Below are 57,671 nucleotides of genomic sequence, written 5' to 3' on the forward strand. Positions count from 1 at the left end.
ACTTATCAAAAAGAAAAGGCGATAGGACTGAGGAAACAGTTCTAACGCCCAAACTAAAAAAATTTCAATTACAGTATAGCACAGGAAGTGATTTTTTGCGCTTTTTTACTGTCTTTTTTCAAATAAAGGGCACAGCGTAAATGATTCACTTGACTTGACAATTCACGAGAAAAAGATGATAATCTAATGGAAGATATTTTAGACAAATTTTATGTAGAGGTTGAGGTGGAAGTTTTGAACAGTGATAACATAGGAGAATTTTGTGGAAGCGTTTTGCTTTCAGAGGATTGTTGGGACAAGAATAAACTGATAAAAGATCTTAGAGATGAGTGGAGTATTGAAATCTCAAATGAAGATTTAACAGATGAAGCTGACGATGTAATCTTTACAGATATCAATGGATATCGTGTGATTATCAGTAAATTCCCTGATCCCGTACCAAACGAAGAGGCGGAAATCAATGCTTCCAATAATTATATGTGGAGAGAAGCGGTAGAAGTTACTAAAAGCCATAAGGCACATATTGTCGTTGCTGTTTTAGGTGATGGAGAAGATATAAAAGAAAGAGGGCTTATTTATACTGAGGTTATGGCAGCTTGCAGCATGCAGGAAAATGCCATAGGCGTATTTACAAGCGGAGTGGTCTTTGAACCAAATTCTTACATTGACTGTGCTCAAATGATTAAAGAACAGGAATTACCTATTTTTAACTGGATATGGTTCGGTCTTTATCAAACTGACAAGGGAATATCCGCATACACTTATGGAATGGACGTGTTTGGAAAGTATGAACTTGAGATAATAGATGCAGATGAAAATCCGGGGGATCTAATAAAATTTATATCTTCAATCGTATCGTACATACTCCTTGAGGATGTAGATTTGCAGGATGGTGAGACCCTAGGTTTTTCAGAAAAAGACAAGCATAAAATTACATTAAGCAAAGGTGTTGCTCTTCCGGATCAAGACACATTGAAAATTGCTTATGAAGCGGAAACAAAGAAATCTTGGTGGAGGAAATAGAGGGAAGTGACCCCAAAAGTTAGATTTTTTATATCTAACTTTTGGGGTGCAGTATAAAAGGCTGGGGCAACCTGGTCTTTTTTGTTGGAAAGAATGTTATGTTAGAAAATGCGATATAAAAAGTAAGAAAGCTCTTGATATTTATGTCAGTTATTTTTACAATACAGCTATCATAGAGAAGAAGAGAGGTGTTTGAGAATGGGAAAAAAGAATTACGACGTTCTTTAGCAGTGTTTCCAATAGGAACAGTTATGAAATTGACTGATTTAACGGCAAGACAAATTAGCTACTATGAAGAACAACGTTTAATTACACCGGAACGTTCAGACACTAATCGCAGAATGTATTCCTTAAATGACGTAGATTGTTTGTTAGAGATTAAAGATTACTTGTCAGATGGATTAACGATTGTTGCGATTCAAAAAGTTTATTCGAATGAAAAGAAAAATCCGTTAGAAAAACCAACATCAAATGATGCTTTAACGGATGAAGATGTTCGACGAATTTTATATAACGAAATTATGCATATTGGAAGATTATCTGGACAAGAGAAATTACTATAGGGGTGGAGAAAAATGATGAAAAAGAGATTTGAAAATATTATTTTAGTATCAATGATTTGTATGAGTATTTTACCAACAAATGTATATGCAAAGGATAATAGAGAGATAGAAAAAGAGTTTACTATTGATGTTACAAATGATAAAAATACCACAGTTCAAACGAGCCTACTAAAAAAGCCATCAATTTGATGACTTTTTCAGTAGGCTCATATGTCACAATGGCTTATTTATGTACATTAGGATTTGCTTACTCAAAAGTACAAAAACAAGAAACAGAGCATTTGAACAGTTGGGTTGCTTAAATAGTTGTCCCATTTTTAAAAAAATGACGAAATTTCAAGGGGGGATAGTCTGCCCTTTTTTAGGTGCTGAGGTTATCGTTGGATGAATATGCTTAAAAATGAAAATAAAATCTGTTTTCTGAAACTGATTTTGGTTTTTAGAAATTATTCCCAAGTTTCTGGAATAGATTTTTATTTACAAAAGTAATGAAACTGCTATTTTTGGTCAAAAAAAAGATTACAGCGTAAATGATTCAAATATTGTTTTCTCTTTCTTCTTTACTAGAAAATATGGTATAATAGAGAGTAAAAACTTTGAAAGAAAGAAAAAGATGAATTTAAAAGATTATATTGCAACAATTGAAAATTATCCCAAGGAAGGCATCACCTTCCGTGATATCAGTCCTTTGATGGCTGATGGAAATGCTTATAGCTATGCTGTTCGTGAAATCGTTCAGTATGCTACTGACAAGAAAATTGACATGGTTGTAGGGCCTGAGGCTCGTGGATTTATTGTGGGCTGTCCAGTTGCCTTTGAGTTGGGAATTGGTTTTGCGCCTGTTCGTAAGCCAGGTAAATTGCCACGTGAAGTCATTTCTGCTGACTATGAAAAAGAGTACGGTGTCGATACCTTGACCATGCACGCGGATGCCATCAAGCCAGGTCAACGTGTTCTTATCGTAGACGACCTCTTGGCGACAGGTGGTACTGTTAAGGCAACCATCGAGATGATTGAAAAACTTGGTGGTATTGTAGCGGGTTGTGCCTTCCTTGTTGAATTGGATGAATTGAACGGCCGTGAAAAAATCGGTGACTACGATTACAAAGTTCTGATGCATTATTAATGAAAAACAGTCCCTAGGGCTGTTTTCTCTACATTAGGATATAAAAATAGACTATAGCTAGTTAGAGAAAAACTATAATTGAAAACTATATCTTCTTGCAGTATAATAAAAGGACTAGGTGTTTGAGATTTAGTTTCATACTCAATGAAAATCAAAGAGCAAACTAGGAAACTAGCCGCAGGCTGTACTTGAGTACGGCAAGGCAACGTTGACGCAGTTTGAAGAGATTTTCGAAGAGTTTCAAACATATGCAATGATTCCTGAAAGAATACAGTTAGGAGAGGGTTATGCCGATTCGAATTGATAAAAAATTACCAGCTGTTGAGATTTTACGGACAGAGAACATCTTTGTCATGGATGATCAACGTGCGGCCCACCAAGATATCCGTCCTTTGAAGATTTTAATCTTAAATCTTATGCCACAGAAAATGGTCACAGAAACCCAGTTGTTACGCCATTTGGCCAATACACCTCTACAACTGGATATTGATTTTCTCTATATGGAGAGCCACCGTTCTAAGACAACTCGTTCAGAGCACATGGAGACCTTTTATAAAACTTTTCCTGAAGTCAAGGATGAGTATTTTGATGGGATGATTATCACGGGTGCTCCAGTTGAGCATTTACCATTTGAGGAAGTGGACTATTGGGAGGAATTTACTCAGGTGCTTGAGTGGTCCAAGACCCATGTCTATTCGACCCTTCATATCTGTTGGGGTGCTCAAGCCGGGCTTTATCTGCGCTATGGAGTGGAAAAATACCAGATGGACAGTAAGTTATCAGGTATCTATCCTCAGGACACTTTAAAAGAAGGGCATCTTCTTTTTAGAGGTTTTGACGATAGCTATGTATCTCCTCATTCACGGCATACGGAGATTTCTAAGGAAGAGGTCTTAAACAAAACCAATCTCGAGATTTTATCAGAAGGTCCTCAGGTTGGGGTTTCGATTTTGGCTAGCCGTGATTTACGTGAAATTTATAGTTTTGGGCATTTGGAGTATGACCGTGATACCTTGGCAAAAGAGTATTTTCGAGATCGTGACGCAGGTTTAGACCCACATATTCCAGAAAATTACTTTAAGGATGATGATGTTAACAAGATGCCTTGTCTTTGTTGGTCTTCATCTGCAGCCCTCTTTTTCAGTAACTGGGTAAACTATGCGGTCTATCAGGAAACACCTTTTGACTGGAGAAAGATAGAAGATGATGCATCTGCATATGGGTATTTATAAGAGGAATTATGACATATTTAGACGCTTTTAAATCAGGGAACTTGGTTTTACCGAGTGCCCTGCTCTTGCATTTTAAGGAACTCTTTCCTTCTAGCGACGATTTTCTGGTTTGGCAATTTTTCTATTTGCAAAATACGACAGGCTTAGAAGAGATGTCGCCAAGCCAGATTGCTGAAAGGATTGGCAAGGAAATTTCGGATGTCAACCAGTCCATTTCTAATCTGACGGAAAGGGGACTTCTCCAGTATCGAACGATCGAATTGAATGGTGAAATCGAATTGCTTTTTGATGCTAGTTTGGCTTTGGAACGTTTGGATGACTTGCTTGGAGTCGCTCATTCAAGTTCAGACCAGTTGACACCTCAAAACCAGCTCAAGGATTTGGTAGAAACCTTCCAGCAGGAATTAGGACGCTTGTTGACACCTTTTGAAATTGAGGATTTGACCAAGACACTAAAAGAAGATGGGACCAGTGCTGACTTGATTAAGGAAGCTCTTCGTGAAGCTGTTTTGAATGGAAAACCAAACTGGAAGTACATCCAGGCCATTTTGAGAAACTGGCGACATGAAGGTATCAAAAGTGTGGCTCAAATCGAGGCTAAGCGGGCAGAAAGAGAAGCAAGCAATCCTCAGTTGACACAGGTATCGGCAGATTTTAGAAATGCCATGGATCTTTGGAAGGATTAATCCATGCAAGTAGGCTTGAAATCCGAGTAAGATTTGCAAGCTGTGTTTAATTGTGATAAAATAAATAGAAAATAAATTGAAAAAAGAGGTATGTGAAATGTCACGTAAACCATTTATCGCTGGTAACTGGAAAATGAACAAAAATCCAGAAGAAGCTAAAGCATTCGTTGAAGCAGTTGCATCAAAACTTCCTTCATCAGATCTTGTTGAAGCAGGTATCGCAGCTCCAGCTCTTGATTTGACAACTGTTCTTGCTGCTGCAAAAGGTTCAAACCTTAAAGTTGCTGCTCAAAACTGCTATTTTGAAAATGTAGGTGCTTTCACTGGTGAAACTAGCCCACAAGTTTTGAAAGAAATCGGTACTGACTACGTTGTGATCGGTCACTCAGAACGCCGTGACTACTTCCATGAAACTGACGAAGATATCAACAAAAAAGCAAAAGCAATCTTTGCAAACGGTATGCTTCCAATCATCTGTTGTGGTGAGTCACTTGAAACTTACGAAGCTGGTAAAGCTGCTGAATTCGTAGGTGCTCAAGTATCTGCTGCATTGGCTGGATTGACTGCTGAACAAGTTGCTGCATCAGTTATCGCTTATGAGCCAATCTGGGCTATCGGTACTGGTAAATCAGCTTCACAAGACGATGCACAAAAAATGTGTAAAGTTGTTCGTGACGTTGTAGCTGCTGACTTTGGTCAAGAAGTTGCAGACAAAGTTCGTGTTCAATACGGTGGTTCTGTTAAACCTGAGAACGTTGCTTCATACATGGCTTGTCCAGACGTTGACGGTGCCCTTGTAGGTGGTGCGTCACTTGAAGCTGAAAGCTTCTTGGCTTTGCTTGACTTTGTAAAATAATCAGTAAGTAGCAAAAGCTAGGTGGAACAGCATTCAGGTGCCTGTTCCATTTTTTATAGGAGAGGAAAGATTGAAAACAAAAATTGGAAAAATTGGATTAGCCAGTATCTGTTTACTAGGCTTGGCAACTAGCCATGTCGCTGCAAATGAAACTGAAGTTTCAAAAACTTCGCAGGATACAACGACAGCTTCAAGTAGTTCAGAGCAAAATCAGTCTTCTAATAAAACTCAAACGAGCACAGGTGTAAAGACCAATGTTGCTGCCCACTGGGATGGGGATTATTATGTAAAGGCTGATGGTTCTAAAGCTCAAAGTGAATGGATTTTTGATAATAACTACAAAGCTTGGTTTTATCTCAAATCAGACGGTCGTTATGCTCAAAATGAGTGGCGGGGTAGTTATTACCTAAAATCAGGTGGCTATATGGCTCAAAACGAATGGCTTTATGATAATAATTATAAGAGTTGGTTTTATCTCAAGTCAGATGGGGCTTATGCTCATCAAGAATGGCAATTGATTGGAAATAAGTGGTACTACTTCAAGAAGTGGGGTTACATGGCTAAAAGCCAATGGCAAGGAAGTTATTTCTTGAATGGTCAAGGTGCCATGATGCAAAATGAATGGCTTTATGATCCAGCCTATTCTGCTTATTTTTATCTCAAATCAGATGGTACTTACGCTAACCAAGAGTGGCAAAAAGTGGGCGGCAAATGGTACTATTTCAAGAAGTGGGGCTATATGGCTCGTAATGAGTGGCAAGGCAACTACTATTTGACTGGAAGTGGTGCCATGGCGACTGATGAAGTGATTATGGATGGTGCTCGCTATATCTTTGCGGCTTCTGGTGAGCTCAAAGAAAAGAAAGATTTGAATGTCGGCTGGGTTCACAGAGATGGTAAACGCTATTTCTTTAATAATAGAGAAGAGCAAGTGGGAACCGAACATGCTAAGAAAGTTATTGATATTAGTGAGCATAATGGTCGTATCAATGATTGGAAAAAGGTTATTGATGAAAATGAAGTAGATGGTGTCATTGTTCGTCTAGGTTATAGTGGTAAAGAAGACAAGGAATTGGCGCATAACATTAAGGAGTTAAACCGTCTGGGAATTCCTTATGGTGTCTATCTCTATACCTATGCTGAAAATGAGACCGATGCTGAGAATGACGCTGAACAGACCATTGAACTTCTGAAGAAATACAATATGAACTTGTCTTACCCTATCTACTATGATGTTGAGAACTGGGAATATGTGAATAAAAGTAAGCGTGCTCCGAGTGATACAGGTACTTGGGTTAAGATTATTAACAAGTACATGGAGACGATGAAGCAGGCGGGTTATCAAAATGTGTATGTCTATAGCTATCGTAGTTTACTACAGACACGTTTAAAACACCCAGATATTTTAAAACATGTAAACTGGGTAGCGGCCTATACCAATGCTTTAGAATGGGAAAACCCTCATTATTCAGGAGAAAAAGGTTGGCAATATACCTCTTCTGAATACATGAAAGGAATCCAAGGGCGCGTAGATGTCAGCGTTTGGTATTAAGCGATGATTTGAAAGAGGGATGTGATACTAGCACCCTCTTTTTCTTTGTTTTATGATAGTTTATCCTCGAGTAAATTCAAGATCTTGCTAGGAAATGAATCTTATACTCAATGAAAATCAAAGAGCAAACTAGGAAACTAGCCGCAAGCTGCAAGCTGCAAGCTGTACTTGAGTACGGTAAGGCGACGCTGACGTGGTTTGAAGAGATTTTCGAAGAGTATTATATAGTAGATTGAATATAGACCAGGACATTGCGGTTGCTAAAACATTTTTAGAAATTCATTTGTCTTTCCTAATCGACTTAGCTCCATCTTATTTCAATCTATTACATTATATAATAGTTGTAATTATAACAGAAATGCAGTATAATATTTAATTGGAAGATTCAAGTGAATAGTCTTTTTTTGAAACCAAAATTGAATACCCAGTATGCATATATATATATATGCTTTTGGTGATTTTCTTGGGCTGATATGATGTATTAAAGAAGGTCTATTCTAAAAATTGAGATACAATTTGAAACTTGAAGGAGAATTAAAATCAATGAAAACAAATAAGTCAATGAGTCGTATTGAACGCATGCACCGTGAGAAGGTTACACGCTATTCAATTCGTAAATATAGCTTTGGTGCAGCTAGTGTAGCAGTAGCGGCTCTTTTCATGTTTTTGGGCAATGGTGCTGTATCAGCTGATGTGACTGCTGTTCAACCGCAAGACAAACCAGAGCTTAAAGTTAAACCAAATGATGAAAATACTGGCTCAGGTAAGGTTCAGGGGAATGCTACAAAACAAGTAGGCAATACAGTTGTAGCGGAAACTATTGCTAAACCAGAAGAACCAGCAACTCCAGCTTTAGACAAAACGAAACTTGAAAAATATATCAAAGAGATTGAAGCGAAACTAGATAAAGGTGCATACGCCAATAAAACAGAAGAAAGTGTTGCTCTATTAAAAGCGGAGTTGGCTGCAGCTAAAGAAGTGTTACAAAATGCTACAACTCAAGCTGAACTGACAAAGGCTTACAGCAAACTTGTAACTGTAGCTAACACCAAATTAGTAACAAAACCTGCAGAGAAAAAAGTAACACCAACTGTAGACACAACTAATGGGCAACCAACAGTAGGTAAAAAGGCAGAAAATACCGAACCAAAACCTGGAACAAATTCAATCGCAAACACTGGTTCTCATGACCCTCGTAACAACACAGCAATGGATAGAACGAATCCACTGCGTACAGAAGGACAACCAGCAATTGAGGATGATTCTTATAATTCATTTGTATTTTCCGGACACGATAAAGATTTCAAAAATCATTCGACACTTGAATGGTTTAGCAAAGAAGGAGATGGCAATAACAGAAATAATGCATCCTTGGAGTATGGTGAAGATAGTCATGGAAAATACATAAAATGGAAATCGACTCAACCTAGAGGTGGAGGCTTCAAGCTTACAATAGATAAGGAACTAGGTGAAGAATATACCATTGGTGTAAAGTTTTCTTTTGACCAAACTACTGGCAACTGGAGAAAAATAGTAGATTATAAGAATTCGGCAGATGATACTGGTTTCTATTTTAATAGGGGCAACTTACAATTTTACAATGATATAAGCTCTCCACTTGGTACAAATTCAGTTCCTGATAATACAGTCGTTGACTTTATTATAGTAAAATCTAGGACAGAATTTGCTGTTTACCTTGTCAAAGATGGACATGTTACTAAAGAAATGTCTTTAACCGATACTGCAACTCTCGCTAATGCAAAACCTTATACAGAAAATGGTAAGACTATACTTGGTTTTTTCTTCGATGATACAGCTACTAGTTCTGAAGCCACCTCTGGTGGTAGGGTATATAGAATGTCTATATATGACAAGGCTATAGACCCGACTAAGATCGTAGAAAAATTGAATAAAGAACTAGATGACAGCAAGTATGAACCAGAACTAAAAAATCCCTTACCAGACGTTGGAAAAGACGAAAAACCAAATGCAGAGGATTTTATAAAGAATACACCGACATCAAACGAGACAAATAAATTACCAGAAAATACTAGGATTACATGGGGAGAGGCACCTGATACAAGCTCAGCAGGTTTAAAACCAGCAGTAATCTTAGTAACATACCCTGATGGCTCAGCCGATCGAGTAGGGGTCAAAGTGAATGTGGTAGCTACAGCTCGACCAGACGCTCCAACAGTAACAGCAGACGAAAGTACAGCGACAGTAACTGTAACGCCAACAGGAGATGTCGATAAAGTCAAAGTAACGTACACACCAACAGGTGGAACAACTGAGACAACCATCGAAATCGTAAAAGAAGCTGGAGGTTGGAAAGAGAAATCAGCCACACCAACTTCAGGAGTAAGCGTTAATCCAACAACAGGAGAGGTCACACTAGATCACACAGTAGCTGAAGACGGAACAGCAGTCAAAGCCGTCGCAACAAAAGGCAACAGTGACGAAAGTGACGCAGGAACAGCAACTGATCCAGTGAAACAAGCGAAACCAGCAGCGCCAGTAGTAGATGTCAATAAAGGTAAATTAGAATCAGCAATTCATCGATTAGATGATTTCATCAATCATCAATCAGATAAATTGGATGAGAATAGTGCTAAGAAAGCAAAAGCATTATTAGAAGAAGGTAAGAAAGTATTTGCTGATTCAAAAGCAAGCCAAGATGAAGTGGATACAATGGTGAAACGTATTGAAGATTTCATCTCGGAAGTTTCTCCGACAAGCAATCAGGCAAATCCAGCAAATAATCAAGCTACTCAAACAAGTACTGTAACTCCAGCTACTGTTGATGCGGTATCAAACCAAGCAACCACAAATGCACGCCAATTGGCTAAAGAGTTGCCAAATACAGGTACAGCTGATTCTACTGTAGCTATGGTAGCAGCAGCCACAAGTGCCTTACTTGGTCTTGGTCTTGCAGGCCGTCGTCGTAAAGAAGACGAAGAAGCTTAGTTAGGAACTTGTTCGATTAGCATCAAATAATGAGTTTGATTGTCAAGGACTAGACAAGCACCTCTCATAAAAAATCTCCTAGTAGGAAAGTCTGCTAGGAGATTTTTGCGTACGATAGGGATATCGTACAGCTGATACTAAAATATATAGTATATTGAAGTTGAAATAGTACACTCTGGTTTCTAAAACATTGCTAGAAGTTAGGTTAAATTTCCTGATCAATTTGTACATTTTTTATTTCATTTCACTATAATCTAAATTTGACAAGCCAAGCCGAATCGTAATCACCAAGCCTCTGCTATACTAGATAAAAATAGTTATCAGAGGGGAGGACGATGGAAGAAAGATTGAAAATCATTCAAGAAGAGAGTGCTACAATTGATAGTCTCATCAATGAACTTGCCCTTCTGGACAACTCAGCCTTTTTGAGGAAGAGGCTCCACCTGAGGACGATGGAGATGTTCCCAGTTGAAACAGAAGAGATTATCTATAGACGTCAGAAAGCTAACAGACTATTGTAAACAAAGAGAGTTCAGAGGATTATTTGGCATAGTTTGAGATTATCCACTAAAATGGTCAATCGTAAAAAGTTATAGAGCTTGGAACTTTTTCAATAGACCTTGTTATTGGGGGCTTATTAAGAATTCTTAAATTATCAGTCTATTGCAACTTTTCTCATGTGGGTCATTTGGCTTGCTATTGTCTTTCCTTAGTAGTATACTAAGGTAGTAATCATTAAGAAGTGGTTACAAAAAATAATGAACGAGGTAAAATAAAATGGTAGAATTGAAAAAAGAAGCAGCAAAAGATGTCGCAACATTAACAAAAGCAGCGCCAGTAGCATTGGCAAAAACAAAGGAAGTTTTGAATCAAGCTGTTGCAGATTTGTATGTAGCGCATATTGCTCTTCATCAAGTGCACTGGTACATGCGTGGACGCGGTTTTATGGTATGGCATCCAAAAATGGATGAGTACATGGATGCTCTTGATGGTCATTTAGATGAAATCAGCGAACGCTTGATCACACTTGGTGGAAGCCCATTCTCTACTTTGACAGAGTTCCTTCAAAACAGTGAAATCGAAGAAGAAGCTGGTGAATACCGTAATGTTGAAGAAAGCTTGGAACGTGTTCTAGATATTTATCGCTACCTCATCACTCTTTTCCAAAAAGCGTTGGATGTGACTGACGAAGAAGGCGATGATGTTACAAACGATATTTTTGTTGGTGCTAAGGCTGAACTTGAGAAAACAGTTTGGATGCTTGCCGCAGAACTTGGACAAGCACCTGGTTTGTAAGAAACAAGGAAACATAGATAAATCTGTAGGAAATTTCTTACAGATTTTTTCTATTTTGTAAGCTATTCCAAACCAGTCTTTTTTTGAGTTTTTTGATAAAATAGTACTATCAGTGAAAAGGATGGAAGCATGACTAAGAAAATCGTAGCTATTTGGGCCCAGGATGAAGAGGGTGTGATTGGTAAGGACAATCGCCTGCCTTGGCATTTGCCAGCAGAATTGCAACATTTTAAAGAAACAACTCTGAATCATGCTATCTTGATGGGGCGTGTGACCTTTGATGGAATGGGGCGTCGCCTGCTTCCAAAACGGGAGACCTTGATTTTAACACGTAACTTGGAAGAAAAGCTAGACGGGGTTGCTACTTTTCATGATGTCCAGTCAGTTTTGGACTGGTATCAGGGTCAAGACAAGAATCTTTATATTCTCGGCGGGAAGCAAATTTTTCAGGCTTTTGAACCCTACCTTGACGAAGTGATTGTGACTCAAATTCATGCTCGGGTGGAGGGAGATACCTATTTCCCCGAGGAGTTTGACCTGTCCCTTTTTGAGACAGTTTCAAGCAAATCCTATACCAAAGATGAGAAAAATTCTTATGATTTTACCATCCAATACCGCAAGAGAAAGGAAGTCTAATGGAACGGAGTTTATTTGGTTTATTCACGGCTTTTCTGTGTTTCATCTGCCTTTTGGCAGGAGCACAGGCTTTTCGTAAAAAGCGTTACGGGCTTTCTATCCTCCTTTGGTTAAATGCCTTTACCAATCTGGTCAATAGTATTCATGCTTTTTACATGACCTTATTTTAGATAGAATGACAGTATAGAATGGAAGGAAATCATGTCTACAAATAGAAAAAATGATATGATGGTTTATTGCTCATTTTGTGGCAAAAACCAAGAAGAAGTACAAAAAATAATCGCTGGCAACAATGCTTTTATTTGTAATGAATGCGTGGAGTTAGCTCAAGAAATCATTCGAGAAGAATTGGTTGAGGAAGTCTTGGCAGACTTGTCTGAGGTGCCAAAACCAATCGAACTCCTCCATATCTTGAACCACTATGTAATCGGTCAAGATCGTGCCAAGCGTGCCTTGGCAGTGGCAGTTTACAACCACTACAAACGCATCAATTTCCACGATACGCGTGAAGAGTCAGAAGATGTGGATTTGCAGAAGTCAAACATCTTGATGATTGCCCCAACTGGTTCTGGGAAAACTTTCTTGGCCCAGACCTTGGCTAAGAGCTTGAATGTGCCTTTTGCGATCGCAGATGCAACAGCTCTTACGGAGGCTGGTTATGTAGGTGAGGATGTGGAAAATATCCTCCTCAAACTCTTGCAGGCTGCTGACTTTAACATCGAGCGTGCAGAGCGTGGGATTATCTACGTGGATGAAATTGACAAGATTGCCAAGAAGAGTGAGAACGTGTCTATCACACGTGATGTTTCTGGTGAAGGGGTGCAACAAGCCCTTCTCAAGATTATCGAGGGAACTGTTGCTAGCGTGCCGCCTCAAGGTGGACGCAAGCATCCACAACAAGAGATGATTCAAGTGGATACTAAAAATATCCTCTTCATCGTGGGTGGTGCCTTTGATGGTATTGAAGAAATTGTCAAACAACGTTTGGGTGAAAAGGTTATCGGCTTTGGTCAAAACAACAAGGCGATTGACGAAAATAGCTCCTACATGCAAGAAATCATCGCGGAAGATATTCAAAAATTCGGTATTATCCCTGAGTTGATTGGACGTTTGCCTGTCTTTGCGGCTCTTGAGCAATTGACAGTGGATGACTTGGTTCGCATCTTGAAAGAACCAAGAAATGCCTTGGTGAAACAGTACCAGACCTTGCTATCTTATGATGATGTTGAGTTGGAATTTGACGACGAAGCCCTTCAAGAGATTGCTAATAAAGCCATTGAACGGAAGACAGGGGCGCGTGGTCTTCGCTCAATTATTGAAGAAACCATGCTAGATGTCATGTTTGAAGTACCGAGTCAGGAAAATGTGAAATTGGTCCGTATCACAAAAGAAGCTGTCGATGGAACGGATAAACCAATCCTAGAAACAGCCTAGAGGTGACAATGGAACTTAATACACACAATGCAGAAATCTTGCTCAGTGCGGCCAATAAATCCCACTACCCACAGGATGAACTGCCAGAGATTGCCCTAGCAGGGCGTTCCAATGTTGGCAAGTCTAGCTTTATCAACACCATGCTGAACCGTAAGAATCTGGCTCGTACATCGGGGAAACCTGGGAAAACCCAGCTTCTTAACTTCTTTAACATTGATGACAAGATGCGCTTTGTGGATGTGCCTGGTTATGGCTATGCCCGCGTTTCCAAAAAGGAACGTGAAAAATGGGGGCGCATGATTGAGGAGTACTTAACGACTCGGGAAAATCTCCGTGCGGTTGTCAGTCTAGTTGACCTTCGTCATGACCCGTCAGCAGATGATGTGCAGATGTACGAATTTCTCAAGTACTATGAGATTCCAGTTATCATCGTTGCGACCAAGGCGGACAAGATTCCTCGTGGTAAATGGAACAAGCATGAATCAGCAATCAAAAAGAAATTAAACTTTGACCCAAGTGATGACTTCATCCTCTTTTCATCTATCAGCAAGGCAGGGATGGACCAAGCTTGGGATGCAATCGTAGAAAAATTGTGAGGAAAAAATGGCAAAAACAATTCATACAGACAAAGCTCCAAAGGCTATCGGGCCTTATGTTCAAGGAAAAATCGTTGGCAATCTTTTGTTTGCTAGTGGTCAAGTTCCTCTCTCTCCTGAAACTGGGGAAATCGTTGGAGAAACGATCCAAGAACAGACAGAACAAGTCTTAAAAAACATCGGTGCTATTTTGGCAGAAGCAGGAACAGACTTTGACCATGTTGTCAAAACAACTTGCTTCTTGAACGATATGAACGACTTCGTTCCTTTTAATGAGGTTTACCAAACGGCCTTTAAAGAGGAATTTCCAGCTCGTTCAGCTGTGGAGGTAGCTCGTCTTCCTCGTGATGTAAAAGTCGAAATTGAAGTCATCGCAGAGATTGGATAAGCTAGTTGAAGTTTGGTGTTGCCAAACTTCTTTTGATATAAGGAGAAAAAGATGACAAAGAAACAACTTCACTTGGTGATTGTGACAGGAATGAGTGGTGCAGGGAAAACAGTTGCCATTCAGTCCTTTGAGGATCTAGGTTATTTTACTATTGACAATATGCCACCAGCTCTCTTGCCTAAGTTTTTGCAGTTGGTGGGAACAAAGGATGACGACCATAAGTTGGCCTTGGTAGTGGATATGCGTAGCCGTTCTTTCTTCTCAGAGATTCAAGATGTTTTGGATGAGTTGGAAGACAAAGAAGAACTGGACTTTAAAATTCTCTTTTTGGATGCAGCTGATAAGGAATTGGTTGCTCGTTACAAGGAAACCAGAAGGAGTCACCCACTAGCAGCAGATGGACGGATTTTGGATGGAATCAAGCTGGAACGTGAGCTCTTGGCGCCTTTGAAAAATATGAGCCAAAATGTGGTGGATACGACTGAACTTACTCCTCGTGAGCTGCGTAAAACCCTTGCAGAGCAGTTTTCAGATCAAGAACAAGCCCAGTCTTTCCGTATCGAAGTCATGTCTTTCGGCTTTAAATATGGAATCCCGATTGATGCGGACTTGGTCTTTGATGTCCGATTCTTGCCAAATCCCTACTACCTTCCAGAACTGAGAAACCAAACGGGTGTGGATGAACCAGTGTATGACTATGTCATGAATCATCCTGAGTCAGAAGATTTTTATCAGCATTTGTTGGCCTTGATTGAACCGATTTTGCCAAGTTACCAAAAGGAAGGTAAGTCCGTTTTGACCATTGCCATGGGATGTACGGGTGGACAACACCGTAGTGTGGCCTTTGCCAAACGCTTGGCGCAGGACTTATCCAAGACTTGGCCTGTCAATGAAGGGCATCGCGACAAAGACCGAAGAAAGGAAACGGTAAACCGTTCATGAGAAAACCAAAGATAACGGTGATTGGTGGAGGAACTGGGATTCCTGTCATTCTTAAAAGTCTGCGTGAAAAAGATGTGGAAATCGCTGCTATCGTAACGGTGGCGGATGATGGTGGTTCATCAGGTGAACTCCGAAAAAATATGCAGCAGTTGACACCGCCAGGTGATCTTCGCAATGTCCTTGTGGCCATGTCGGATATGCCTAAGTTTTATGAGAAGGTCTTTCAGTACCGTTTTTCTGAGGATGCGGGAGCCTTTGCGGGCCATCCGCTGGGAAATCTCATTATCGCTGGTCTGTCAGAGATGCAGGGTTCGACCTATAATGCCATGCAGTTATTGAGCAAATTTTTCCATACTACTGGGAAGATTTATCCTTCCAGTGACCATCCTTTGACCCTGCACGCAGTCTTTCAGGATGGGACAGAAGTGGCTGGAGAGAGTCATATTGCAGACCATCCGGGCATGATTGACCATGTCTATGTGACCAATACCCTTAACGATGATACGCCTCTGGCCAGCCGTCGAGTAGTGCAGACCATTCTTGAAAGTGACATGATTGTCTTAGGGCCAGGTTCCCTCTTTACCTCGATTTTGCCCAATATCGTGATTAAGGAGATCGGGCAGGCGCTTTTGGAAACCAAGGCAGAAATCGCCTATGTCTGCAATATCATGACCCAACGTGGGGAGACGGAACACTTTACAGATAGCGATCACGTGGAAGTTTTGCATCGTCACCTTGGCCGCCCTTTTATCGATACTGTCTTGGTAAATATCGAAAAAGTCCCACAGGAGTACATGAATTCCAACCGGTTTGATGAATACTTGGTGCAGGTGGACCATGACTTTGATGGTCTTTGTAAGCAAGTTCCGCGCGTGATTTCATCCAACTTCCTTCGTCTGGAAAATGGAGGTGCCTTCCACGATGGGGATTTGATTGTGGACGAGTTGATGCGGATTATACAGGTGAGAAAATGAGTTTCACAGTAGCAGTAAAAGAAGAAATTCTAGGTCAACACCATCTGAGCCGGCATGAATTATCTGCCATTATCAAGATGTCTGGTAGCATCGGTCTCTCGACTTCGGGCCTGACCTTGTCCGTTGTGACAGAAAATGCCAAACTGGCTCGTCACCTCTATGAATCCTTTCTCCATTTCTATGAAATCAAATCGGAAATTCGTCACCACCAACGGAGCAATCTTCGCAAGAATCGGGTCTATACCGTTTTTACAGATGAAAAGGTGCAGGACTTGTTGAGTGATTTGCACTTGGCAGACTCCTTTTTTGGTTTGGAAACAGGTATTGATGAGGAGATTTTATCAGACGAGGAAGCAGGCCGTGCCTATCTCTGTGGCGCTTTCTTGGCAAATGGAAGTATTCGTGACCCTGAGTCAGGAAAGTACCAGTTGGAAATCAGTTCTGTTTATCTGGACCACGCGCAAGGGCTTGCCTCACTTCTTCAGCAGTTTTTACTGGATGCCAAGGTACTTGAGCGCAAGAAGGGAGCTGTGACCTATCTCCAGCGAGCCGAAGATATTATGGACTTCTTGATTGTCATCGGAGCCATGCAGGCGCGAGATGATTTTGAGCGGGTTAAGATTTTGCGGGAAACTCGTAACGATCTTAATCGAGCCAATAATGCCGAGACAGCTAATATTGCTCGGACAGTTTCTGCCAGCATGAAGACTATCAACAATATCAGCAAAATCAAAGATATTATAGGCTTAGAAAATCTGCCAGTGGATTTGCAGGAAGTAGCGCAGTTGCGGATTCAGCACCCAGACTACTCTATCCAACAGTTGGCAGATAGCCTCAGCACCCCTCTGACCAAAAGTGGTGTCAACCACAGACTCAGAAAAATAAATAAGATAGCCGATGAATTATAAAGATATATCCCCCTTGAATTATCAGTGTGATTGGTTGATTCTATTTTTTTAATGACCTGATATCGCTAACTTACAAAATATCAACCTGTTTCTTGACAATTGAATAGAGTATGTGAGATAATAAGGGGGAATTGAGAAGTTCTAGCATTTTAGTGCTAACAGAAATCCCCTCGGTACTGCAATACCGAGGGGATTTTTTCTGGGTTAGATAGCACTAACCACGAAGGTTACTTGTCGAAGTGATCGTCTAACCAACGAGTCACCAGCCATGAGATAATACTCTCGATGACTGCGATAAGTACTATTTTGAGAAGTTCTAGCATCTGTAATACCTCCTTTTCCAAGGCGTATCGTTAGTGCCATCGTTATTATATCACATGCTTTATCAATTTGATAGGACATTTTTGATTTTTGAAAAAGAAGGGGAAAGGTATGAGCTGATCAGATCGTAGATGAACTATAAAACCACGAATCCTATGTGACTCGTGGTTCTTTTTTATAAACTGGTTGAGTGTTTTGGTTGCACTTTTTGCTCAGGGTCAATGTAGTTGATGGCATTGTTGACAGCGGTTGGTGCTTCTCCCAGTCCTGTCGCAATTAAGTCAATTTTTCCGTCATAGTAGCAGCAGTCGCCGATAGCATAGATACCTGCTTGGCTAGATTCTTGCTTGCTGTTGACGATAATCTTGTGGCGGTTGAGGTCCAGACCCCAGTTTTTAAGGTTACCGACAGAAGATTTGAAACCATAGTTGACAAAGAGGTGGTCTAGGTCAATCGTTTCGGTTTCATCAGATTTGACTTTTGTGATTTCAAGTTTATCAAGCGTTTTTCCATTTCCAAGGAGTTGGCTAGGGACGAATGGTGTCTTGATGGTCACAGAAGATCCCTGCAAAGCTTGGACACTGTGTTCCAAGGCGCGGAAATTATCTCTGCGGTGAACAAGGGTGGTTGGTGCAATTTTTTCAAAAGCCAAAGCCCAATCCACTGCTGAGTCTCCCCCACCAAGAATCGTCACTTTCTTACCAGCGTATTGCTGAATGTTGGAAACGTGGTAATGGATATTTTCATAGCCCTCAACCCCTTCTAGTTCCAGCGGACGTGGTTTGAAGGCACCGCCACCCATTGCGATGATAACTGTTTTAGTCAGGTGACTTCCTTTAGAAGTGGTAATGGCAAAGCCTTCTTCTTGTTTTTCAATTTCAAGCACCGTTTCATTGAGATGGATAGGGGTATCAAATCCATTTAGCTGTTCAATCAAGCGGTTAGTCAACTCTTCTCCAGTCAGGTTTGGGAAACCTGGTACGTCTAGGATTTCCTTTTCAGGGTAGAGAATAGCAGGTTGTCCACCTAGCTGGGGAAGAGAGTCGATGATTTGGACCTTGGCTTGGCGTAGGTGGGCATAGAAGGCTGCAAAAAGCCCGACAGGACCACCACCTACAATGGTAATATCATAGAGTTGAGACATAGTTTCTCCTTTGTTTTTTCTAGTCAGTTTATTGTATCATATTTTTGCTCAATGTAAAATGGACTAGGATAGGGAAAAAAATGCCAGAAAATGGTATAATAGGACGAAAGTGTTTTGATAGGGAGGATATCAGGGATGAATTTTCAACAATTATCCAATCTGCAATATTGGACCAGTTTGTTTGCAAGTCCATGGACGATAGCTATCAATCTGATTGATATTTTGATTGTTGCTTATATTTTATATCATTTTACAAAAGCTATTGCAGGAACCAAGATTATGATTTTGGTACGTGGAGTTTTGGTGTTTATTTTAGCTCAAATCCTTGCAAATATGATTGGCTTGACTACGATTTCTTGGTTAATCAATCAAATTATTACTTATGGGGTTATTGCGGCGGTTGTTATCTTCTCTCCAGAGATTCGGACTGGTTTGGAACGTTTGGGAAGAGCGACAGATTTCTTTTCCAATGCCCCTATTAGTGCTGAGGAACAGATGATTCGTGCCTTTGTTAAGTCTGTTGAATACATGAGTCCTCGTAAAATCGGGGCCTTGGTTGCTATTCAGCGTGTACGTACCTTGCAGGAGTATATTTCGACAGGAATTCCCTTGGATGCTAAGATTTCTGCAGAACTTCTCATTAACATTTTTATTCCCAACACTCCCCTACATGATGGTGCAGTGATTATCAGAGAAGAACGTATCGCTGTGACGTCTGCCTATCTGCCCTTGACAGAAAGTACAGGGATTTCCAAGGAATTTGGCACCAGACATCGGGCGGCTATTGGTTTATCAGAAGTCTCAGATGCCTTGACTTTTGTCGTATCAGAGGAAACGGGAGGAATTTCGATAACCTATAATGGAAGCTTTAAGCACAACCTAACACTTGATGAATTTGAAACAGAATTACGTGAAATCTTACTTCCAAAAGAGGAAGCAGGTCTTAGTTTTAAAGAACGATTGCTAGGAGGATGGAAACATGAGAAAAAATAGTTTATACATCATATCCTCACTCTTTTTTGCTTGTGTCTTATTTGTCTATGCTACGGCGACGAATTTTCAAAACAGTACCAGTGCTAGGCAGGTAAAAACGGAAACCTATACGAATACAGTAACAAATGTCCCTATTGACATACGCTATAATAGTGATGAGTATTTTATTAGCGGTTTTGCTTCAGAAGTATCAGTGGTCTTGACTGGTGCAAATCGCCTATCGCTAGCTAGTGAAATGCAAGAAAGCACACGTAAATTCAAGGTTACTGCTGACCTAACAGATGCCAGTGTTGGAACGATTGAAGTTCCTTTGAGCATTGAAGATTTACCCAATGGGCTGACCGCTGTGGCGACTCCGCAAAAAATTACAGTCAAGATTGGTAAGAAGGCTCAGAAGAATAAGGTAAAGGTTGTACCAGAGATTGACCCTAGTCAAATTGATAGTCGGGTACAGATTGAAAATGTCACGGTGTCAGATGAAGAAGTGTCGATTACGAGTGACCAAGAGACATTGGATAGAATTGATAAGATTATCGCTGTCTTGCCAACCAGCGAACGCATAACAGGTAATTACAGTGGTTCGGTACCTTTGCAGGCAATCGACCGCAATGGGGTTGTCTTACCGGCAGTTATCACTCCCTTTGATACAATAATGAAGGTGACTACAAAACCAGTAGCATCAAGTTCAAGCACATCAAATTCAAGCACAAGCAGTTCATCGGAGACATCTTCGTCAACGAAAGCAACTGGTTCAAAAACGAATTAAAAATAGAAAAAGGATTTTATAAAAATGGGTAAATATTTTGGGACTGATGGAGTCCGTGGAGAAGCTAATGTAGAACTTACTCCGGAATTAGCTTTTAAGCTAGGACGTTTTGGAGGCTATGTTCTGAGTCAACATGAAACGGAAGCACCAAAAGTCTTTGTGGGACGTGACACACGTATTTCAGGGGAAATGCTAGAATCTGCCCTGGTAGCAGGTCTCCTTTCAGTTGGTATTCACGTATATAAATTAGGTGTTATGGCAACACCAGCAGTAGCTTACTTGGTCAAAACAGAGGGAGCAAGCGCCGGTGTCATGATTTCTGCTAGCCACAACCCAGCCCTTGATAATGGAATCAAGTTCTTTGGCGGTGATGGCTTCAAACTAGATGATGAAAAAGAAGCAGAAATTGAAGCCTTGCTAGATGCTGAGGAAGACACTCTTCCTCGTCCAAGTGCAGAAGGCTTGGGAACCTTGGTAGATTATCCAGAAGGCTTGCGTAAGTATGAAGGATACCTTGTTTCAACTGGAACTCCTCTTGAAGGAATGAAGGTTGCCCTGGATACAGCCAATGGTGCAGCGTCTACAAGTGCCCGTCAAATTTTTGCAGACCTTGGTGCTCAATTAACGGTTATTGGGGAAACACCAGATGGTCTTAACATCAACCTTAATGTTGGTTCTACGCACCCAGAAACCCTTCAAGAAGTGGTCAAAGAAAGCGGGTCAGCGATTGGTTTGGCCTTTGATGGAGACAGTGACCGTTTGATTGCTGTTGATGAAAATGGCGACATCGTCGATGGTGACAAGATCATGTACATCATCGGGAAATATCTTTCTGAAAAAGGACAATTGGCTCAAAATACAATCGTGACAACCGTTATGTCCAACCTTGGTTTCCACAAGGCCTTGGACCGCGAAGGTATTAACAAGGCAGTTACTGCAGTTGGTGACCGCTACGTTGTTGAAGAAATGCGAAAATCAGGCTACAACCTTGGTGGTGAACAGTCTGGGCACGTTATCTTGATGGATTACAATACCACTGGTGATGGTCAATTATCTGCTGTCCAATTGACAAAAATCATGAAGGAAACTGGTAAGAGCTTGTCAGAGTTGGCAGGAGAAGTAACCATTTACCCACAAAAATTAGTTAATATCCGAGTGGAAAATGCCATGAAGGAAAAGGCTATGGAAGTGCCAGCTATCAAGGTTATCATCGAGAAGATGGAAGCTGAAATGGCGGGGAATGGTCGTATTCTTGTTCGCCCAAGTGGAACAGAGCCCCTCTTGCGTGTCATGGCAGAAGCTCCTACAACAGAAGAAGTGGACTACTATGTTGATACTATCGCAGACGTAGTTCGAGCTGAAATCGGGATTGACTAAAACTTAGAAAACTAGATGAAAATAAAAAATTATGGTACAATAGCTTATAATATTGTAGCCAAGGGAGAAAGACATGAATCTTAAACGTGAACAAGAATTTGTTAGTCAGTATCATTTTGATGCGCGTAATTTTGAATGGGAAAATGAAAATGGAGCTCCTGAAACTAAGGTGGATGTGAACTTCCAATTGCTCCAACATGATCAAGAAAATCAAGTGACTTCCTTGATTGTCATCTTGACCTTTATGATTGTATTTGATAAGTTTGTCATCAGTGGAACCATTTCACAGGTAAACCACATCGATGGCCGTATTGTCAATGAACCAAGTGAATTGAGCCAAGAAGAAGTGGAAACTTTGGCTCGCCCAAGTTTGAATATGCTCAACCGTTTGACTTACGAAGTAACTGAAATTGCATTAGACTTACCAGGAATCAATTTGGAGTTCTAATATGAAACTAGCTGTTATCACAGATTCTTCTGCCTATCTCAGTGCAGAGACCTTGCAAAGAGAAGATTTGTATGTCTTGGATATTCCTGTCAATATTGATGGTGAGGAGTATGTCGAAGGCATCAATCTGACTGCTGAGGAATTTTACCAAAAAATGGCTCAGGCTTCTGAATTGCCTAAGACTAGTCAACCAAGTATTGCCAAGTTAGATGAAATCTTAACTTCGCTCAAAGAACAAGGTTATACCCATGCTTTGGGGCTTTTCCTATCTTCTGGAATTTCAGGTTTTTACCAAAATATCCAGTATATGATAGATGAATATGAGGGCTTAACCATTGCTTTTCCAGACACTTTGATTACAAGTGCTCCTCTGGGTATCATGGTTGAAAGCGTCTTTAATTGGAGTGACCAGGGCGATGATTTTGCCAGCATTCAGGATAAGCTAGCCATTCAAATCAGTCGTACGTCAGCCTTTATCATGGTAGATGATTTGGATCATTTGGTGAAAGGTGGACGCCTTTCAAATGGTGCTGCTATTTTGGGCAATTTGCTTAGCATTAAGCCAATCCTCTATTTCAATGACCAAGGTGTGATTGAAGTTTACGAAAAAGTTCGTACGGAAAAGAAAGCAACTAAGCGCTTAATTGAGATTATCAAGGAAGCAACAGCTTCAGGGCAATATCGTGTCATTGTCATTCATGGGAATGCTCCTGAAAAGGCTGAGGAATTGCGTCAGCACTTGATTGAATCTGGATTGAGTTCAGATGTTTCACTTGCTACATTTGGTAGTGTCATTGGAACCCACCTAGGAGCAGGAAGTATTGCTCTGGGTTATATTCCAGTGATTTAGTTGGCGCTTCTAGGCTAGTTAAGAAATCTTGTATCATAGCCATTGAACACGGACTACCTGTCTCTTGAAAAAAGATGCCTGTCTTGCCTTTCGTGGAAAGTCAGCGCCATTCCCTATTTTTCATAGGCAGCTAACGTCCTTTGTATCTTAGACAGGAGTAGAGATGAGTATTCGAGTAATTATTGCCGGTTTTAAGGGAAAGATGGGCCAGGCTGCTTGTCAGATGGTCTTGGCTGATCCAGACTTGGACTTGGTAGCAGTTTTGGATCCTTTTGAGTCTGAGTCAGAATGGCAGGGAATTCCTGTTTTCAAGGATAAGGCTGATTTAGCAGGCTTTGAAGCGGATGTCTGGGTAGATTTTACTACTCCAACTGTTGCCTATGAAAATACACGCTTTGCTCTTGAAAATGGCTTTGCTCCAGTAGTTGGAACGACTGGTTTCACAAGTGAAGAAATTGCAGAGCTAAAAGAATTTTCTCGTGCCCAAGATTTGGGTGGCTTGATTGCTCCTAACTTTGCCTTGGGTGCTGTCTTGCTTATGCAATTTGCGACGCAGGCTGCCAAATATTTCCCAAATGTGGAGATTATCGAGCTCCATCATGACAAGAAAAAGGATGCTCCGAGTGGAACAGCCATTAAAACAGCTGAGTTGATGGCGGAAGTTCGAGAGTCTACTCAGCAAGGTGCGCCTGATGAGGAAGAATTGATTGCAGGTGCCCGTGGTGCTGATTTTGATGGCATGCGCATCCACTCAGTTCGTTTGCCAGGCTTGGTAGCTCATCAGGAAGTCATCTTTGGCAATCAGGGAGAAGGATTGACCCTCCGTCATGACTCCTATGATCGCAGCTCCTTCATGACAGGGGTGAATTTGGGAATTAAAGAAGTTGTCAAGCGTCATGAGCTTGTCTATGGATTAGAACACTTATTATGAGATTAACGCAAATGCCTTCTGAATTTCAGAAGGCTTTACCAGTATTAGAAAAAATTAAAGAAGCAGGCTTTGAAGCCTATTTTGTTGGGGGCTCTGTTCGAGATGCCCTCCTCAATCGTCCCATCCACGATGTGGATATTGCGACGTCTTCCTATCCAGAGGAGACCAAGCAGATTTTTCCGCGAACAGCCGATATCGGAATCGAGCATGGAACCGTCTTGGTTTTAGATGGGGATGAGGAGTATGAGGTAACTACCTTTCGGACAGAAGATGTCTATGTGGACTATCGAAGACCCAGTGCGGTTTCCTTTGTGCGTTCGCTAGAAGAAGACCTCAAACGCCGTGATTTTACAGTCAACGCCTTTGCCTTGGATGAGACAGGAGAAATCATTGACTTGTTTCATGGTTTAGAAGATTTGGAAAAGCAAGTCTTACGAGCGGTTGGTGTAGCTAGTGAGCGTTTCAACGAAGATGCTCTACGGATTATGCGTGGTTTCCGTTTTCAGGCCAGTCTTGGCTTTGAACTTGAGCCAGAAACCTTTAAAGCTATGAAGACTTTGACGCCACTTTTGGAGAAAATTTCTGTGGAGCGTACCTTCGTCGAGTTTGATAAACTCTTGCTGGCTCCATTTTGGAGAAGAGGTTTGGCTTCCATGATTGAGAGTCAAGCTTATGACTATCTCCCTGATATGTCAGCTAGCCAAGACAAGCTTAACAGACTGTTTGATTTGGAGACTGATTTCATCTTTGCATCTTCAGAGCAAGCTTGGGCGGCTCTACTGTGGACTTTGGAGATTGAAAATGCGCAGCCATTTTTGAAGGCTTGGAAGACCTCACGCCAGTTTGCCAAGCAAGTTCAGGATTTACTGACTATTTTGGCCTTGCGTGAAAAGGGAGAATTGAGCAAGCGCGATTGTTATCGCTTTGACTTGGATTTACTTTTACAGGCTGAAAATCTTCGTCAGGCTCAAGGGAAACCAGTCAATCCGCAAGCTATTACAGAAACCTACCAGAGTTTGACAATTCATGATAAGAAAGAAATCCAAATCAACGGTGGTATTTTGATTAAGGAATATGGCTATCAGCCGGGGCCAGACTTGGGAGAGATTTTAACAGAGATTGAGTATGCCATTGTCGATGGAGAATTGGAAAATGACCGTCAAGCCATCCATGCTTACCTGAGGGAGAAAAAATGAGTGATTTTATCGTTGAAAAACTAAGTAAATCCGTCGGTGACAAGACCGTTTTTAAGGATATTTCCTTTATCATCCATGACCTAGACAGAATTGGTTTGATTGGTGTCAATGGAACAGGGAAGACCACCCTTTTAGATGTCCTTTCTGGTGTTTCTGGATTTGATGGGGATGTCAGTCCCTTTTCAGCTAAGAATGATTACCAGATTGGTTACTTGACCCAAGATCCTGATTTTGATGATAGCAAGACGGTCTTGGATACGGTCCTATCCAGCGACCTCAAGGAAATCCAGCTCATTCGTGAGTATGAACTCCTTATGCTAAACTACAGTGAGGACAAGCAGGCGCGTTTGGAACGGGTCATGGCTGAAATGGACTCTCTTCAAGCTTGGGAAATTGAGAGTCAGGTCAAGACCGTTCTCAGCAAGCTGGGGATTCAGGACTTATCCACTCCTGTTGGGGAATTGTCAGGTGGTCTGAGAAGACGGGTCCAGTTGGCGCAAGTTCTTCTTGGTAATCACGACCTCTTGCTGCTGGACGAGCCGACCAACCATCTGGACATTGCGACTATTGAGTGGCTGACCCTCTTTTTGAAAAATTCCAAGAAGACTGTCCTTTTTATCACCCATGATCGCTATTTCCTAGATGCACTGTCAACGCGGATTTTCGAGTTGGATCGAGCTGGATTGACCGAGTATCAAGGCAATTATCAGGACTATGTTCGCCTTAAGGCTGAACAAGATGAGCGCGATGCGGCTCTTCTTCACAAAAAAGAACAACTCTACAAACAAGAATTGGCCTGGATGCGCAGACAACCGCAGGCGCGTGCAACCAAGCAGCAGGCTCGTATCAATCGTTTCCACGACTTGAAGAAAGAAGTCTCAGGTGGCGTTGCTGAAACAGATTTGACCATGAACTTTGAAACCAGTCGGATTGGGAAGAAAGTCATCGAGTTTCAGGATGTTTCTTTTGCCTATGAAAACAAGCCCATTTTGCAAGATTTTAATCTCTTGGTGCAGGTCAAAGATCGTATCGGAATCGTTGGGGACAACGGTGTTGGAAAATCAACCTTACTCAACTTAATTGCAGGAAGTCTTGAGTCAACTAAAGGACAAGTTGTGATTGGGGAAACTGTTCGCATCGCCTATTTCTCTCAACAAATTGAGGGTTTGGATGAAAGCAAGCGTGTGATCAATTACCTGCAGGAAGTGGCAGAAGAGGTCAAGACCAGTGGTGGTTCTACGACTTCCATCGCTGAGTTGCTGGAGCAGTTCCTTTTCCCACGTTCGACGCATGGGACCTTGATTGAGAAATTATCTGGTGGAGAGAAAAAACGTCTTTATCTCCTCAAACTGCTCTTGGAGAAACCAAATGTTCTTCTTTTAGACGAGCCAACCAATGACCTAGATATTGCAACTTTGACAGTCTTAGAGAATTTCTTGCAAGGTTTTGCAGGTCCCGTTTTAACAGTCAGTCACGACCGCTATTTCTTGGATAAGGTAGCGACCAAGATTCTCGCTTTTGAGGATGGCAAGATTCGTCCTTTCTTTGGTCATTACACCGACTATCTTGATGAAAAAGCTTTTGAAACAGATATGGCCAATCAAGTGCAAAAGGCCGAAAAGGAAAAAGTGGTCAAGGTTCGAGAAGACAAGAAACGCATGACCTACCAAGAAAAGCAGGAGTGGGCAAGTATTGAAGGTGATATTGAAACCTTGGAAAAACGTATCGCTGCTATTGAAGAGGAAATGCAGGCTAACGGCTCTGACTTTGGTAAGCTGGCTACTCTCCAAAAAGAATTGGATGAGAAAAATGAAGCACTCCTTGAAAAATACGAACGCTATGAGTATCTCAGTGAATTTGATAGTTAAGACTATTCGAAAATCAAAGTGCAAACTATGTCGGCTTCACATTGCCGACTCAAGTACAGCCTGTGACCGGCTTCCTAATTTGCACTTTGATTTTTATTGAGTATAAAAGAATAGAAAAATCCCGTCTCATGAAAGGATTTCTCTATTCTTTTTTGGTTTCTTGATGAAAGATATTTTGCCAGGTTTCGTGGCGACGCCAGATACTGGTATGGATGATACCATCTAACTCATAGCAGATGAGTTTGGTTTTTTGACTGATGGAAGTAATTTGAATGTCCTTGATAGCAGAATTTAACTCTTTTTTGGTCTTATAAGCCTCTTTATCCATCTGCTCTCCATCTTGGCGAATATAGACAAAATCATCAGCCAAGAGTTCTTCTAGTTGGTTTCCTTGGTCAATCAATTGTTCACGCATAAGCAATTTTTTATAGACATTGTCTAAAATTTCATCCTCAGGGATAGGTGCTGGCTCGATATGGACATCGGTATCAAAGATTCCAAAATGTTCCTCCAGCATAGATTCGACCTGATCCGCAATCTCGTGACTCTCATAAACAGATAAGTCAGGATTCATTTCTAGCGTAATATCAAGGTAAATGTTGCTACCGTAGGTGCGGCCTCTTTGGGACTTAACCTTGCTGATCTTGGGAATTTCCATGATGGCATTTTGATAATCCTCAAGCAGGCGGTCGTCGAAGCCATCTGAAAGGCTAAAGGAAGACTCGATGAAGATATCATAGGCAGTTTTCAAGATAAAGAAAGTGATGATGATAGCGACCAGTTTATCCACAATCGGATAATTGAAACTACTAGCTAGGATGGCAATGGTAGTACCAAGTGAGGTAACAGCATCAGAAAGATTGTCCTTTGCGGCAGCCTTTAGTGCCTTGGAATTGGATTTCTTACTGAGGCGAGTATTGTAGAGATAGACCACAAACATAATCGCTGCAGAAATGATTCCCAGAGTTGCACCAAGAGGATCAATGACCGTTTCTTCACGACTGATAATCTTTTGAATGGTGTCCCTCAGCACATCAAAACCAACATAGAACATGATAATAGAAGTGATCAAGCTAGCCAAATCTTCAATCTTCCAATGACCAAAACGGTGGTCCCGGTCTGCAGGCTGGCGCGCCATCCGAATCCCTATCAAGAGGGCCACATTTCCAATGATGTCCGACACGTTGTTGAAACCATCGGCCACCAAACTGGATGAATGAAGAAGATGGCCAGTAGCCAATTTCGCTGCAGACAAGATCAAATAGGTCGAAATACTGATAATGGCCCCACGTTCAGCTAACTTGAGATTTGAGATAGATTGCTTCATTCAACTTCCTTTCCAGTCACATAGCATTCTACCATTATACTGGTTTTCAAGGGAAAATTCAAATAGGACAGATAAAAGTAAGAAAATATAAAGCAGAAAATGCTTTTTTTTTTTAGGAAACATGATAAAATGATATCTGGAAGTTTATGCTTTTTTATACAAAAATATTAGCAGATACCAAAGGAGATTATATGAAAACATTGATTGTTATTCCTGCCCTAAATCCTCCACTTGATTTGATTCAATACATAGAAAAATTAAGGCAATCTGGGTTAGAAGATATTCTAATTGTAGATGATGGAAGTAGGTCAGAATGTGGTTATATTTTTGAACAACTAAGAGATAAACAAGGATGTCAGATATTAACCCATGCAAAAAATTTAGGAAAGGGTCGTGCCTTAAAAAATGCCTTTAACTATTTTCTGACAATGCCAAATGTAGAAGAATATAACGGGATTGTCACTGCTGATTCGGATGGACAACATAGGGTTGAAGATGTCTTATCTATGGTAGAGACAATTTCTAATTATCCTGACTCACTCATTTTAGGTTGTCGTGATTTTGATTCTGAAAATGTTCCACCAAAAAGTAAATTTGGTAATAAGCTTACAAAATTAGTATTTAAATTGCTTTATGGTAGAAAAATTACAGATACTCAGACTGGACTTCGAGGCTTTCCAAAGGCAATTTTACATGAAATGTTGGAGATTTCAGGTGAACGATTTGAGTATGAAACTAAAATGTTAATCCATACATTTGATAATTCAATTCCCATCAAAGAAATAAGGATTGAAACTATTTACTTTGATGGGAATGCTGAAACTCATTTCAATCCTATTAAAGATTCATTGAGAATTTATAAAGTAATCTTTGCATCATTCTTTAAATATTTGTTATCTTCTCTTTCTTCCTTTTTAGTTGATATTGGATTGTTTCAGTTGTTCCTTTGGCTTTCCCTATCTGTAGGAATTCATAGGGGGGCACTGTTGATTCTATTATCAACTATTTTGGCAAGAATAATTTCATCTTATTTTAATTTTACAATAAATAAGAATTTTGTCTTTGATGGTGAAAAAAGGATTTATAAAACGATTGTGAAATACTATAGCTTGGCTGCTTTCCAAATGTTGTTGTCTGCAGCAATGGTGACAGTTGTTTGGAATATGTTTTCTGGTTCTGAAACAGCTATTAAAATAGTAGTCGATACAATCTTATTTCTCGCCAGTTATCAAGTTCAAAGAAGGTGGGTGTTTAGAGAGAAGGAGTTACCATGCTAATTGTTTTTAGAATGCTCTTATTATTTTTATCAATTTTTGGATATTTCAGTTTTTTTAGATTAAAGACGAAAATAGAAGTTTCTTTTATTCCAGTTGTAGTTTTTTCAGGTATTGGGACAATCATCTTTCTTTCAGGTCTTTTGAATATATTGAAGCTGACCTCGATTGTTCTTTTTTGTATAGGAATCTTTCTGAATAAATATTCTCTTTATTTGATAACTGATAAAAAATATATTCAGCAAATCTTTTGTTTTTTTCTTGCTATGGTATTCTTATTTATCCTTTTAAAAGATAATTTATGGATTCATTATGATAATTTTTCACATTGGGGGATAGTAGCTAAAGAAATTGTAACATATAATCAATTTCCTAATTTTCAATCTGACCTAATACAATTTCAAAGTTATGCGACAGGTAGTGCCAGCTTTATTTACTATATGTCAAAAATTACAGGTCTTCATTCTGAAGGATTTATGAGTGTTGCCCAATCTTGGCTAGTACTTAGTGCATGCTTTACATTTTTTGTATGGATTTCTAGAAATTCGAAAAAGTATAGTATCCCAGTCATAATGTTTATCATACTACTCTTTATAGTAAATATTCAGCCCTATGATTTACTTGTAGATACATTGTTGACATCATTAGCATTGGCTACTATCAACATAATTGTCTTTTATCAAAAGAGTTTACAAAAAATAACTTATCAGCTTAGTTTAATTTTTTTATTTTTGATATCTGTAAAAACAAGTGGTATATTTTTTGTGATTTCTGCACTATTTCTCATGATTTTCTATTCTTTTAGGATGAGAAAAGAATTACGGTTTCATATTTGGTTACAAACATTCTATGTAGTTGTTGGGATTGTCTTTGTAAACATTTTATGGAAAGCACATGTTTCTTATGTTTTTATTGCAGGAAATAAGTCAAAACATTCATTTAGTTTAGTGAGTTATAAGGAGAATTTGTTAGATAAAGGAAAAAGCAAAATAATTGAGATAATGTTTCAATATGCTCAACGAATTTTTTCATTTGATAATATTATTTTAATTTTGCTTGTGTTAATAGGGGGAGTTTTAATCTATTGTATTTTAGCTAAAAAGAAAATATTGGGAATAGAGTTAGTCGTTTTTCCTAGCTTAACTTATATTATTTATCATCTTAATTTGTTAGCTATGTACATTGTATCAATGCCCTATGATGAAGCAAAAAATTTAGATAGTTTCAGTAGATATAATATGACAATTGTATTATTTGTTTTGGGGATTATGGTCATTTATTCTTTAAAATACTCAGTACAGCTTTCTAAATATTTTCTCTATATGCTTTCTATTGTATTGATAGCTGTTGCTTTCATTAATAAAGAGGCATTTAATCAATTTATTACAAGTAAATTTACAGCAGATCGTTATAGAATAGAGGAAAGATTAAAAAGTGTATCCTATAAGAAAGGCATTCCTACAGTAGTTCAAATAAAAAGAAAATCACTATCTAAAGGATATTTATGGTTTCTGTTGCGTTATGACTTGCATACAACAGATGTTACTGTAGACTATCTTGATGAAGAAATTTCGAATAATAGAGAAAGTGTTCAAGTATTAACTATTGATTATTGATGAAATAGCAATGGTTAGTCATGATAGTTTCACTGTCTAAGATGATTCAATTCCTTGAAAATTTTTCAAAATTTGGTATAATAGTACTACTCAAGGGAGTAGCTGGCAGAAACCTGTGATAGTGTCGTCATTCCGAATTTTATACTGAAAAGTATGCTTTCCGGCACTATCTTAAACAGCGAGACTTGTTATGATTAACAGGTCTCTTTTTGTTTGTCGTGAAAATATACGATGAGGAAAAGAGAGTCTGTTTTGCACACAATGTCAAGGAGGAGACACATGTCAAAAGAACAAAAACGCCAAGCGTTTTACACTCAGAGTCCTGAAGAGGTCTTGAAGGCTGTGGATGCGACCGAGCAAGGTTTGTCATCAAGTGAGGCAGAAAAGCGCCTTGCTGAATTTGGCCACAATGAACTCGAAGAAGGCGAGAAACGATCAATCCTAGTCAAATTCATCGAGCAATTTAAGGATTTGATGATTATCATCCTAGTTGCGGCAGCTATTTTGTCAGTCGTGACTTCTGGTGGGGAAGATATCGCAGATGCCATTATCATCTTAGCCGTGGTAATCATCAACGCTGCCTTTGGTGTTTACCAAGAAGGGAAAGCAGAGGAAGCTATCGAAGCCCTCAAATCCATGTCTAGTCCAGCTGCCCGTGTTCTTCGTGATGGGCACATGGCGGAGATTGACTCTAAAGAATTGGTACCAGGTGATATTGTTGCCCTCGAAGCAGGTGATGTAGTACCAGCGGATCTTCGTTTATTAGAAGCTAACTCGCTTAAAATCGAAGAAGCTGCTCTGACAGGTGAGTCTGTGCCAGTCGAAAAAGATTTGACAGTTGAGCTTGCTGCAGATGCTGGTATTGGTGACCGTGTCAATATGGCCTTCCAAAACTCAAATGTGACTTATGGTCGTGGTCTTGGTGTTGTTGTCAATACAGGGATGTACACGGAAGTTGGTCATATTGCTGGCATGCTCCAAGATGCGGATGAGACGGATACACCACTCAAACAAAACTTGAACAACCTTTCTAAGGTTTTGACCTATGCAATCTTGGTCATTGCCCTTGTTACTTTTGTAGTTGGTGTCTTTATCCAAGGGAAAAATCCACTTGGTGAGTTGTTGACTTCTGTTGCCCTTGCCGTTGCAGCCATTCCAGAAGGACTTCCTGCTATCGTTACCATCGTTCTTTCCCTTGGTACTCAAGTTTTGGCCAAACGCCATTCCATCGTTCGTAAGTTGCCAGCAGTAGAAACACTTGGTTCAACAGAAATCATCGCTTCTGATAAGACTGGTACGCTGACCATGAACAAGATGACAGTCGAAAAAGTCTTTTACGATGCGGTCTTACATGACTCAGCTGATGACATTGAACTAGGTCTTGAAATGCCACTTCTTCGTTCAGTTGTTTTGGCCAATGATACGAAAATCGATGTGGAAGGAAACTTGATTGGTGACCCAACCGAAACAGCCTTTATCCAGTATGCCTTGGACAAGGGCTGCGATGTTAAAGGATTTTTAGAGAAATATCCTCGTGTGGCCGAGTTGCCATTTGACTCTGATCGTAAGCTCATGTCAACGGTTCACCCATTGCCAGATGGTCGTTTCCTTGTAGCAGTCAAAGGTGCGCCAGACCAACTTTTGAAACGTTGTGTTCTTCGTGACAAAGCTGGGGATATTGCTCCGATTGATGAGAAGGTTACAAACCTCATCCATACAAACAACTCTGAAATGGCCTACCAAGCCTTGCGTGTCCTTGCAGGTGCTTATAAGATTATCGATAGTATTCCAGAAAACCTTACTTCTGAAGAGCTTGAAAATGATTTAATCTTTACTGGTTTGATTGGGATGATTGACCCTGAACGTCCTGAGGCAGCTGAGGCTGTTCGTGTAGCCAAGGAAGCTGGAATCCGTCCAATCATGATTACGGGAGACCATCAAGATACTGCAGAAGCTATTGCCAAACGTTTGGGAATCATTGATGCAAATGATACAGAAGGCCACGTTTTAACTGGTGCTGAGCTCAATGAACTGTCAGATGAAGACTTTGAAAAAGTAGTTGGTCAATACTCTGTTTATGCCCGCGTGTCTCCAGAGCACAAGGTTCGTATCGTCAAGGCTTGGCAAAAACAAGGCAAAGTCGTTGCCATGACAGGTGATGGTGTCAATGATGCGCCAGCTCTGAAAACAGCCGATATCGGTATCGGTATGGGAATCACTGGTACAGAGGTTTCTAAGGGTGCATCTGACATGATTCTTGCAGATGATAACTTTGCGACTATTATCGTTGCAGTTGAAGAAGGACGTAAGGTCTTCTCAAACATTCAAAAGACTATTCAGTACTTACTTTCTGCCAATACTGCTGAAGTATTAACCATCTTCCTATCAACCTTGTTTGGTTGGGACGTCTTGCTGCCAGTTCATCTCTTGTGGATCAACTTGGTAACGGATACCTTCCCAGCTATCGCTCTAGGTGTTGAACCTGCTGAGCCTGGTGTCATGAATCATAAACCACGTGGACGCAAGGCAAACTTCTTCTCAGGTGGTGTTTTGAGTTCTATCATCTACCAAGGTGTACTCCAAGCAGCTATTGTTATGAGTGTTTATGGCCTTGCAATTGCTTATCCAGTACATGTGGGTGACAATCATGCCATTCATGCTGATGCCCTTACTATGGCCTTTGCAACCCTTGGTTTGATTCAGCTCTTCCATGCCTACAATGTCAAGTCTGTCTACCAATCCATCTTGACAGTTGGCCCATTCAAGTCTAAGACCTTCAACTGGTCCATCTTGGTATCCTTCATCCTTCTCATGGCAACAATCGTCGTAGAACCACTTGAAGGAATCTTCCACGTAACCAAACTAGACTTGTCACAATGGGGAATCGTTATGGGCGGAAGCTTCTCAATGATTATCATCGTCGAAATTGTTAAGTTTGTTCAACGTAAACTCGGTTTTGACAAGAATGCGATTTAAAAAAAGTCATCTTCGGATGGCTTTTTGCTACAGTTGAGGGAAAGGGCTTGCAGTTATCGGCTTTTGTGCTATAATTGCTATAATATAGTAAAAAGTAAGAGGAGTGTGAGGAAGTGGAAAAGAAAATTGTAAAGGATATCTTATTTTTATCTCAGGTATCTCAGCCGGCAAGTCAGGAAGACCTTTATCTTGCCAAAGATTTGCAGGATACACTCTTAGCGAATCGTGAGACCTGTGTTGGTCTGGCTGCCAATATGATTGGAGTGCAGAAGCGCGTGATTATATTTAATCTGGGCTTGGTTCCTGTGGTCATGTTTAACCCAGTGCTCCTGTCCTCAGAAGGACTTTATGAGACAGAAGAAGGCTGTTTGTCCTTGGCTGGGGTTCGACCGACGACCCGCTATGAAACCATAAGGGTTGCCTATCGTGACAGCAAGTGGCAGGAACAGACCATTACCTTGACAGGCTTCCCAGCTCAGATATGCCAGCATGAACTGGATCACTTGGAAGGACGAATCATTTAGGAGGAAAGCAAATGAAACGGATAATCTTTGAACTTATTTTTATCGCAACGACCTGGTATATCTTTTTACCGCCCCTTAACCTGACCAGCTGGGAATTTCTCTTCTTCCTCTGTGGGCATTTGTTAGTTGTGGCAATCTTATTTGGCTTTGGTAAGGGGATAAACCTTGTCAAAACGGTTCATGTGCGCCACGGCAAGGCGGAAGCTGCCTTAAATCTTGAGGGTTTCAAAATCAATCGGTTAGGGAAAGTTCTTTTAGCTTCGATTGGAGGAATTCTTCTCTTAGCAGCCTTGGTTTCCTTGGTGACTTCCAGCATTTTTCAGGCTAAAAATTATGCCAATGTAGTCACGGTTACGGAAAAAGACTTTACTGAATTTCCTAAGACTGACACCAGTAAGGTTCCTATCTTAGATAGAAGTACTGCTGAAAAAATTGGCGACCGCTACTTGGGTTCCCTAACGGATAAGGTGTCGCAGTACGTAGCGGCAGACACCTATACCCAATTGACGATTGATGGGAAGCCTTATCGAGTCACACCACTAGAATATGCAGATCCTATCAAGTGGTTTAACAATCAGGCCAAGGGAATCGGCGAATATATTAAGGTGGACATGGTAACTGGTAATGCGGACTTGGTGGACTTGAAGACACCAATCAAGTATTCGGACTCGGAGTATTTTAACCGCGATGTCAAACGCCACCTGCGCTTGAAGTACCCAACTAAAATCTTCAAGACTCCATCTTTCGAGGTAGACGATGAGGGCAACCCTTTCTATGTAGCAACGGTTTACCAAAAGCAATTTGGACTTGCAGTTCCTCGTCCCGTTTCAGTCATTATCTTGGATGCCACAAATGGAGAAACCAAGGAATACAGCTTGTCAGATGTTCCAGAATGGGTGGACAGGGTTTATCCAGCTGAGGAAACTATTGAGCAAATCAACTACAACGGCAAGTACAAGGATGGTTTCTGGAATGCTATGATTTCCAAGAAAAACGTGACCCAGACTACCAAGGGATATAATTATTTGTCTATCGGTAATGATATTTACCTCTATACAGGTGTGACATCGGCCAATGCAGATGAAAGTAATCTTGGTTTTATCCTTGAAAATATGCGGACAGGAGAAATCACTAAGTACAGTTTGGCTTCTGCGACCGAAGAATCAGCCCGTGAATCAGCCGAAGGTGCTGTTCAGGAGAAATCCTACAAGGCGACCTTCCCAATCCTCATCAACCTCAATGACAAGCCTCTCTACATCATGGGCTTGAAGGACAATGCAGGCTTGGTCAAAGAGTATGCTTTGGTGGACGCAGTCGAGTACCAGAATGTCATCGTAGCTACTACAGTGGAAGAGATGCTCAGCAAGTATGCTAATAAAAACGATCTTGAAATTGACAATGCAACGACAGAAAGCATCAAGGGTGTGGTAGCAGACCTCAAATCAGCTGTTATCAAGGGCGACACCGTCTACTTCTTTAAAGTTGATGGCAAGATTTACAAGGTTAAGGCCTCAGTATCAGATGACCTCCCTTACCTTGAAAATGGTAAAGCTTTCGAAGGTCAAGTAGGAAAAGACAACTATCTCAAGACCTTTAAAGTCCAGTAAAAAAAGGTTTATTTAAGAAATATATGTTATAATAGAGTAAATTAAGACTAATGGAGGACAAAGAAATGGGTTTTTATTTGATGCTTGCTTCAATGCTACTCGGACTGCTCGCTTTGAAGATAGGTTTTTCTCAGTTCAAGGAGAAAAAAGATAAATTCTTATCTATCTTAACAAGTTTAGCTGGGCTAGCCCTTGTTCTCGTGGCTGTCTGGTTAGGATGGCCCAAATAAATAGAGAAACCTCGGTCAAATCGAGGTTTTTCAGATGAATTTCTTGGTAGTGACAAAAAAATATGCTACACTATCAATATGAAAATTTTAATCCCAACAGCAAAAGAAATGAACACAGATTTGCCAAGTATTGAAGCCGCTCCTTTAAAACCAGAAAGTCAGGCTGTGCTGGATGCCTTGGCCCTCTATTCTACTAGTCAATTGGAGAGTTTTTACAAGGTATCAGCTGAGAAGGCTGCGGAAGAATTTCAACATATCCAAGCTTTGAAAAGGCAAACTGCTCAACACTACCCAGCCTTGAAACTTTTTGATGGGCTCATGTATCGCCATATCAAGCGAGACAAATTGACCGAGGCGGAACAAGCCTATCTTGAAAATCATGTCTTTATTACTTCGGCTTTGTACGGTGTTGTTCCAGCCTTGTCACCTATGGCACCTCACCGTTTGGATTTTTTGATGAAATTAAAAGTCGCTGGTAAGACTTTGAAGAACCATTGGAAGGCAGTCTATGATGAAGCTGTGACGCAGGAAGAAGTGATTTTCTCTCTCTTGTCGTCCGAGTTTGAGACGGTATTTTCTAAGGAAATTAGAGAAAAGATGGTGACCTTCAAATTCATGGAGGATAGAGGTGGTCAGCTGAAAATTCATTCAACTATTTCCAAGAAAGCGCGTGGTGCTTTCCTGACAGCCCTGATAGAAAATCAAGTACAGACGGTCGATGAAGCTCGTCGCTTAAGTTTTGCGGGATTTAACTACCGAGAAGATTTGTCACAGCCACAGGAATTGGTTTTTGTAAAGGAAGTATGAAAAGATATTTTGTATTTGACAATATGTATCATCAGCTATTTTAGTTTATAAATGAGAAAAAAGCGAACAAGCTAGTCTTCTGAGTGTCAGAAAAGTAGTCTTGTTCGCTTTTATTATATTAGTTACTTGATAGCATTAACCAAGTCTTCCGCTTGTTTTTCAAGTGAGTTTAGGACTGTTTCTTCAAGAACCAATTTTCCGTCTGCCCAGGCAGAGTCATTAACACGTACAGCAGTGAAATCACCAACGACTTGTGTACGGATAAATGGCAAGAGGTCTTTGTAGATAGCGAAGAGTTGATCGTGACCTGCATTGGCTACAGATGATACTGTGACAAACTTGTCTTGAAGGGCAGAAGCGCCGCGTGTATCAAACAAGTCAAGGGCACGAGATAGCCAGTCAAGCAAGTTCTTCACTGTTCCAGGGATAGAGAAGTTGTAGACTGGAGAGAAAATCCAGATGGCATCAGCAGCGAGAACCGCTTCACGAACAGCAGCTACAGCTGGGTGAGTTGGAACTTCCAAATCTTGGCTGAAGAGAGGAACAGATGAATAATCAAGGTAGCTAACTTCCGCTTTACCAGCAAGTGCTTTCTCAGCTTCGAGAGCCATTTGGTGGTTAAAAGAACCTTGACGTAGGGATCCGACGATAAATAATACTTTTTTAGACATGATGTGTCTCCTTTTTCTTAAATTTCCGAGAACTCTCTCGTTGTTATAAAATATATTACAACAAAAGAAAACACCTTGCAAGAAATTTGCTCAAAGATAAGTAAAACTATAAAATTGGCGAAACTCTAGTCACTTGCTACTGGAATGCATTTGATTTTCGAAGAGTATTCCAATATTCTCTTGTAATATGATGACATAAGTGCTAAAATAAACAGGAAAACTCGCAATAGAAACCGCAGAACAGCTATTTTCCGGTATCATTTCATAAATCATTAAAGGAATAATAATGGCATTGAAGAATGCTTCTAAAAAGGGGTGGAGATCATGTAAGGCAAAGATTAACAAGTGACGAATAAAAGAAATAATAATACACTTGTTAAGGAGAAAATATGTTAATAAGAAATTATCGGAAAAATATTGGCCTGATGGCCGGAGTTGAGTTTTTTGCATTTTTAGGGATTACCAGTTTTTGGATTCTCTTTCTCAGTCAAAACGGAATGTCTCTTTGGCAGATTGGACTTCTGGAAAGTATTTTTCATACGACCAGTCTTCTCTGTGAAATTCCATCTGGTATGTTAGCTGACCGCTATTCCTATAAGACCAACCTTTATTTAAGTCGTATAGCAGGGATTGTATCTTCTATTCTTATGTTGGCTGGGCAGGGAAATTTTTGGATTTATGCACTAGCTATGGCTGTGAGTGCCTTGTCTTATAATTTTGATTCAGGAACAAGCGCAGCAATGGTTTATGATTCAGCTGTAGAGGCTGGACTAAAGGAGCGTTATCTATCCATTTCAAGCTTCCTATCAGGAGTGTCAGAAGGAACTCGGTCTTTGGGAACAGTGTTGGCAGGATTTTTTGTCCATGGCCAATTGCACCTGACCTACTATATCATGATTGCGACTTCTATCATAGTTCTTTTCCTGATTTGGATGCTGAAAGAACCTAGTGTCAAGCTAGAAAAAGCTGATAGTGTGACGATGAAACAGATTATTTGGACTGTTAAGGATGAGTTGAAGCGAAATCCCATGCTGTTCAACTGGATGATTTTGTCTCAGATTGTCGGAACACTCATGTGCATGTTTTATTTTTACTATCAAAATCAGTTACCAGATTTAAGTGGTTGGCAAATTTCAGCAGTTATGCTACTTGGTAGTCTCTTAAATATCGTCGCAGTCTATCTAGCGAGTAAGATTGGAAAGAACTATGCTGCCTTGAAGCTTTTCCCTATCCTCGTGCTGCTGACTGGCGTCACCTATATGTTATCCTACTTTGGAACACCTCTAATCTATATTTTGATTTATTTGATTAGTAATGCTCTATATGCTCTTTTTCAGCCCATTTTTGACAACGATTTGCAAGAGCGCCTTCCAAGTGAAGTAAGGGCAACCATGTTGAGTGTCTACTCTATGATGTTTAGCCTGAGTATGATTGTCTTCTTCCCACTGACAGGCTGGTTGATTGACCATTTAGGCTTTGTAGTAACATTTCTTTATCTAGGATTCTTTTTAGTCATGATTAGCCTTCTATTGCCTGTATTTTTAGGAAAAATGGCTAAAAGAATAGATGATAAAATAATTCCATAGATTAAAAGAACTTACGAAAACTTGAGTGCCAAGCTCAGGTTTTTTAATAGGTTGATTTTGGAGCTGTCTTTACTTTTCTTGCTCGGTTTTAACTAAGAAAAATCTGTTTGCTTTGAAGGGAGAAATAGAATTGGTTTCTTATACTCAATGAAAATTAAAGAGCAAACTAGGAAGCTAGCCGCAGACAGTACTTGGGTACGGCAAGGCGAAGCTGACGTGGTTTGAATTTGATTTTCGAAGAGTATTCTTATATTCACTTGTAATAAAGCAAGATAGATGGTAAAATAGACGAGTGAAAAAAAGACAAAATAAAGCAAAAAATAATCTACTGTGGCAGTATGGTCTAGGGATGACGATTTTGTTTGTGGTTATCAGTGCTTCCTTTCTGTATCTAGTGTTTCTGAGTATGAAACCTTATCAAACAGCTAAAAGTGAAGGAGAAAAATTAGCTCAGCAGTATGCAGGATTAGAGCAGGCTGATCAGGTTGACTTATACAATGGCTTGGAATCTTATTACAGCGTTCTTGGTCGTAATAAAAAACAAGAAGCACTTGCTGTCCTGATTGGGAAAGATGACCATAAGATCTACGTTTATCAGCTAAATCAAGGTGTTTCACAAGAAAAAGCAGAAGCGGTTTCTAAGGAAAAAGGAGCCGGCGAGATTGACAAGATTACCTTTGGCCGTTATCAAGATAAGCCAATCTGGGAAGTCAAGTCAGGATCTGATTTTTATCTAGTAGATTTTGAAACAGGAGCATTGGTCAATAAGGAGGGCCTATGAAACTATCCAATCGTGTTTTAGAAATGGAAGAAAGTGTGACTCTGGCTAGTGATGCGAGAGCAAAAAAATTAAAAGCTCAAGGTAAGGATGTCCTTTTCTTGACCTTGGGACAACCAGATTTTCACACTCCTGAAAATATTCAGGATGCAGCAGTTAAAGCTATTCGAGAAGGACAGGCTTCCTTCTATACAGTAGCTTCAGGTCTACCAGAATTAAAAGCTGCGGTGAACACCTACTTCGAGCGCTACTATGGCTATTCTGTCGCAAGTAATGAGGTTACCTTTGCTACCGGTGCTAAGTTCTCACTCTATACTTTCTTTATGGCTGTGGTCAATCCAGGTGATGAAGTCATCATCCCAACTCCATATTGGGTCAGCTATGGAGATCAGGTCAAGATGGCAGAAGGGATTCCAGTTTTTGTTCAAGCTAAAGAAGACAATGATTTTAAAGTTACGGTGGATCAACTAGAACTAGTTAGGACAGATAAGACAAAGGTTTTGGTTCTTAATTCACCATCTAATCCGACTGGTATGATTTATACTCGTGAAGAATTACTAGCTATCGGAAATTGGGCAGTTGAGCATGACATTCTGATTTTAGCTGATGATATATACGGTCGCCTTGTTTATAATGGAAATGACTTTGTTCCAATCTCAAGTCTATCAGAAGCAATTCGTAAGCAAACCATTGTTATCAACGGTGTATCTAAGGCCTATGCCATGACGGGTTGGCGAGTTGGTTATGCGGTAGGTGATCCTGAAATCATTGCAGCTATGAGTAAATTGACGGGACAAACAACTTCTAACCTAACTGCTGTTTCACAATATGCAACCATCGAAGCCCTAATTGGACCGCAAGATTCTGTGGAAGTTATGCGCCAGGCTTTTGAGGAACGTCTCAATACCATTTATCCGCTATTATGTGAGGTTCCTGGTTTTGAAGTCGTTAAGCCACAAGGAGCCTTCTATCTCTTTCCAAATGTCAAAAAAGCTATGGAGATGAAAGGTTATAGCGATGTAACAGCATTTACAACGGCTATTCTTGAAGAAGTTGGTCTAGCCTTGATTACAGGAGCAGGATTCGGAGCACCAGAAAATGTGCGCCTCAGTTATGCGACAGACCTAGACACGCTTAAAGAAGCAGTTAAACGCTTGAAAGCATTTATGGGTAGTGAGAATGATTGATCATTTTGAAATTAAGGTAAAGGATTTACAAATTTCAGAAGGATTTTATAGGAGTTTTCTCGCTCCTTTGGGCTATAAATTGGCTTTTAAGACCACTTCTCTAATCAGTTTTCTTGCCCCAAACAGCCCTCATCCTGGTGGTGATTTTTGGCTGGCTCAGGGGAAGCAAAATCCTATTCACTTTGCTTTTTTAGCAGAAAATAAGGAAGAGGTTCAAGCTTGTTATGAGGCTGGTTTAGAGGCAGGTGGGCGAGACAATGGAGCTCCTGGTTATCGCAGTGAGCAACCGATTTACTACGCTACTTTTGTGATTGATCCAGATGGGAACAATATAGAAGTGGTTTGCCATAAAGAATAAAAAAGAAAAAGGAAAAACAATGACAAAACGTGTAACGATTATTGATGTAAAAGACTATGTTGGTCAGGAAGTGACGATTGGTGCTTGGGTTGCCAACAAATCAGGAAAAGGAAAAATCGCTTTTTTGCAATTGCGTGATGGAACAGCTTTCTTCCAAGGTGTAGCCTTTAAACCAAACTTTGTAGAAAAATTTGGTGAAGAAGTAGGACTTGAGAAGTTTGATGTCATCAAACGCTTGAGCCAAGAAACTTCTGTTTATGTGACAGGAATTGTTAAAGAAGACGAACGTTCTAAATTTGGTTATGAGTTGGACATTACAGACATCGAAGTGATTGGTGAATCTCAAGACTACCCAATTACACCAAAAGAACACGGAACAGACTTCTTGATGGACAACCGTCACTTGTGGCTTCGTTCTCGTAAGCAAGTGGCCGTGATGCAAATCCGTAACGCTATTATCTATGCAACTTATGAGTTCTTCGACAAGAACGGTTTCATGAAATTTGATAGCCCAATCCTTTCAGGAAACGCGGCAGAAGATTCAACTGAACTCTTTGAAACAGACTACTTTGGCACGCCAGCCTACTTGAGCCAATCGGGTCAGCTTTACTTGGAAGCAGGAGCTATGGCTCTTGGTCGTGTCTTTGACTTTGGTCCAGTATTCCGTGCTGAAAAATCAAAAACACGCCGTCACTTGACTGAGTTTTGGATGATGGACGCAGAGTACTCCTACTTGACACATGATGAGTCGCTTGACTTGCAAGAAGCTTATGTGAAAGCTCTTCTTCAAGGTGTTCTTGACCGTGCGCCTCAAGCCTTGGAAACCTTGGAACGTGATACAGAGCTCTTGAAACGCTACATTGCAGAGCCATTTAAACGTATCACTTATGATCAAGCCATTGATCTCTTACAAGAGCATGAAAATGATGAAGATGCTGACTACGAGCATCTTGAGCATGGCGATGACTTTGGTTCACCACACGAAACTTGGATTTCAAACCACTTTGGTGTGCCAACATTTGTCATGAACTACCCAGCAGCCATCAAGGCCTTCTACATGAAACCAGTTCCTGGAAATCCAGAGCGCGTACTTTGTGCAGACTTGCTTGCTCCAGAAGGCTATGGAGAAATTATCGGTGGGTCTATGCGTGAGGAAGACTATGATGCCCTTGTCGCTAAGATGGATGAACTTGGCATGGATCGTACAGAGTACGAATTCTACCTTGACCTTCGTAAATACGGTACAGTTCCACACGGTGGATTTGGTATCGGTATCGAACGTATGGTCACCTTCGCAGCGGGAACAAAACACATCCGTGAAGCCATTCCATTCCCACGTATGTTACATCGTATTAAACCATAAGAATAGGAAAACGCCATGTGGCGTTTTTTTATAGAAATCTCTGGAAGCGAAAGGAAATATTATCAGGTATAGTGGATTGAAATAAGACAAAAGCGGGTTTTTGCCCAGCCTTTAGTGCTCTTAGAGTTCGAGTCATAGCTAATCTTCTGAAGGTTTTAACAAATAATACTCTTCGAAAATCTCTTCAAACCACGTCAGCGTCGCCTTACCGTACTCAAGTACAGCTTGCGGCTAGCTTCCTAGTTTGCTCTTTGATTTTCATTGAGTATAAGAAGAAAATTTTAGATTTTTAGTTACGTCATAATGTTTGATTTGTAGATAAAAAAAGAGTATAATAAATTAAGCCCATTTAAAATATGCTACGATATTTTAGGGGGGCTTTTTATTTGCCTTCTCAAAACATATTAACAGATAATCATTACAAAAGGAGTGTAGCAATGTTTAAGAATAAAGGCGTACATGCTCGTTCACAAGTGGAAAAATTTACACGTTATAGCATTCGTAAGGTTAGTTTTGGGGTAGCTAGTGTAGCTGTAGCTACAGGATTGTTTTTCTTAGGTGGGGGCAGCGTTCAAGCTAATTCTCCAGTAGTTCCAGCTAGACCAGAAGTAGGTGCTGAAGGAGGAGTACAGGGAGAGAGTGAATCGCTCTCACTTTCAAAAGTGAATGACAATACACTAGCTAGTGAAAGTTCGACAGACTCAGAAATGGAACCGGCGGCATCAGTTCCAGAGGTGCCAGCAACTGTGGAACCACAACCAGAAACAGCAATTGAAGCGTCAGAAGTTACAAAGGTTGATACAAGCAAATTGGGAGTTGCTATTGCTCGTATGCAATCAGCTCTTGAAAAAGCAGGCGTATCTGAAAAGACTGCCGCAACAATCGAAAATGCTAAGGAAGAACTAGCTAAGGCTCAAACCTTCCTATCAAATGAAAAAGCAACACAAGAAGAAGTAGATAAAGCTACGCGAGAATTAAAAAACAAAGCTTTCGTTATTGAAAGTATGCCAAAAGCAGAAAAGAAGGAAGCAAACAATAATCAAGACTCGCGTAATGGACAAGTGATTCCTGGAAAAGGGGAAAGTGGGTTTAGAGCGGCTACAGGTGCTCAAGAAACTCCGCTTGCAGATGTAGCAAGAGTATCAGATGATGAACTGACAAAAGCTAAACAAGAATTACAAGGTGAAATTACAAAACTTACGGCTAAAATCTCTACTGAGGAAGCAAAGGGAGAGGGTGAGATAGATAAAGAATTTGTTGAACTTTTGAACACGATTAAGACTAAGTCAGAAACTATTTATAACGTAGAAATAGCTAGTCTAACAACTGAAAAAGAAAAGCATGCTGCTCTCCAAAAGCTAAAAGCTCAAAAAGATACTCTTCGTTATTATCAATCAGGTAAAGTTGATTGGGGTGCACCAATCAATAATAATGCTGTTAGATTTGGGAATAATAATGAAACAGGTGTTTTTGCAAATTTAAAGGAAGGTTTTGGTGAACAGAACTTCTCTAGTGCTATTAGTAAACAAAAAGATAGTGGGGATCAACAATTAGGTCCAGATACTAATAGTCCGAATGTTGGTTCAGCTACATATCATTGGAAGGAACTAGAACTTACCAGAGAACAGGCAGCAGATGGCACCAAGCTAAATGGTTGGAAATTAACAAATAATACAGAAAAGGTGACTCTAGTAAAAGGAGAATCCCCTACCAATATCACCCCTAAACCTAACCAAACCTACACTCCGAAATCTGCTAAGCTATATAGCAATAATGATAAAGTAACAGCCACTGGTGGACAAAATAGACCTAATGCAGGTGGTGGTATGTTATCTGGGTTAATTTCTGCAGAGGACATGAAAAAAGTGGGATTAGGAAGGGTTGATAGAGACTATTACTTAGAGTTAGGGAAGAAAGGTAATGGAATTTATCGAGATGTGGATGTTAACCCTAACTCTCTGCTCTTTGTGAATGTTTTACATAATGGAGCTTATGGACCACTTGCTCTACCATCAGAAGGAGAAAATGTTAAATTAACAATAGTAGATGCTTATACTGGTCAAAAACTAACGGAATTGAAGCGTAAAAGTGGAAATTCACAAACGGAGTTTGAGCAAAATCCTGGGAGTGTGGGAAATGGTTGGCGAAATTTACTTCGTGCTGTCCATATCCCAGAGGGAACTACAAAAGTTCGTGTGACTGTTGAAGCAGGAAGTCCAGGACAAACCAACAAAACACTTGGCAATAACCCTATCGAAGATGGTTATATCATTGGAGGTATCGGGATTGCTACAGGTCCAGCCGTTAATATTTCAACTAATATCACTAGTGAAAAGAAATCTGGGAAATATGGGTTTACCGATGATGCTATATATGGTAAAAAACAAACAGGAACAATTGATTTAAACATACGAAACTTAGGTGGAGCGTCTATCACTGGATTCCAAACAAAATATAAAGTAACGATTAAAGTACCGAAAGGTGTTGTACTTGGCTCACTAGGTACGCCAAGTGGTAGGCTAGATTTGAATACTGCTAACGGACAGTCTGCTTGGGAACTAAATAATACATGGACAAGTGATTTTAGATTTGATAAAATTAAGTCAGAGCTAAGTTTTCTTGTTGATTCTTCAAAAAGAGGGATTATAGCTGGAGATAATCGTAAATCAGACTTTATTGTTAAAATTCCATTTGAAACAACAGCAGATTATGTGGGTAGTTCTACCTTTGAAGTTTCAGGTCAAAATGGATTTCCAGGAGATGATAGTTTGGGAAATGTTCTCCATAGATATGGAAATAATGATTCCAATTTTTATGATGTTTCAGAAAATGTCAATGCTCCAAGTCTTAAATATTCAAATGAACCGAACTACAAATATAAAAAGACCTTGTATATCGATTCATTTACTGATGTTGATAAAATCACTGTTCCAGTCGGAACTAGTTTAGATAAGATCAAGGAGCTATCTAAATCAAAAGCGAAAGAAACGATTGAATCAGAAGAATACAAGAGAAAACTGGATGAAACTAATGCTACGGCTACTCTAGATGATCAAGGAATGTCTACGGGAGTTGTTGCTACTGACGTAGCGAAAGAGAATGCCGGTGTTATAAAAGTGCCAGTAGTTCATAGTCGAGATGGAAAAAATTATAAAAATACTGTAGATATAGAAGTAAATGTAGTGAAATCAACTACCAATAAGTTAGTAGTATTCGAAGGAGACAAGATTACTGATGACCAAGTGAAATCTTCTGTTACATCAGCAACAATTAATACTAAAACTGGAGTGGTGAATAATCCTAATGAAGCAGATGTGATTAATACAACAGGAAAAGCTGGGGAAGCAGGACTTAAGATTCCTACAACTATCACACATGAAATAAATGGAACAAACATTAATGAAACTGTTGAAGTACCAGTGACTGTCTTACCAAAAGCAACTGGTGAAGTAGAAGTACACAAAGGAGCCTCAGTAGATAAAGTAAAAGAAGTTGCTAAAACAAAAGCAACAGCATTAGTAGAAGCAGCAGACTTCAAAGGGAAATTACCAGCAGGAGCAACAGTAACAGTTGGGGATATAACAGAAGAAGTAGCAGCAACTCTAACAAATGAAAAAGGTACAAACAAAGGTGTTGTAAATGTACCAGCTACTTATACAGTAGATGGAACAGAATACCCTACAACAGTACCAGTAACGATTAACGTATTAGGTTCAGAAACAAAACCAGTCTACACTGTAGAAGGAACAAAACCAGATGCAAACAAAGTAAAAGATGCTGTAACACCGGGTACTGGAGGAAAGGTAAATGAACCAAAAGCAACTGATTTACCAGAAACAACAGGTAAAGCAGGAGTAACGGATATAACTGTTCCAACTACAGTAACGTATCCAACAGGAGATGAAACTGTAAATGTCCCTGTAACAGTATTACCAAAACCAGCACCAAAAGGGGTTACGGTCTTAAACGGTACACCAAATGAAACTTTAATTGATGCGATTCGAGCAAACGTAAAAAAAGCAATAGATGGCTTGACAAATGTTCCTGAAGGTGTAACTCCATTTGTAACGAACGATGCTATTGTCACTCCAAAAACTGATAAAAATGGACAACAAACTCCAGCTACTGTTACAGTTAAATACAGAGATAATAGTGGAAAAGTTATTGATGACATTTCAGTTGACGTCGACGTTCCAATCAATGTAGTTGGTTCAACTTCAACATCTAAAGTTGTATTTGAAGGAGATGAATTAACAACCAAGGATATAACTGACGCTGTCACTCCAGGGGAAAATGGAATGAAAGGTGTGCCCAAAGATTTAGCAAAAGATATTACAGCTAAACCAGGTGTGAAAGAAGTCACAGTTCCGGTTACTTACACAGATCAAAATGGAGTAACTTTAACAGAACCAGTAAAAGTCAAAGTAATAGTTTTACCAAAACCAACACCAAAAGGAATTTTTGTTGCCAAAGATAGCGATAAGGAAAAAGCTAAAGAAAAAGCTCTTGCTAAAGCGAAAGAAGCTATTGTGGATCGTGCTTTCAAAGGACAACTTCCAGGAAATGTTACGAATGTAAGTATTGATGAGAATGTGGCAAGTCCAGATTTATCAGATGATACTGATGTAAATGTTACTGTGAAGTATACTGTTGACGGGGAAGAAAAAACAACGGTTATTAAAGTCCCTGTAACTGTTGTAGAGGGTGTTCCTCAAATCGTTCCAGTGGATGAAAACAATAAACAACCAAATCCAGAAAACAGTATTGATAAAACGGAATACCCAGAGGGTTCAACATTTGAGTATAAAACTCCTGTAGATACCACAACCCCAGGCGAAAAAGATGTAGTCGTTGTTGCTAAAGACGGAGATGATACACTTGTTGAAGTTCCAGCTAAGGTTAAAGTAGTGGAAGGAAAAGCACAAGTGGTATCTAAAGGTGTAGTGCCAAATCCTAAGAAAAATATCAATCCATCTGATTATCCAGAAGGTGTGGTATTTGAATATAAAGATAATCCAGACACAAGTACAACTGGAGATAAAAAAGTTATTGTTGTTGTTAAGCGAGGGGATAAAGTCTTGGTGGAAGTACCAGCAATTGTTACAGTTGTTGAACAAAATCTAACACCGTCACCATTAACTCCAAACGTTAAAATAGTGACTCGTTTTATTGATGAAAATGGTAAAGATATTTCAACATCAGAGGAAGGTGTTAAAAAATCTAAAGTTGTTGAAGGATATGAGTTTACAAAAACTACGATAGATGAAAATGGCAATAAAGTTCATCATTATAAGAGAGTGGTGACACCGCAACATTTTGATACAGAAGTTCCTGAAACTCCGTCTCAGCACTCCCAATCGGCTCAACCAAGCACTCCAAGCCAACCTGCTGTTCCAACACCTAAATATGTTGATGGTCAAAAAGAATTGCCTAACACAGGTACAGAAGCTAACGCTAGCCTCGCAGCGCTTGGACTTCTTGGAGTCCTAGGTGGATTTGGACTTCTTGCTCGCAAGAAAAAAGAAGACTAAAAACTCATAGTTTTTGAGAAGATGATTCGTCATCTTCTTTTTTTATTTCAGAGTTTTTACTTGCGTAAAAAAATTTTTTCTAGTATAATAGTTTATTGTGAGCGAACCTCACTTACCCCTTGCAAAGTCTTGGGGTCATTAGACCAAAAGGAGGAACATATCAATGGCTAAATACGAAATTCTTTATATCATTCGTCCAAACATTGAAGAAGAAGCTAAAAACGCTTTGGTAGCACGTTTTGACTCTATTTTGACTGACAACGGTGCAACTGTTGTTGAATCAAAAACTTGGGAAAAACGTCGTCTTGCATACGAAATCCAAGATTTCCGTGAAGGACTTTACCACATCGTTAACGTTGAAGCAAATGACGATGCAGCTCTTAAAGAGTTTGACCGTCTTTCAAAAATCAACGCTGACATTCTTCGTCACATGATCGTCAAAATTGACGCGTAAGAAGGTAAACTATGATTAACAATGTTGTACTTGTAGGGCGCATGACACGTGACGCTGAGTTGCGTTATACCCCATCAAATGTAGCAGTTGCGACTTTTACTCTTGCAGTAAACCGTACATTTAAGAGTCAAAATGGCGAACGTGAGGCTGATTTTATCAATGTCGTTATGTGGCGCCAACAGGCTGAGAACCTTGCTAATTGGGCTAAAAAAGGCTCACTTATCGGGGTGACAGGTCGTATCCAGACTCGTAGTTACGATAACCAGCAAGGACAACGTGTCTACGTGACAGAGGTCGTGGCTGAGAATTTCCAAATGTTGGAAAGCCGTAGTGTGCGTGAGGGTCACACAGGTGGAGCTTACTCTGCCCCAACTGCAAACTATTCAGCACCTACAAATTCAGTACCAGACTTTTCACGTGATGAAAATCCATTCGGAGCAACAAATCCATTGGATATTTCAGATGATGATTTACCATTCTAATGGACAACTAAAATTATAAAGGAGAAAAAACATGGCTCAACAACGTCGTGGCGGATTCAAACGCCGTAAAAAAGTTGATTACATCGCAGCAAACAAAATTGAATATGTTGATTACAAAGATACTGAGCTTCTTAGCCGTTTCGTTTCAGAACGTGGGAAAATCCTTCCTCGTCGTGTAACAGGAACTTCAGCTAAAAACCAACGTAAAGTAACAACAGCTATCAAACGCGCTCGCGTAATGGCTTTGATGCCTTTCGTAAACGAAGATTAAAAAAGAGGTCCGGGTGGACCTCTTTTTCACGAGCCTTGAAATGAGAGAGCGATTTTGGGTCCAGTGGACCTCTTTTTCATGAGCTTTGAAATGAGAGAGCGAGTTGGGTCTGGGTGGACCTCTTTTTCATGAGTTCGGAAATAAGGAAGCGAATTAAGACCCCGACGGACCGCTTTTTCATAAACATTTCTTCTTTTCTTATCCAAAAAATTAAAATAAAATGGGAATTTCTTTGAAAATAGGGGATTTAGCTACTTTATGGTATAATGGAAAGAGTTAGATTGAAAGAGGTAGTGAGATGGATGCCAAATTAAGATATAAGGCAAAGAAGATCAAGATTGTCTTTTTTGATATTGATGATACATTGCGGAATTCCAAGACAGGTTTTATTCCGGCTTCAATCCCAGCTGTTTTTAAGCAATTACGTGAGAAAGGAATTTTGACAGGTATTGCTTCTGGACGAGGGATTTTTGGTGTCGTGCCAGAGATTCGTGATCTCAAGCCTGACTTTTTTGTAACTTTGAATGGGGCTTATATCGAAGATAAAAAAGGTCAGGTTATTTATCAACATCAGATCGAGAAGTCAGATGTTGAGGAGTATATCTCTTGGGCTAAGCAAGAAGGAATTGAGTATGGTTTGGTTGGGAGTCATGATGCCAAGTTGTCGACTCGCACCGATATGATTAGTGAAGCTATTAATCCAATTTATCCTGATTTAGATGTGGATCCAGATTTTCATGAGAAAGAAGACATCTATCAAATGTGGACTTTTGAAGATAAAGGAGATGACTTGCACTTGCCTGAGAGTCTCTCAGACAAACTTCGCATGGTTCGTTGGCATCAACATTCGTCTGATATTGTTCCGATTTCAGGCTCCAAAGCGACGGGCGTGGAAAAGGTTGTGGAACACCTTGGCTTGAAACCAGAGAACGTCATGGTTTTTGGAGATGGGCTCAACGACTTGGAACTCTTTGATTATGCTGGAATCAGCGTTGCAATGGGAATTTCTCATGATAACATCAAAGAAAAAGCAGATTATATTACAAAAACATTAGAAGAAGATGGCATTTTTGATGCCTTAGAAGGATTTGGTATGGTAGAAAAAGAATTGCATTTCCCACAAGTAGATATTGAATCAGTAGAAGGTCCTATCGCGACTATTAAGACCAATCACGGAGACTTGCGTATTAAGCTCTTCCCTGAACATGCTCCTAAAACAGTAGCTAACTTTGTAGCTCTATCAAAAGATGGTTACTATGATGGAGTCATTTTCCACCGTATTATCAAGGACTTTATGATCCAAGGTGGAGATCCAACTGGAACTGGTATGGGTGGCGAGTCAATCTACGGCGAATCATTTGAGGATGAATTCTCAGAAGAACTTTACAATATCCGTGGTGCCCTTTCCATGGCCAATGCTGGTCCAAATACCAACGGCAGCCAGTTCTTTATCGTCCAAAACCAACACCTGCCTTATTCTAAGAAAGAAATTGCTCGTGGTGGTTGGCCAGAACCGATCGCAGAAATCTATGCCAACCAAGGTGGGACACCTCACCTAGACCGTAGACACACGGTTTTTGGTCAGTTAGCTGATGAAGCATCTTACGCAGTCTTGGATGATATTGCTGCTGTTGAGACAGGGGCTATGGACAAGCCAGTTGAAGATGTTGTGATTGAAACAATTGAAATCGAGGACTAAGATGAAAATCGGTGATAAACTAAAGGGCCGTATTACAGGGATTCAGCCCTACGGTGCTTTTGTTGAGCTAGAGACGGGTGATACGGGGCTGATTCACATTTCAGAGATTCGGACAGGCTTTATTGAAAATATCCAAGAAGCCTTGAAAGTCGATGAAGAGGTTCAAGTTCAAGTAGTGGATTTAGATGAATTTACAGGGAAAGCTAGTCTTTCTATCCGCACTTTGGAGGAAGAAAAGCACCAATTTCCGAGACGGCGACGCTTTTCAAGCGACCGCTTTAACTACGGCTTTGCGCCTCTTAAACGAATGATGCCAATTTGGACCAAGGAAGCCCTTCAACATTTGAAGAATCAGAAGCACTAGTTAGAAATTTCTATCTTTTGTAATGTTAATATAAATTTGCTATAATAAGAACATGGAAGAAGAACAATTATTAAAATCAGGAGAGCGCATTAACCAGCTCTTTTCGACAGATATCAAAATCATTCAAAATAGAGAGGTTTTTAGCTATTCGGTGGATAGTGTTCTCTTGTCACGTTTTCCACGTTTTCCTAAAAAGGGCTTGATTGTGGATTTCTGCGCTGGGAATGGAGCAGTGGGGCTATTTGCTAGCACTCGTACTCAGGCACAGATTTTGGCTGTTGAGATTCAGGAGCGTTTGGCGGATATGGCTGAACGCTCTGTCCGTTTGAATGGTTTGGAAGAGCAGATGCAGGTCATCTGTGATGATTTGAAAAATATGCCTGCTTACATTCAGGGAAGTAAGGTGGATATGATTTTGTGTAATCCGCCCTATTTTAAGGTGGATCCTCATTCAAACCTGAACGAGAGCGAACATTATCTCTTGGCGCGACATGAAATCACGACCAATTTGCAGGAAATCTGTCGTAGTGCCCAGAGTATTCTCAAGTCTAATGGACGGTTGGCTATGGTTCATCGTCCTGACCGACTCTTGGACATTCTGGATATGTTGCAACGGCATAATCTAGCCCCTAAGCGCCTGCAGTTTGTTTATCCAAAGCGGGAAAAAGAAGCCAATATGCTCTTGATTGAGGCTATCAAGGATGGCTCGACAAGCGGCTTTAAGGTCTTGCCACCTCTCATTGTCCACAATGATGATGGCTCTTACACGCCGGAACTCGAAGAGATTTATTATGGATCATAAGGCTTATATGTATGTGCTTGAGTGCCGTGATGGTTCCTACTATACGGGTTATACGACTGATGTGAGAAAACGCCTCGCTGTCCACAATAGTGGGAAGGGAGCCAAATATACACGAGCACGCTTGCCAGTCAAACTTATCTATGCTCAAGGTTTTGCCAGTAAGGAAGAAGCCATGTCAGCTGAAGCCCTTCTCAAGCGCAAGAAGAGGCCACAGAAGGAGCAATTTTTATCTGAAAATCAAGATAGAAATTTACTTAGTTATTTTGAAGAGTGGCGGGGAGTCCTTTGACTCCTCTTACTTTTGTCAAAAAGCGAAAAAAATGCTACAATAAAGAGAATAAACAAAATGAGGTATTATCATGTCTAAGATTCTAGTATTTGGTCACCAAAATCCAGACTCAGATGCCATCGGGTCATCTGTAGCTTTTGCCTACCTTGCAAAAGAAGCTTACGGTTTGGATACGGAAGCTGTTGCCCTTGGAACTCCAAATGAAGAAACAGCCTTTGTCTTGAACTATTTTGGTGTGGAAGCACCGCGTGTTATCACTTCTGCTAAAGCAGAAGGTGCAGAGCAAGTTATCCTGACTGACCACAATGAATTCCAACAATCTGTATCAGATATCGCTGAAGTAGAAGTCTATGGTGTGGTGGACCACCACCGCGTGGCTAACTTTGAAACTGCAAGCCCACTTTACATGCGTTTGGAGCCAGTTGGGTCAGCTTCTTCAATCGTTTATCGTATGTTCAAAGAACATGGTGTAGCTGTGCCTAAAGAGATTGCTGGTTTGATGCTTTCAGGTTTGATTTCAGATACTCTTCTTTTGAAATCACCAACAACACACCCAACAGATACAGTCATCGCTCCAGAATTGGCTGAATTAGCTGGTGTAAACTTGGAAGAGTATGGTTTGGCTATGTTGAAAGCTGGTACAAACTTGGCTAGCAAATCTGCTGAAGAATTGATTGACATCGATGCTAAGACTTTTGAATTGAACGGAAATAATGTCCGTGTTGCCCAAGTGAACACAGTTGACATCGCTGAAGTTTTGGAACGTCAAGCAGAAATTGAAGCTGCAATGCAAGCTGCTAACGCAGCAAACGGCTACTCTGACTTTGTCTTGATGATTACAGATATCATCAACTCAAACTCAGAAATCTTGGCTCTTGGTGCTAACATGGACAAGGTCGAAGCGGCTTTCAACTTCAAACTTGAAGACAACCACGCCTTCCTTGCTGGTGCCGTTTCACGTAAGAAACAAGTGGTACCTCAATTGACTGAAAGCTTTAATGCTTAAGATTTTGAGTGTTAATTCAAATTAGAACAGGCTAGTTTGCCTTATATCGAAAGGAGTTTCGGCTCCTTTTTTTCTAGGAGTGAAGCACGTTAGAAAATGGAGATTTGATACTCAATGAAAATCAAAGAGCAAACTAGGAAGCTAGCCGCAAGCTGTACTTGAGTACGGTAAGGCGACGCTGACGTGGTTTGAAGAGATTTTCGAAGAGTATGATTTTTGTGAGAGATGAGTCAGATATAGGACAGGCTATCCAGATTTCAACAGGTAACTATAGCCATGTTGCCATTTATTTGGATGGGATGATTTATCATGCTAGTGGAAAATTTGGTGTTATCTGTCAAGAACCAGCAGATTTCTTTGAGTCCAATCATTTGTACGATCTTTATATCTACCCAGAAATGGATATCCAGTCGGTGAAGGAAAAAGCTTGCAAACATCTTGGAGCACCTTATAATGCTTCTTTCTATCCAGATGGAGCTGGTTTTTACTGTTCCCAGTATATGGCAGAAATTCTCCCCATTTTTGAAACCATTCCCATGAAATTTGGGGATGGGGAGCAGGAGATTAGTGATTTTTGGAGAGAGTATTATAGAGAACTAGGTCTGCCTGTTCCTCTGAACCAAGCTGGGACCAATCCCAGTCAATTGGCAGCATCGCCTCTGTTAGAAAGTAAAGAAAGGAATCTTCATGATTCAGATTTTTAATCCATCTCGTTTGACGAGACAGCCATTTTTTGGAGAATTGATCCGCTATCTGGACCAGCATGATGATGTGATTTTACGGGAAATTAAGGCCAAGTTTCCAGATGTAGCAGTTGACAAACTCATGGAAGAGTATATAAAGGCTGGCTTGATTCTACGGGAAAATAAGCGTTATTACCTCAATCTTCCTATGCTTGAGTCACTTGATAGTCTCGAACTGGATCAAGAGATTTTTGTCAAAGAAGATAGTCAGGTCTATCAAGCCTTGTTGGAGCAGAGTTTTGAGACGGAGTTGCGCAATCAAACTAATGCAGCTATTTTAGTTGAAATGACGGACTTTGCGCGAACTAAAATGACTCTTTCCAATTATTTCTACAAGGTCAAACATCAGTATCCTTTGACAGAAAAACAGCAGGAGCTCTATGACATTTTGGGAGATGTCAATCCTGAGTATGCTCTCAAGTATATGACGACTTTTTTGTTGAAATTTCTCAAAAAAGACCAGCTTATGCAGAAACGCCGTGATATCTTTGTGGACAGTTTAGTTGTCCTAGGTTATATTATCCAAAATGAAGATGGAAAGTATGAGTTGGCTGTCGATTTTGATAAGGACAGATTAACTTTCTACTTGGCATGATTTCTTGTTTCTGAGCACATTGTTTGACTTTCCTTAGTATTCGGTATAAACTATATGTAACCGGTAACACATATCGGAATAAAACTAAAGGAGACAATCATATGTCACTTGAAAACAAATTGGAACAAGCAACAGGCGCTATCAAAGAAGGATTTGGTAAAGTTACTGGGGATAGCAAAACTGAAGTAGAAGGTGCTGTAGAAAAGACAGTTGCTAAGGCAAAAGAAGTAGTTGAAGATGCTAAAGGTGCTGTAGAAGGTGCCGTTGAAGGTTTGAAAAACGCTTTTAAATAAAGATAGAAAAAATCAAGGGTTTCATTTCCCTTGATTTTTTACTATCTTATAAATAATTTTCTGCGACAGCTGCATCTCCTGGATAGGCTTCTTTCTTGCCTTGGACGATTTGGTAGCAATCAGCTCCCTTACCAGCAATAATGACAGCATCTAATTCTTGATTTGTGATAGCCATAGCTGCCTTGATGGCCTCTTGGCGATCCGCAATTTTTTCAACAGGATGATTGATGTAGCTACTGATTTCATCTGCAATGACCATTGGGTCTTCATAGTTGGGGTCATCAGCAGTCAGAAAGACTTGAATTTCAGGATGTTGATTAAGGAGGAGGCCAAAGTCCTTACGACGGCTTTCTCCCTTGTTTCCTGTCGAACCCAGAACCAGAGCAATTTTTCCAGTTTGATGAGTTTCAACCACATTGATGAGTTTTTTCAGACTATCCCCATTGTGGGCGTAGTCGATGAAGACCTTGGCTCCATTTTTCTGAGTGAGGACTTCCATGCGACCAGGAACGCGGGTTGCAGCGATTCCTTTTTTGATGTCCTCAAGACTAGCTCCGAGACGGAGGCAAGCAAGCCCAGCAGCAACGGCATTTTCTTGGTTGAAGTGACCAATCAGTTGGATATCATAGTCACTAGCCAGTTTACCCGTAGCTGAAAAGCTAAAGGCTTTGGAATTCTTGATTTGGTTGCTCGACTGACTACCGTAGAAATCATGGTCTTGATCTGCCACTTGTTCTTTCAAGACAGAAAAGTGGTCCATGTCACTGTTAATGATGACTGCTCGGCTATTTTTCATCAAGAGACGCTTGTGGTAGAAGTAGTCTTCAAAGCTAGGGTGTTCAATCGGGCCGATATGGTCTGGACTGATATTGAGGAAAACTCCCACATCAAAGGTTAGACCATAGACACGTTTGACCAGATAGGCTTGACTGGAGACCTCCATGATGAGGTGGGTACGGTTATTTTGCACGGCTTGATTCATCATGTCAAAGAGGTCAATGCTTTCAGGGGTTGTCAACGCTGACTTAAAGAAAGTCTTGCCATCTAGAGTTGTGTTCATAGTCGACAACATTGCAGGTCGGTGACTTTGAGATAAGATGTTGTAAGCGAAATAGGCTGCTGTTGTCTTACCCTTAGTACCAGTAAAGGCAAGGAGTTTGAGTTTTTCCTGTGGATTTCCATAAAATTCCATAGCTACCAAACTCATGACTTTCTTGATATCACTGACGATGATAGCAGGAATACCAACCTCATAGTCCTTTTCAGCCACATACCAACCGAGGCCTTGAGAGATAGCTGAAAGCAGAAATTCCTTCTTAAAGGCAGCACCCTTGACGAAAAAGAGGCTCTTTTCTTTAGCCTTGCGACTGTCATAGCAGATGGTGTCAAATACGACATGACTGTAGTTGTAGTGATAGTGTCCTTGGTCGATAATCTCGCGGAAGAGACCATCTTTCTTTAATATATCTAATACGGTTTCAATCTTAATCATACTTTCTATTGTAAACCGAAAGTCGTAAATTTACAAGTAACAAGGAAAAGTTTATAATGGAAGATAAGGAGTTTTTCCTAGTTATCAAAATTGAATGAGGAATCTATGTCGCACGAAAACAATCACCAGCAGGCCCAGATGTTACGGGGGACTGCTTGGTTAACGGCTAGTAACTTTATTAGTCGCCTACTCGGGGCTATTTATATTATTCCATGGTACATCTGGATGGGGTCTTATGCGGCTACGGCAAATGGTCTCTTTACCATGGGTTAC

Annotated in this window: 57 protein-coding genes (1 of these 57 running past the window's edge); 53 read left to right on the forward strand and 4 right to left on the reverse strand. The window is 40.3% G+C overall.

Annotation, left to right across the window (positions count from 1 at the left end; translation table 11 throughout):
- The first annotated feature begins 186 nt into the window (after positions 1–186).
- The 20 genes from PCY12_RS07725 (at position 187) to whiA (ending at position 17,179) form a co-directional block, all read left to right on the forward strand.
- The gene (locus tag PCY12_RS07725) at positions 187–1,023 is read left to right on the forward strand and encodes a DUF4261 domain-containing protein (protein WP_301352325.1); all 837 of its coding nucleotides are present in this window, start codon (positions 187–189) and stop codon (positions 1,021–1,023) included.
- A 188-nt stretch (positions 1,024–1,211) separates the two neighbouring features.
- On the forward strand, positions 1,212–1,586 hold the full coding sequence (locus PCY12_RS07730) for a MerR family transcriptional regulator (protein WP_301352326.1): 375 nt from the start codon (positions 1,212–1,214) through the stop codon (positions 1,584–1,586).
- A gap of 15 nt (positions 1,587–1,601) precedes the next feature.
- Positions 1,602–1,775 (forward strand): hypothetical protein, encoded by a 174-nt coding sequence (locus PCY12_RS07735; RefSeq protein ID WP_161800613.1) that lies wholly within the window; start codon positions 1,602–1,604, stop codon positions 1,773–1,775.
- Between the two features lie 424 nt (positions 1,776–2,199).
- Positions 2,200–2,712, forward strand: coding sequence for an adenine phosphoribosyltransferase (locus PCY12_RS07740; protein ID WP_023933925.1), 513 nt, complete (start codon positions 2,200–2,202; stop codon positions 2,710–2,712).
- A gap of 287 nt (positions 2,713–2,999) precedes the next feature.
- A complete protein-coding gene (gene metA, locus PCY12_RS07745; protein ID WP_301352327.1) occupies positions 3,000–3,944 on the forward strand; it encodes a homoserine O-succinyltransferase in 945 nt (314 codons plus the stop codon).
- An 8-nt stretch (positions 3,945–3,952) separates the two neighbouring features.
- Positions 3,953–4,630: a DnaD domain-containing protein gene (locus PCY12_RS07750; protein ID WP_301352330.1), complete on the forward strand. Its 678-nt coding sequence runs from the start codon at positions 3,953–3,955 to the stop codon at positions 4,628–4,630.
- Positions 4,631–4,727: 97 nt separating this feature from the next.
- A complete protein-coding gene (gene tpiA / locus PCY12_RS07755; RefSeq protein WP_301352331.1) occupies positions 4,728–5,486 on the forward strand; it encodes a triose-phosphate isomerase in 759 nt (252 codons plus the stop codon).
- Positions 5,487–5,523: 37 nt separating this feature from the next.
- The gene (gene lytC / locus PCY12_RS07760; RefSeq protein WP_301352333.1) at positions 5,524–7,038 is read left to right on the forward strand and encodes a choline binding-anchored murein hydrolase LytC; all 1,515 of its coding nucleotides are present in this window, start codon (positions 5,524–5,526) and stop codon (positions 7,036–7,038) included.
- Positions 7,039–7,148: 110 nt separating this feature from the next.
- Complete coding sequence (locus PCY12_RS07765) at positions 7,149–7,274, forward strand: hypothetical protein (protein WP_261062164.1); 126 nt, start codon at positions 7,149–7,151, stop codon at positions 7,272–7,274.
- Between the two features lie 307 nt (positions 7,275–7,581).
- Positions 7,582–10,005: a Rib/alpha-like domain-containing protein gene (locus tag PCY12_RS07770; protein ID WP_301352335.1), complete on the forward strand. Its 2,424-nt coding sequence runs from the start codon at positions 7,582–7,584 to the stop codon at positions 10,003–10,005.
- Positions 10,006–10,340: 335 nt separating this feature from the next.
- Positions 10,341–10,526, forward strand: coding sequence for a hypothetical protein (locus PCY12_RS07775; protein WP_301352337.1), 186 nt, complete (start codon positions 10,341–10,343; stop codon positions 10,524–10,526).
- A 256-nt stretch (positions 10,527–10,782) separates the two neighbouring features.
- Complete coding sequence (locus PCY12_RS07780; RefSeq protein WP_050107673.1) at positions 10,783–11,301, forward strand: DNA starvation/stationary phase protection protein; 519 nt, start codon at positions 10,783–10,785, stop codon at positions 11,299–11,301.
- A 129-nt stretch (positions 11,302–11,430) separates the two neighbouring features.
- Entirely contained in the window at positions 11,431–11,937 is a 507-nt protein-coding gene (locus PCY12_RS07785) for a dihydrofolate reductase (protein WP_301352339.1), read from the forward strand.
- Positions 11,937–12,107, forward strand: coding sequence for a hypothetical protein (locus PCY12_RS07790; protein WP_000442276.1), 171 nt, complete (start codon positions 11,937–11,939; stop codon positions 12,105–12,107). Before PCY12_RS07785 ends, PCY12_RS07790 begins: the two co-directional genes overlap by 1 nt.
- A gap of 31 nt (positions 12,108–12,138) precedes the next feature.
- Positions 12,139–13,371 carry an ATP-dependent Clp protease ATP-binding subunit ClpX gene (gene clpX / locus PCY12_RS07795; RefSeq protein WP_301352341.1) on the forward strand — a complete coding sequence of 411 codons (1,233 nt, stop codon included), beginning with the start codon at positions 12,139–12,141 and terminating at the stop codon, positions 13,369–13,371.
- A gap of 8 nt (positions 13,372–13,379) precedes the next feature.
- The gene (yihA, locus tag PCY12_RS07800) at positions 13,380–13,967 is read left to right on the forward strand and encodes a ribosome biogenesis GTP-binding protein YihA/YsxC (protein ID WP_301352343.1); all 588 of its coding nucleotides are present in this window, start codon (positions 13,380–13,382) and stop codon (positions 13,965–13,967) included.
- A 7-nt stretch (positions 13,968–13,974) separates the two neighbouring features.
- Positions 13,975–14,355 carry a RidA family protein gene (locus tag PCY12_RS07805; protein ID WP_301352344.1) on the forward strand — a complete coding sequence of 127 codons (381 nt, stop codon included), beginning with the start codon at positions 13,975–13,977 and terminating at the stop codon, positions 14,353–14,355.
- A gap of 51 nt (positions 14,356–14,406) precedes the next feature.
- Positions 14,407–15,297 (forward strand): RNase adapter RapZ, encoded by an 891-nt coding sequence (gene rapZ, locus PCY12_RS07810; protein WP_301352346.1) that lies wholly within the window; start codon positions 14,407–14,409, stop codon positions 15,295–15,297.
- Positions 15,294–16,271, forward strand: coding sequence for a YvcK family protein (locus PCY12_RS07815; protein WP_301352348.1), 978 nt, complete (start codon positions 15,294–15,296; stop codon positions 16,269–16,271). Before rapZ ends, PCY12_RS07815 begins: the two co-directional genes overlap by 4 nt.
- Complete coding sequence (whiA, locus tag PCY12_RS07820; RefSeq protein WP_301352350.1) at positions 16,268–17,179, forward strand: DNA-binding protein WhiA; 912 nt, start codon at positions 16,268–16,270, stop codon at positions 17,177–17,179. Before PCY12_RS07815 ends, whiA begins: the two co-directional genes overlap by 4 nt.
- Positions 17,180–17,675: 496 nt before the next feature.
- Here the strand turns inward: whiA and PCY12_RS07825 are convergent, their stop codons facing one another.
- Entirely contained in the window at positions 17,676–18,644 is a 969-nt protein-coding gene (locus PCY12_RS07825; protein ID WP_301352352.1) for an NAD(P)/FAD-dependent oxidoreductase, read from the reverse strand.
- A 135-nt stretch (positions 18,645–18,779) separates the two neighbouring features.
- Between PCY12_RS07825 and cdaA the strand changes: the two genes are divergently transcribed.
- From cdaA to PCY12_RS07865, 8 genes are all read left to right on the forward strand, one after another.
- Positions 18,780–19,637 (forward strand): diadenylate cyclase CdaA, encoded by an 858-nt coding sequence (gene cdaA / locus PCY12_RS07830; RefSeq protein WP_050089436.1) that lies wholly within the window; start codon positions 18,780–18,782, stop codon positions 19,635–19,637.
- Positions 19,624–20,403 (forward strand): CdaR family protein, encoded by a 780-nt coding sequence (locus tag PCY12_RS07835; protein WP_301352354.1) that lies wholly within the window; start codon positions 19,624–19,626, stop codon positions 20,401–20,403. Before cdaA ends, PCY12_RS07835 begins: the two co-directional genes overlap by 14 nt.
- Positions 20,404–20,427: 24 nt before the next feature.
- A complete protein-coding gene (gene glmM / locus PCY12_RS07840) occupies positions 20,428–21,780 on the forward strand; it encodes a phosphoglucosamine mutase (protein WP_301352356.1) in 1,353 nt (450 codons plus the stop codon).
- Between the two features lie 73 nt (positions 21,781–21,853).
- The gene (locus PCY12_RS07845; RefSeq protein ID WP_001050088.1) at positions 21,854–22,228 is read left to right on the forward strand and encodes a DUF1149 family protein; all 375 of its coding nucleotides are present in this window, start codon (positions 21,854–21,856) and stop codon (positions 22,226–22,228) included.
- 1 nt (position 22,229) lies between these two features.
- Positions 22,230–23,078 carry a DegV family protein gene (locus PCY12_RS07850; protein WP_050242019.1) on the forward strand — a complete coding sequence of 283 codons (849 nt, stop codon included), beginning with the start codon at positions 22,230–22,232 and terminating at the stop codon, positions 23,076–23,078.
- Between the two features lie 163 nt (positions 23,079–23,241).
- Positions 23,242–24,009: a 4-hydroxy-tetrahydrodipicolinate reductase gene (dapB, locus tag PCY12_RS07855; protein ID WP_301352359.1), complete on the forward strand. Its 768-nt coding sequence runs from the start codon at positions 23,242–23,244 to the stop codon at positions 24,007–24,009.
- Positions 24,006–25,205 (forward strand): CCA tRNA nucleotidyltransferase, encoded by a 1,200-nt coding sequence (locus tag PCY12_RS07860; protein ID WP_301352361.1) that lies wholly within the window; start codon positions 24,006–24,008, stop codon positions 25,203–25,205. Before dapB ends, PCY12_RS07860 begins: the two co-directional genes overlap by 4 nt.
- Positions 25,202–27,073 (forward strand): ABC-F family ATP-binding cassette domain-containing protein, encoded by a 1,872-nt coding sequence (locus PCY12_RS07865; protein ID WP_301352363.1) that lies wholly within the window; start codon positions 25,202–25,204, stop codon positions 27,071–27,073. Before PCY12_RS07860 ends, PCY12_RS07865 begins: the two co-directional genes overlap by 4 nt.
- A gap of 142 nt (positions 27,074–27,215) precedes the next feature.
- Here the strand turns inward: PCY12_RS07865 and mntE are convergent, their stop codons facing one another.
- Positions 27,216–28,400 carry a CDF family manganese efflux transporter MntE gene (mntE, locus tag PCY12_RS07870; RefSeq protein ID WP_301352365.1) on the reverse strand — a complete coding sequence of 395 codons (1,185 nt, stop codon included), beginning with the start codon at positions 28,398–28,400 and terminating at the stop codon, positions 27,216–27,218.
- 191 nt (positions 28,401–28,591) lie between these two features.
- On the opposite strand from mntE, the gene PCY12_RS07875 reads away from it, so the two are divergent.
- From PCY12_RS07875 to yaaA, 7 genes are all read left to right on the forward strand, one after another.
- On the forward strand, positions 28,592–29,677 hold the full coding sequence (locus tag PCY12_RS07875) for a bifunctional glycosyltransferase family 2/GtrA family protein (RefSeq protein ID WP_261084673.1): 1,086 nt from the start codon (positions 28,592–28,594) through the stop codon (positions 29,675–29,677).
- A complete protein-coding gene (locus PCY12_RS07880; protein WP_301352368.1) occupies positions 29,671–31,290 on the forward strand; it encodes a hypothetical protein in 1,620 nt (539 codons plus the stop codon). The genes PCY12_RS07875 and PCY12_RS07880 overlap by 7 nt, the downstream gene beginning before the upstream one ends.
- Positions 31,291–31,569: 279 nt before the next feature.
- Positions 31,570–34,266, forward strand: coding sequence for a cation-translocating P-type ATPase (locus PCY12_RS07885; RefSeq protein WP_301352370.1), 2,697 nt, complete (start codon positions 31,570–31,572; stop codon positions 34,264–34,266).
- A gap of 113 nt (positions 34,267–34,379) precedes the next feature.
- Positions 34,380–34,790 carry a peptide deformylase gene (locus PCY12_RS07890; RefSeq protein ID WP_049511961.1) on the forward strand — a complete coding sequence of 137 codons (411 nt, stop codon included), beginning with the start codon at positions 34,380–34,382 and terminating at the stop codon, positions 34,788–34,790.
- An 11-nt stretch (positions 34,791–34,801) separates the two neighbouring features.
- Positions 34,802–36,397 carry a hypothetical protein gene (locus PCY12_RS07895; RefSeq protein WP_049511963.1) on the forward strand — a complete coding sequence of 532 codons (1,596 nt, stop codon included), beginning with the start codon at positions 34,802–34,804 and terminating at the stop codon, positions 36,395–36,397.
- Between the two features lie 65 nt (positions 36,398–36,462).
- A complete protein-coding gene (locus PCY12_RS07900; RefSeq protein ID WP_049511965.1) occupies positions 36,463–36,627 on the forward strand; it encodes a YczI family protein in 165 nt (54 codons plus the stop codon).
- Positions 36,628–36,705: 78 nt separating this feature from the next.
- Positions 36,706–37,434, forward strand: coding sequence for a peroxide stress protein YaaA (yaaA, locus tag PCY12_RS07905; RefSeq protein ID WP_000697765.1), 729 nt, complete (start codon positions 36,706–36,708; stop codon positions 37,432–37,434).
- Between the two features lie 122 nt (positions 37,435–37,556).
- Here the strand turns inward: yaaA and PCY12_RS07910 are convergent, their stop codons facing one another.
- Entirely contained in the window at positions 37,557–38,105 is a 549-nt protein-coding gene (locus PCY12_RS07910) for an NADPH-dependent FMN reductase (RefSeq protein ID WP_049511968.1), read from the reverse strand.
- 389 nt (positions 38,106–38,494) lie between these two features.
- Between PCY12_RS07910 and PCY12_RS07915 the strand changes: the two genes are divergently transcribed.
- From PCY12_RS07915 to PCY12_RS07995, 17 genes are all read left to right on the forward strand, one after another.
- The gene (locus PCY12_RS07915) at positions 38,495–39,691 is read left to right on the forward strand and encodes an MFS transporter (protein ID WP_049511969.1); all 1,197 of its coding nucleotides are present in this window, start codon (positions 38,495–38,497) and stop codon (positions 39,689–39,691) included.
- A 292-nt stretch (positions 39,692–39,983) separates the two neighbouring features.
- The gene (locus PCY12_RS07920; RefSeq protein WP_049512551.1) at positions 39,984–40,472 is read left to right on the forward strand and encodes a DUF5590 domain-containing protein; all 489 of its coding nucleotides are present in this window, start codon (positions 39,984–39,986) and stop codon (positions 40,470–40,472) included.
- On the forward strand, positions 40,469–41,656 hold the full coding sequence (locus PCY12_RS07925; RefSeq protein WP_173213510.1) for a pyridoxal phosphate-dependent aminotransferase: 1,188 nt from the start codon (positions 40,469–40,471) through the stop codon (positions 41,654–41,656). Before PCY12_RS07920 ends, PCY12_RS07925 begins: the two co-directional genes overlap by 4 nt.
- Entirely contained in the window at positions 41,649–42,014 is a 366-nt protein-coding gene (locus PCY12_RS07930) for a VOC family protein (protein WP_042901328.1), read from the forward strand. Before PCY12_RS07925 ends, PCY12_RS07930 begins: the two co-directional genes overlap by 8 nt.
- 19 nt (positions 42,015–42,033) lie before the next feature.
- Positions 42,034–43,377 carry an asparagine--tRNA ligase gene (asnS, locus tag PCY12_RS07935; protein ID WP_000167160.1) on the forward strand — a complete coding sequence of 448 codons (1,344 nt, stop codon included), beginning with the start codon at positions 42,034–42,036 and terminating at the stop codon, positions 43,375–43,377.
- A gap of 437 nt (positions 43,378–43,814) precedes the next feature.
- Positions 43,815–48,908, forward strand: a complete 5,094-nt coding sequence (locus tag PCY12_RS07940) for a YSIRK-type signal peptide-containing protein (protein WP_301352372.1) — start codon at positions 43,815–43,817, stop codon at positions 48,906–48,908.
- A gap of 163 nt (positions 48,909–49,071) precedes the next feature.
- Positions 49,072–49,362, forward strand: a complete 291-nt coding sequence (rpsF, locus tag PCY12_RS07945) for a 30S ribosomal protein S6 (protein ID WP_001151785.1) — start codon at positions 49,072–49,074, stop codon at positions 49,360–49,362.
- Between the two features lie 11 nt (positions 49,363–49,373).
- Positions 49,374–49,844: a single-stranded DNA-binding protein SsbA gene (ssbA, locus tag PCY12_RS07950; protein ID WP_000609606.1), complete on the forward strand. Its 471-nt coding sequence runs from the start codon at positions 49,374–49,376 to the stop codon at positions 49,842–49,844.
- 31 nt (positions 49,845–49,875) lie between these two features.
- Positions 49,876–50,115, forward strand: coding sequence for a 30S ribosomal protein S18 (gene rpsR, locus PCY12_RS07955; protein ID WP_000068664.1), 240 nt, complete (start codon positions 49,876–49,878; stop codon positions 50,113–50,115).
- A gap of 298 nt (positions 50,116–50,413) precedes the next feature.
- Positions 50,414–51,814, forward strand: coding sequence for a bifunctional Cof-type HAD-IIB family hydrolase/peptidylprolyl isomerase (locus tag PCY12_RS07960; protein ID WP_301352375.1), 1,401 nt, complete (start codon positions 50,414–50,416; stop codon positions 51,812–51,814).
- 1 nt (position 51,815) lies between these two features.
- A complete protein-coding gene (locus PCY12_RS07965; RefSeq protein WP_000689605.1) occupies positions 51,816–52,178 on the forward strand; it encodes a S1 RNA-binding domain-containing protein in 363 nt (120 codons plus the stop codon).
- A 52-nt stretch (positions 52,179–52,230) separates the two neighbouring features.
- Positions 52,231–52,980, forward strand: coding sequence for a tRNA1(Val) (adenine(37)-N6)-methyltransferase (locus PCY12_RS07970; protein WP_042901322.1), 750 nt, complete (start codon positions 52,231–52,233; stop codon positions 52,978–52,980).
- The gene (locus PCY12_RS07975; protein ID WP_050390848.1) at positions 52,970–53,269 is read left to right on the forward strand and encodes a GIY-YIG nuclease family protein; all 300 of its coding nucleotides are present in this window, start codon (positions 52,970–52,972) and stop codon (positions 53,267–53,269) included. The genes PCY12_RS07970 and PCY12_RS07975 overlap by 11 nt, the downstream gene beginning before the upstream one ends.
- Before the next feature lie 70 nt (positions 53,270–53,339).
- Positions 53,340–54,275, forward strand: a complete 936-nt coding sequence (locus tag PCY12_RS07980) for a manganese-dependent inorganic pyrophosphatase (protein WP_301352377.1) — start codon at positions 53,340–53,342, stop codon at positions 54,273–54,275.
- Between the two features lie 209 nt (positions 54,276–54,484).
- On the forward strand, positions 54,485–54,979 hold the full coding sequence (locus PCY12_RS07985; protein ID WP_301352379.1) for a YiiX/YebB-like N1pC/P60 family cysteine hydrolase: 495 nt from the start codon (positions 54,485–54,487) through the stop codon (positions 54,977–54,979).
- On the forward strand, positions 54,963–55,613 hold the full coding sequence (locus PCY12_RS07990; RefSeq protein ID WP_301352380.1) for a DUF1803 domain-containing protein: 651 nt from the start codon (positions 54,963–54,965) through the stop codon (positions 55,611–55,613). Before PCY12_RS07985 ends, PCY12_RS07990 begins: the two co-directional genes overlap by 17 nt.
- A gap of 101 nt (positions 55,614–55,714) precedes the next feature.
- On the forward strand, positions 55,715–55,906 hold the full coding sequence (locus tag PCY12_RS07995; protein WP_301352382.1) for a CsbD family protein: 192 nt from the start codon (positions 55,715–55,717) through the stop codon (positions 55,904–55,906).
- Between the two features lie 46 nt (positions 55,907–55,952).
- Here PCY12_RS07995 and PCY12_RS08000 read toward each other — a convergent pair whose 3' ends face one another.
- The gene (locus tag PCY12_RS08000; RefSeq protein WP_301352384.1) at positions 55,953–57,398 is read right to left on the reverse strand and encodes a UDP-N-acetylmuramoyl-L-alanyl-D-glutamate--L-lysine ligase; all 1,446 of its coding nucleotides are present in this window, start codon (positions 57,396–57,398) and stop codon (positions 55,953–55,955) included.
- Positions 57,399–57,503: 105 nt separating this feature from the next.
- Here PCY12_RS08000 and PCY12_RS08005 point away from each other — a divergent pair, with 105 nt between their 5' ends.
- A protein-coding gene (locus PCY12_RS08005) for a polysaccharide biosynthesis protein (RefSeq protein WP_301352385.1) crosses the window boundary here: on the forward strand, positions 57,504–57,671 show its beginning. Its footprint extends 1,455 nt past the window's final position; 168 of the gene's 1,623 nt are visible here — the first part of the coding sequence; its start codon is at positions 57,504–57,506; the stop codon falls past the right edge of the window.

It is taken from the genome of Streptococcus sp. SPS1 (assembly GCF_030439915.1).
Taxonomy (GTDB): Bacteria; Bacillota; Bacilli; order Lactobacillales; family Streptococcaceae; genus Streptococcus.

Bases quoted from the DNA above. Each gene is read 5' to 3' on its own strand.
- PCY12_RS07960 (WP_301352375.1), top strand. From the start codon at position 50,414: ATGGATGCCAAATTAAGATATAAGGCAAAGAAGATCAAGATTGTCTTT.
- rapZ (WP_301352346.1), top strand. From the start codon at position 14,407: ATGACAAAGAAACAACTTCACTTGGTGATTGTGACAGGAATGAGTGGT.
- cdaA (WP_050089436.1), top strand. From the start codon at position 18,780: ATGAATTTTCAACAATTATCCAATCTGCAATATTGGACCAGTTTGTTT.
- metA (WP_301352327.1), top strand. From the start codon at position 3,000: ATGCCGATTCGAATTGATAAAAAATTACCAGCTGTTGAGATTTTACGG.
- glmM (WP_301352356.1), top strand. From the start codon at position 20,428: ATGGGTAAATATTTTGGGACTGATGGAGTCCGTGGAGAAGCTAATGTA.
- PCY12_RS07885 (WP_301352370.1), top strand. From the start codon at position 31,570: ATGTCAAAAGAACAAAAACGCCAAGCGTTTTACACTCAGAGTCCTGAA.
- PCY12_RS07865 (WP_301352363.1), top strand. From the start codon at position 25,202: ATGAGTGATTTTATCGTTGAAAAACTAAGTAAATCCGTCGGTGACAAG.
- PCY12_RS07740 (WP_023933925.1), top strand. From the start codon at position 2,200: ATGAATTTAAAAGATTATATTGCAACAATTGAAAATTATCCCAAGGAA.
- PCY12_RS07940 (WP_301352372.1), top strand. From the start codon at position 43,815: ATGTTTAAGAATAAAGGCGTACATGCTCGTTCACAAGTGGAAAAATTT.
- yaaA (WP_000697765.1), top strand. From the start codon at position 36,706: ATGAAAATTTTAATCCCAACAGCAAAAGAAATGAACACAGATTTGCCA.
- clpX (WP_301352341.1), top strand. From the start codon at position 12,139: ATGTCTACAAATAGAAAAAATGATATGATGGTTTATTGCTCATTTTGT.
- tpiA (WP_301352331.1), top strand. From the start codon at position 4,728: ATGTCACGTAAACCATTTATCGCTGGTAACTGGAAAATGAACAAAAAT.
- PCY12_RS07975 (WP_050390848.1), top strand. From the start codon at position 52,970: ATGGATCATAAGGCTTATATGTATGTGCTTGAGTGCCGTGATGGTTCC.
- PCY12_RS07805 (WP_301352344.1), top strand. From the start codon at position 13,975: ATGGCAAAAACAATTCATACAGACAAAGCTCCAAAGGCTATCGGGCCT.
- PCY12_RS07750 (WP_301352330.1), top strand. From the start codon at position 3,953: ATGACATATTTAGACGCTTTTAAATCAGGGAACTTGGTTTTACCGAGT.
- dapB (WP_301352359.1), top strand. From the start codon at position 23,242: ATGAGTATTCGAGTAATTATTGCCGGTTTTAAGGGAAAGATGGGCCAG.
- PCY12_RS07790 (WP_000442276.1), top strand. From the start codon at position 11,937: ATGGAACGGAGTTTATTTGGTTTATTCACGGCTTTTCTGTGTTTCATC.
- PCY12_RS07980 (WP_301352377.1), top strand. From the start codon at position 53,340: ATGTCTAAGATTCTAGTATTTGGTCACCAAAATCCAGACTCAGATGCC.
- PCY12_RS07995 (WP_301352382.1), top strand. From the start codon at position 55,715: ATGTCACTTGAAAACAAATTGGAACAAGCAACAGGCGCTATCAAAGAA.
- PCY12_RS07765 (WP_261062164.1), top strand. From the start codon at position 7,149: ATGAAAATCAAAGAGCAAACTAGGAAACTAGCCGCAAGCTGCAAGCTG.
- rpsF (WP_001151785.1), top strand. From the start codon at position 49,072: ATGGCTAAATACGAAATTCTTTATATCATTCGTCCAAACATTGAAGAA.
- PCY12_RS07725 (WP_301352325.1), top strand. From the start codon at position 187: ATGGAAGATATTTTAGACAAATTTTATGTAGAGGTTGAGGTGGAAGTT.
- PCY12_RS07850 (WP_050242019.1), top strand. From the start codon at position 22,230: ATGAAACTAGCTGTTATCACAGATTCTTCTGCCTATCTCAGTGCAGAG.
- PCY12_RS07880 (WP_301352368.1), top strand. From the start codon at position 29,671: ATGCTAATTGTTTTTAGAATGCTCTTATTATTTTTATCAATTTTTGGA.
- mntE (WP_301352365.1), bottom strand. From the start codon at position 28,400: ATGAAGCAATCTATCTCAAATCTCAAGTTAGCTGAACGTGGGGCCATT.
- PCY12_RS08000 (WP_301352384.1), bottom strand. From the start codon at position 57,398: ATGATTAAGATTGAAACCGTATTAGATATATTAAAGAAAGATGGTCTC.
- PCY12_RS07815 (WP_301352348.1), top strand. From the start codon at position 15,294: ATGAGAAAACCAAAGATAACGGTGATTGGTGGAGGAACTGGGATTCCT.
- PCY12_RS07845 (WP_001050088.1), top strand. From the start codon at position 21,854: ATGAATCTTAAACGTGAACAAGAATTTGTTAGTCAGTATCATTTTGAT.
- PCY12_RS07915 (WP_049511969.1), top strand. From the start codon at position 38,495: ATGTTAATAAGAAATTATCGGAAAAATATTGGCCTGATGGCCGGAGTT.
- PCY12_RS07780 (WP_050107673.1), top strand. From the start codon at position 10,783: ATGGTAGAATTGAAAAAAGAAGCAGCAAAAGATGTCGCAACATTAACA.
- PCY12_RS07965 (WP_000689605.1), top strand. From the start codon at position 51,816: ATGAAAATCGGTGATAAACTAAAGGGCCGTATTACAGGGATTCAGCCC.
- PCY12_RS07985 (WP_301352379.1), top strand. From the start codon at position 54,485: ATGATTTTTGTGAGAGATGAGTCAGATATAGGACAGGCTATCCAGATT.
- PCY12_RS07910 (WP_049511968.1), bottom strand. From the start codon at position 38,105: ATGTCTAAAAAAGTATTATTTATCGTCGGATCCCTACGTCAAGGTTCT.
- PCY12_RS07735 (WP_161800613.1), top strand. From the start codon at position 1,602: ATGAAAAAGAGATTTGAAAATATTATTTTAGTATCAATGATTTGTATG.
- PCY12_RS07930 (WP_042901328.1), top strand. From the start codon at position 41,649: ATGATTGATCATTTTGAAATTAAGGTAAAGGATTTACAAATTTCAGAA.
- PCY12_RS07785 (WP_301352339.1), top strand. From the start codon at position 11,431: ATGACTAAGAAAATCGTAGCTATTTGGGCCCAGGATGAAGAGGGTGTG.
- PCY12_RS07990 (WP_301352380.1), top strand. From the start codon at position 54,963: ATGATTCAGATTTTTAATCCATCTCGTTTGACGAGACAGCCATTTTTT.
- PCY12_RS07900 (WP_049511965.1), top strand. From the start codon at position 36,463: ATGGGTTTTTATTTGATGCTTGCTTCAATGCTACTCGGACTGCTCGCT.
- PCY12_RS07860 (WP_301352361.1), top strand. From the start codon at position 24,006: ATGAGATTAACGCAAATGCCTTCTGAATTTCAGAAGGCTTTACCAGTA.
- PCY12_RS07775 (WP_301352337.1), top strand. From the start codon at position 10,341: ATGGAAGAAAGATTGAAAATCATTCAAGAAGAGAGTGCTACAATTGAT.
- ssbA (WP_000609606.1), top strand. From the start codon at position 49,374: ATGATTAACAATGTTGTACTTGTAGGGCGCATGACACGTGACGCTGAG.
- PCY12_RS07925 (WP_173213510.1), top strand. From the start codon at position 40,469: ATGAAACTATCCAATCGTGTTTTAGAAATGGAAGAAAGTGTGACTCTG.
- asnS (WP_000167160.1), top strand. From the start codon at position 42,034: ATGACAAAACGTGTAACGATTATTGATGTAAAAGACTATGTTGGTCAG.
- PCY12_RS07895 (WP_049511963.1), top strand. From the start codon at position 34,802: ATGAAACGGATAATCTTTGAACTTATTTTTATCGCAACGACCTGGTAT.
- rpsR (WP_000068664.1), top strand. From the start codon at position 49,876: ATGGCTCAACAACGTCGTGGCGGATTCAAACGCCGTAAAAAAGTTGAT.
- yihA (WP_301352343.1), top strand. From the start codon at position 13,380: ATGGAACTTAATACACACAATGCAGAAATCTTGCTCAGTGCGGCCAAT.
- whiA (WP_301352350.1), top strand. From the start codon at position 16,268: ATGAGTTTCACAGTAGCAGTAAAAGAAGAAATTCTAGGTCAACACCAT.
- PCY12_RS07770 (WP_301352335.1), top strand. From the start codon at position 7,582: ATGAAAACAAATAAGTCAATGAGTCGTATTGAACGCATGCACCGTGAG.
- PCY12_RS07835 (WP_301352354.1), top strand. From the start codon at position 19,624: ATGAGAAAAAATAGTTTATACATCATATCCTCACTCTTTTTTGCTTGT.
- PCY12_RS07970 (WP_042901322.1), top strand. From the start codon at position 52,231: ATGGAAGAAGAACAATTATTAAAATCAGGAGAGCGCATTAACCAGCTC.
- PCY12_RS07825 (WP_301352352.1), bottom strand. From the start codon at position 18,644: ATGTCTCAACTCTATGATATTACCATTGTAGGTGGTGGTCCTGTCGGG.
- PCY12_RS07875 (WP_261084673.1), top strand. From the start codon at position 28,592: ATGAAAACATTGATTGTTATTCCTGCCCTAAATCCTCCACTTGATTTG.